The organism is Phaeospirillum tilakii, from assembly GCF_042683125.1.
Classification (GTDB): domain Bacteria; phylum Pseudomonadota; class Alphaproteobacteria; order Rhodospirillales; family Magnetospirillaceae; genus Phaeospirillum; species Phaeospirillum tilakii.
In genome coordinates this window covers 1-54,669 of the sequence record NZ_JBHUIY010000016.1, presented here as the reverse complement: position 1 = coordinate 54,669, position 54,669 = coordinate 1, and the positions used below count along the sequence as shown (strand labels likewise).

The window sequence follows — 54,669 nt, the reverse complement described above, 5'->3', positions numbered from 1 at the left end:
TAAGCCGTTGATTTCATTGGTAGCGGAGGAGGGACTTGAACCCCCGACACGCGGATTATGATTCCGCTGCTCTAACCAGCTGAGCTACTCCGCCCCAGCAGGAGGCCGAGCTTATACCGGCCCGGCCGACGGGCTGTCAAGAGCCTGTGTGCGCCCTGTTTGCCCCTTCCGAGAATACGGGCTTGCACGAAGGCTGTCGATCCCTATAATCCCGCCCTTTCTCCCTTCTCGGCGAGGCAGCCGCATTATGGACGACAGGTCGAGCCCGGTGGTCGGCATCATCATGGGCAGTCAGTCCGACTGGGAAACCATGCGCCATGCCGCCGTCACTCTCAGCGAACTCGGGATCCCCTACGAGACCCGCATCGTTTCCGCCCACCGCACCCCGGCCCGGCTGGTCGAGTACGCCAGCACCGCCCGGAGCCGTGGCCTCAAGGTGATCGTCGCCGGCGCCGGCGGCGCCGCCCATCTGCCCGGGATGACCGCGTCGATGACCCCGCTGCCGGTGTTCGGCGTCCCGGTCGAAAGCCGCGCCCTCAAGGGCCTCGATTCGCTGCTGTCGATCGTGCAGATGCCCGGCGGGATTCCGGTCGGCACCGTGGCGATCGGCAAGGCCGGCGCGATCAACGCCGCCCTGCTCGCCGCCGCCGTGATCGCGCTGGGCGACGACCGGGTGGCCGAGGCGCTCGATGGGTGGCGCGCCCGCCAGACCGACGCGGTCTCCCCCGCTCCGGTCGATCCCGAAAATCCGCAGCTGGTCCGGCCGTGACCTCCGCGCCGTTCCGTCTCGCCCCCGGCGGCACCGTCGGTATCGTCGGCGGCGGGCAGCTCGGGCGGATGGCGGCGCTGGCCGCCGCCCGGCTCGGCTACCGCGTCCACATCTTCAGCCCCGAGCCCGACAGCCCGGCGGCCCAGGTCGCCGCCGCCGCCACCGTCGCCGCCTACACCGACCCCGCCGCGCTGGAATCCTTCGCCCGCGCGGTTGACGTGGTCACCTTCGAATTCGAGAACATCCCGGCCGACAGCGTGCGCCGGCTGGCCGAGATCGTCCCGGTGCGGCCGTCCTGGACCGTGCTGGAAACCGCCCAGGACCGCATCGTCGAAAAGCGCTTCTTCAACGGCATCGGCATCGCCACCGCGCCGTGGCGGGCGGTGGACGGCGTCGCCGCACTCGAGGCCGCGCTGGCCGAGATCGGCCGCCCCGCCGTGCTGAAGACGGCGCGGATGGGCTATGACGGCAAGGGACAGGTACGGATCGACGCCGACACCGACGCGGCGGCGGCCTGGGCCGCGCTGGGCAAGGCGCCCGGCGGCGCGGCGGGCAGCGCGATCCTCGAAGGCTTCATCGATTTCCAGGGCGAGATCTCGGTGGTGATTGCCCGGGGCGGCGACGGCGCCTGGGCGGCGTTCGACCCGGCCTGGAACGTCCACCGCCACCACATCCTGCACACCTCGACCGTGCCGGCGCCGATCCCGGCCGCCACCGCCACCGCCGCGATCGACATCGCCCGCCGCGCCGCCGAGGCGCTCGACGTGATCGGCCTGCTCGCGGTCGAGATGTTCGTCACCCCGGACGGGCTGCTGGTCAACGAGATGGCGCCCCGGCCGCACAATTCCGGCCACTGGACCATCGACGCCTGCCTGACCGACCAGTTCGAGCAGTTCATCCGCGCCGTGTGCGGGCTGCCGCTGGGCAGTCCCCGCCGTCATTCCGATGCGGTGATGACCAATCTGATCGGCGACGAGGCCGCTGACTGGCTCGACCTCTTGCGCGATCCCGAGGCCCACCTACATCTGTATGGCAAGGCCGAAGCCCGGCCCGGTCGCAAGATGGGGCACGTCACCCGGTTGCACCGCCCGGGCGGCGGTTTCGATGAAGCGACGATGATTTAACGATAAGGTTTCGATTTCGACGTTGACGCCCTGGCTCTGTTGCCGGATTTTTGCAGTCAGACGTTCGGTTCGGCCCTATCTCCGGGAGCCCCCTTGGAAGATCTCATCATCCACATCCTCAGGGAATACGGCTTCCTTCTCTATTTGTTCATCGCCGCGTGGACGTTCGTTGAAGGGGAAACCGTCGTCCTGGTGACGGGAATACTCGCCTCCGAAGGCCGGTTTGCCATCAATGTCGAGGTTCTCGCCGCCGCCGCCTGGGCCGGCAGCTTTCTCGGCGACCAGCTCTATTTCTATATCGGCCGCCAGTTCGGCACACCATTGCTGAAGCGATGGCCCCGGCTTACCGGACGGATCGATTGGGCGTTCGAGGCGCTGAAACGATCCCCGGCGGTGTTCATCCTGACCTTCCGCTGGATCTACGGGGTGCGCAACGTCGCCCCCTTCATCGTCGGCATCGCCGGGGTGCCCCGGTTCAAGTATCTGGTGCTCAACCTGATCGCCGCCGGCCTGTGGGCCCACTGTTTCGCCTGGGGCGGCTATTTCATGGGCCGCAAGCTCGAGGAATGGCTGGGCGACAGCAAATGGTACGTGCTGGCCGGCTTCATCCTCTGCCTGTTCAGCTTCGCGATCTACAGCGCCTATGCCGGCCACCGCCGCGCCAGCGCCCGGGCCGCCAGCGCCGAACCGAGCGCCCCCGACGCCTCCGCCGACTGAGCGGCGGACGCCCGCCCGGGCCCGGTCAATTCGGCGGGCTGCCGCCCGCGCCCGCTTGGGGAGCAAGGCTCCCCAAGCCCCTCATGCTTTCATCGATAAATCAAAGCGGCCCCGGCACGCCGGCGGTGGTCGAATGGACGAAATGCAGCGCCTCGCCGGGATGGACCACGGCGAAGGCCGAGGTAGCGGCGCGGGCCGCCTCGGCGAAGCCGGTGAGAATCAGCCGCAGCTTGCCGGGATAGGTGCAGATGTCGCCGCAGGCGAAGATGCCGGGGCGCGAGCAGGCCCCGCTGGCCGGGTCGATCACCACCGCGTTGCCCTCCATCGTCAGCCCCCAGCCGGCGATCGGGCCGATCTCGCCGAGCAGGCCGAAGAAGGCCAGCAGCACGTCGGCCGGCAGGCGGCGGGGGACCCCGTCGAGATCGGCCACCACCACCGCGTCGAGCCGGCCGTCCTGGCCTTCGAGTCCGTGCAACTGGGCGGGAGCCACCAGTTCGACCGCGCCCTCGGCGGCAAGGCGGCGCAGGGTGGCCTCGGCCACCGGAGCGGCGCGGAACCGCTCGCGCCGATGCACCACGCTGACCCGGGCGGCGATCTCGGCCAGGGAAATCGCCCAATCGACCGCAGCATCGCCGCCGCCAGCGATCACCACCCGCTGGCCGCGCAGGGCCTCGCGGCGGGGCACGCTGTAGAACACGCTCGTGCCCTCGAATTGATCGAGATCGGGCAGCGGCGGCCGCTTGGGGGCAAAGGCGCCGCCACCCGAGGCCAGGATCACCGCCCGGCACAGCAGCACGGTGCCGTCGCTAAGCCCGATCCGCCAGCGCCCGTCGGACTCGGGATCGAGCGCGGTGGCGGTGACGCCGAAATGATAGACCGGAGCGAACGGGGCGGCCTGGGCCACCAGCCGCTCGACCAGATCGGCGGCGAGGATGGAGGGATGGCCGGGGCAGTCGTAGATCGGCTTTTCCGGATAAAGCGCGGTGAGCTGGCCGCCGGGGTGAGGCAGGGCGTCGATGACGGCACAGCGGACCTTGACCATGCCGCATTGGAACACGGCAAACAGCCCGACCGGGCCGGCGCCCACCACCACCGCATCGGTTTCGATCACCGTCATCCCCGCCGCCTCTTTCGTGTTGTCATGAGGTCGAGATGGGCCCGCCGCCCGGCACGGGCAAGAGCGGCCGGGGGCGACGATTTTGTGCCTTGCATCCCGGCCCCTCCTGACATATGTTGACGGCCCTCGCTTCGGCATTGCACCCGTAGCTCAGCTGGATAGAGTACCGCCCTCCGAAGGCGGGGGTCACAGGTTCGAATCCTGTCGGGTGCGCCAACCTCTCTTCATCCCCTAGGATTTCCGCCAAAGCCAGCGTTTCTGCGGCTTTCGGCTTTCTCGATTGGGCTACAATCGAGGGCATGGACATGCCTCCCGACCTGAAGCGCGACGGAAATTACCTCTACTTCCAGAAGCGCGTTCCCACCGACATCGTGCGACAGATCCCGCCCGAGATCCGCAAGGAGCGGCTCGGCACGGCTGGGCAGATCGTGAAGGTCTATCTGGGTTCCGATCCCAAGGCCGCGAAGCAACAGGTTCCGTCCGAGCTATCGAAAGTGCCAAGATGCTCCCCCATAACGGCAACCTGACAACCCATTTCGCCGATTCTTTCGCAATCGCGCTGACGAACAGGTCAGCCTTTTCAGCCATATATTTGCCAAGTTTGTCTCTAAGTGCGGTGAGGCGGCCGACAGTTTTCTCAGCGATGATAGAAATGTTTTCTGGCTCTGGCGGCTGTTCCCTCAGTCCGGCAGCGGCAGCGAATCTCCGCCGCCGCGCGTCGCGTTTTGCAGGTGCCGGCGATGGTGCGGGCGCTGCTGCCCGCGCTGCTGCCGGTGCTGTTGGTGGCGTTGTGGCTGTTCCGCTATTAAACCCGTGGCCTTAACGACGCGCCGTCATCGGTATCCCGTCGGTCATGTCGCACGGATCGGGTGCATCATCACCGCACGCGGCGAATGCGGTGATGGTATAGCCGCCTGACCATGCCTCGGGCCTGTCCAGCTTGAACTGTCCATTCCCGTCTATCCCCGTCCTTGACCGTCCATCCCGACCTATCATATTGATAGGGGCATGGTTGGACGGCTGGCATCCCTCATGACCCCGAAACAGGCCGAAGCCGCCATCCGGGCCTTGGCCCTGACATCGGAACGGGTCGTTATCACCGATCATGCGGCCGAGCGCATGGAACAGCGCGGTTTCGACACCACCGACCTGTTCCGGGTTCTGACCAAGGGGAGCGTTTTTCAGGCTCCAGCCTTGACGGAGCATGGGGATTGGAAATGCAAGGTGGTGATGCGCTTGCGGGGAACCCGTGATGCCGGGGTGGTGACCGTGATTGCCCGTGGCAACACCCTCGTCATCGTCACCATGGAATGGGAAGACGTGAGATGAACGCGGAACCGGGGCTCTACCACTACACGCTGTGCGGGCTGGACGATGTCTATCTCGTCAACGGCTTCACCCGTCACGACACCCCCTATGGCTCCGGCGTTTCGATCGAGGATGTCGCCGGCCTGCACCGGGTCATTGCCGAGGACATCATCCGCCGCCGCGCCCGCCTCGACGGCGCGGAGGTTCGGTTCCTCCGCAAGGAACTGGACCTGTCCCAGAGCGGCCTTGCCGCCCTGCTGGGCGTGGATGCGCAGACGGTCGCGCGGTGGGAGAAGGGGCAAACCGACGTACCGGGCCCGGCCGATCGCCTGATCCGCATTCTGTACCGCGAGCAGGCCAGCGGCAATTCCGACGTGCGGGGCCTCATTGACGCCATGGCCGACCTTGATGAAATTGAGCATCGACGCCGCTGCTTCGAGGAAACCGCCGAAGGCTGGCGCACCGCCGCCTGACCATCCCTCCCGCGCGTTGGGGCGTACCGCAGCGGATCAAGGCGGTGACCACGCGAGACGGGTGAGGTTCCTCCCCTCCACGCCCACGGGACAACGCTGATCTTGCACCCTGTTGGCACCAAATGCGATGGTGTTCCCGAGGCCCCGAGCCTTCTGGACCGCAGGGATGTTGACCCTCGCCGCTCTGGAAGCGCCGGCTCGGGTCGAACCGGCGGGCGCAGTTCACCGCCTGGAACAAGGCGACGCCCGCGCGGCTATTCTGGGCTGACAATTGAAGCAGGTCCAGGAGCCGCTGGCTCCTGGCGGGTGTGGGCAGAGCCCACCTTGATCCAGCGGATCATCATCCCCCCGGACAGGATGACGATGGCGCCGCAGGTCGGCAGGGGGGACGGGTCCCCGCCCCCCCTGCCCGGTCAGGCGGCCCGCGCCGTCTTCTTCAGGTAGGCGGCGAAGGCCGCATCTTCGCCCCGAACATGGTCGGTCAGCCAGGAGGCGAGGTAATCAAACAGCTTGCCGGGCGCCTCGGGCCGGTTCGCCTCGATGTCGCCCCGCAGCTCGGCGGCGCGGTGGAGGAAGGTTTCGTGGCTCCGGCGATGGCTCGCCGCATCCGGATAGCCACGCTGGGACATCTCCGTCTCTTCTTCGCTGAAGTGCTGTTGCAGCGCTCCCGACAGCTTTTCCACCATCCGCGCCGAGGCGACCGCGCCCTGACCCGACATCATCAGTTTGTAGGCGTCGTTGATCATGCGGAACATCTCCTTGTGGTGGAGATCGACCGAGGCGACGCCGAAGGTCAGGGTCTCGTCCCACAGCAGCAGATCGCCTTCCGCGCCGTCCGCCCGGACCTGAACCAGGAAGCGGCCGACTTCCTCGCCCAGGATTTCCGCCTGCCGGGACAGGTTTCCCGACGCGGTATTTATCCGCGCGGCGGCGGTTCCGGTCTCCTTGGCCGCTTTCTCGACGCTGACGATGTTGACCGAGACGTCCGAGGTGCCGGCGGAGGCCTGTTCGACATTGCGGGCGATTTCCCCGGTGGCGGCGGTCTGCTGCTGCACCGCCGCCGAAACGGCGGCGCTGATTTCGCTCATCTCCGCGATCACCGCCGCGATGCCGTTGATCGCCATCACCGCCGAGCTGGTGCCCTTCTGCACCGCCTGGATCTGGGCGGCGATCTCGCTGGTCGCCCGCGCGGTCTGGTTGGCCAGATTCTTGACCTCGCCCGCCACCACCGAAAAGCCCTTGCCGGCATCGCCGGCGCGCGCGGCCTCGATCGTCGCGTTGAGCGCCAGCAGATTGGTCTGCGAGGCGATGTCGTTGATCAGGGTGACGATGTCGCCGATTTTCGAGACCTTTTCCGACAGTTCCTGCACATGGGAGGTGGTGTCGGCCGCTTCGGTCTGGGCCCGCACCGACACCGACTGGGAGCGCTCGACCTGATGGGCGATCTCCTTGATCGAGCAGGCCAGCTGCTCGGTCGCGGACGCCACCGTCTGCACATTGACCGAGGCCTGCTGGGCGGCCGAGGAGACGGCGGTGGCCTGGGCACTGGTCCGGGTCGCGGTGCCGGACATCTGTTCGGACGCCGCCTGCAATTCGTCCGCCGCCGCGGTCACGGTGCCGACGATCGTGCCGACGCTGCCTTCGAACAGATCGGCCATCTTGCGCATCGCCGCCAGCCGGTCGGCGTCGGCCCGCCGCTTCTGCTCCTTCTGCTCCGTTTCCATCTTGCGGGTGCGGATCAGGGTCTCCTTGAACACCTGCATCGTGTTGGCGATCAGCCCGATTTCGTCCCGGCGCCCCACGCCGTAGAGATCGACGTCGGTATTGCCGTCCGACAGGGCCTTGAGCCCCTGCACCGCCCGGCCGATCGGTTTCGAGATGCCGAAATTGCCGATCAGATAGCCGATGATCACCCCCGCGATCACCCCCACCAGCGAGGCAAGAATCATGAAAACCATCTTCTCCTTGGATAATTCCATGCCGCGTCTGGCAATATTTGTCCCGGATACATCGAAATAACTTTCGACGACATTTATGGATTCCTGAAGACGATCAACGATGGCGCGGCTGCGAGCAACGGATTTCACGATTTCCTGCTGTGTGGCATCCATTTTGGCGCCGACACTGTTTTTTTGGATCGTCGAGATGTTTTCATTAAGCTGAGACTGATATGCCGCATAGTCAGCCTCAAGTTTATTGAGGGCCTCCAGACCACGATCGTCGGCACTTGATTTCAAATCGCGGATTATCGCCTCGGCGACACTGCTTCTTTCTTGATTCACCTTGATAATTTTAGCGATAAGCTCGGGAGTAGGGTCCATTGCCGCCCGGTATTCGGTTCGGTTGATGGAGAGGATTGCGGCATTGAGCCGGGCCGCCTTCAGCGCCAGGCCATCGGCGGCATCGATTTCCTGCCCGGAAATCGCCAGATGATTGACGTTGGTGACGCCGAGATAGCCGACGATCCCGGTGATGACGGCCATCACCGTGACCAGAACCATGATCTTGAGCAGGATCGAGATGTTCTGCATTGCCTTCTCCACCTGACCCGGGTTGACACGTCCTCCCTCTTTTCCTCCCTCTTTCCCTGTCGCGCGCGATGACAGGGCCGTTCCGTGCAAGATCCCGATCTTGCCCGCGTGATCGAACAGCAGAATCGTTTTTGGCCATGGCGCGGCACGAGGGTATTTGCCGGCATACCATGAACGTCATGGTAGATGGATTCGAGGCAGATCTAAAGAGATATTTCCCCCATGACCATCGCCATGCCCCGGCCACCCTTCCCGCATCTCGGGCGGTGAAATTCCCCCGGCGGCGATTCGGTGGCAGAATCACCCAATTGAGCCGGAACGACAGAGGGAGGACGCGGTGCTGTTTCTCGAAGCGACGACGCGGGCCGAGTTCCACGCCGCGGTCAGCGCGCTGTCCCAGGCGATCGCCACCGCCGGAGGCTGGGTGGTCAGCCACCAGTTCTTCGCGCAGGCCCGCGCGGTGATCGGCTGCGAGTGCCCCGGGACGGCCCTGGCCGGGATGGCCGCCGCCCTTGAGGCCGCCGGGATCACCCTGCATCCGCCGGAAGTCGGCTGGCCGGACGACGCGCGCGACCTGCGGATGCAGATCGCGCTCAGTTTCGTCGCGGCGAGGGCCGATTTTCGCCGCGCGGTCCCCGCTTTCGGCTGATACCACCCGGCCAATGATACCGGCCGCCAGATGGATCAGTGCAAAGGGCGGCCGGGATGAGGGGCGGGGGCGTCCCCTCAACCGATCGGCTTGCCGTCCTGGCGGCGGATCGCCACCACCGCCGGGCGTGGCGGCATGTCGTCGCGGAAATCCGGCCAGCGGGTGGTTGGGGCGTCGAAGGTCGAATCCTCGCCCGGATGCTGCACCGCCGCGAACAGGGTGGTGCCGTCGGGGGTGAAGCAGGGGCCGCACATCTCGGCATCCTGCGGCACGGCGTAGAAGAACTTGACCAGCCCCCGGCCCGGCCCTTCCAGATCGCAGGCATACAGCCCGTCGGGGATGCCGTTGCGTCCCTGCGACGAGCCCTGGTCGGTGGCGATCCACAGCCGGCCCTGGCGGTCGAAGGTGATGTTGTCGGGGCAGGACAGCCACTGGCCGTACTCCCGCGTCTGCGGGTGATAACGCGCACCGTCCTTGTCTTCGCCGGCCAGCAGCAGCACCGACCAGCTGAAGCGTTCGGCGTCGTGGCGGGCGTGTCCGGGCTGGCCGGACCCCGGCGGAACCAGTTCGAGGATGTGGCCGTGGCGGTTGTCGGCGCGCGGGTTGGCGTGGTTGAGCTTGTCGGCCGGGCGCTTGGTGTTGTTGGTCAGCACCATGTAGACCTTGCCGGTGGTCGGGCTGGCCTCGACGTCCTCCGGCCGGTCCATCGGGGTCGCCCCGACCAGATCGGCGGCGCGGCGGGCCTCGATCACCACGTCGGCCTGGGTGTGGAAGCCGTTGGCCGGGGTCAGCGGCCCCTGGCCGAATACCAGCGGCAGCCAGACCAGCCCACCGGCATCGTCGAAACGGGCCACCGACAGGGTGCCCTCGTCGAGCAGATCGAAATTGGCCTGGCGCCGGCTCGGGTCGAACCGGCGCGCGGCGACGAAGCGGTAGAGATATTCGAACGCCTCGTCGTCGCCGGTATAGACCACCACCTTGCGGTCGGGGGTGACCACCACGGTGGCGGCCTCGTGCTTGAAACGGCCGAGCGCGGTGCGCTTGACCGGGACGAAGGTCGGGTCGTAGGGATCGATTTCGACCACCCAGCCGAACCGGTTGGGCTCGTTCGGCTCCTTCTCGACGTCGAAGCGGTCATGGAAGCGCGCCCAGGCGTAGCGGCTTTTGCCCTTGAGCCCCAGCCGGGCGTAATTGGCCGCCTCGGCGGTCTTTTTGGGGTCGCCCGAGAAATAGGTGTCGAAATTCTCCTCGGCGATCAGCACCGTCCCCCACGGGGTGACGCCGCCCGAGCAATTGTTGAGGGTGCCGACCACCGTGCGTCCCTCGGGATCGGCGGCGGTGCGCAGGCGGGGATGGCCGGCGGCGGGGCCGGACAGCCGGATCGCGGTCGACAGCGCCGACAGGCGGCGGTTGAACGGGCTGGCCTCGACCACCCGCCAGGCCTCGCCGTCGCGGCGGATCTCGACGATGCCATGGCCGTGGGCGGCGATCTCGGCATCGACCTGGGCCCGGGTCATCGTCTCCAGCTTGGTCTTGATCGTCAGGCCCGGGAACATCAGTTCGGGGTTGGTGTATTCGAAATTGGCGCAGAGCAGGCCGTGGTCCGAGGTCTGCGACCCCACCGGCAGCGGCAGGAAGGCGAGGAAATCGTTGTTGTAGCCGAACCGCTTCTCCTGCCCGGCGGCATCGGGGATGTGCGGGTCGAACGGGGCCAGACCGGGCTCGATCGGGTCGCCCCAGCGGATCAGCACCTGGGCGACGTGGCCGGGCGACACCCCCTGATCGGGGCCGATGACGTGGGGCGGCTGGGCGAAGCGGAGGGTCGAGGGATCGCCGCCGGCGGCCAGCGCCGCACCGGGGAAGGCGGCCAGCGCGCTGGTGGCGAGCAGGCCGCGTATCATCGCGCGCCGCGACAGGCGGGTGGCGATCAACGCCGACAGGGCAGGAGAGGTCGAACGGGCGGGCATCGGTGGCTCCGTCAGTGGAGGTACAGGTCTTTCGGGGCGCCGCAATGGGGGCACAGCCAGTCGTCGGGCAGGTATTCGAACGGCACGCCCGGCCCGATCGCCTGCAAGGGCTCACCCTGCGCCGGGTCGTAGACATGGCCGCAGCGGTTGCACACCCACAGGGCCAGCCGGCCATCGCTCTCGCGCGCGACGGCCCCGGTGCGGGAGGGGGTGGTTTCGCTCATCGCCCGACTGTAGAGGATCCGGCGGTGACGGCGGGTGGCGTTTTGGTGAAATGTCGCGCGGGCGCTGCCCGCGGGCCCGCCGGGGCGATGCCCCGGCCCCCCTTCTTTCTCGTTAGAACGGCGCGGCGGGCGCGGTCTGTTCCGCCTCGATCCGGCGGGCCATCTCGGCCAACCCGGCCTCGGTGCGGTTCTTCCACGCGCTGTCGACCCCGATCAGTCCGGCGCCGATCCGTTCGAACCGGCTGGAAAAGCAGATCGTCAGCCGTTCGCGCAGCACGCTGCCGCCGTCCGTCCGGGCGGTGATGGTGAACTGGGTGATGGTCGGGTTGACGTGTTCCTCGTCATCGACCAGCGTCACCGAGGGATCGGACACCAGGGTCATCCGGCTGACGCCGTCGGCCTCGACCACCTTGTGGCGCGAGCGCACCAACTGACCGTCGGCAACCTGTTCGGTCACCCATTCCGCCCCGGGCACCAGATCGCCGCCGCCGATCACCTCGGTCTTGCGGTTGTCGGGATTGAGGGCGAGGAAATGGCGGTCGAGCCGGGCGAGGAAGGCGGCCACCGCGCGGGGCGGGGCGGCGACGTTGACCGCGCCGTCGATCACCATCGCCCGGCTGGTGTCGAGCCCGCTCGGATAGCGGCCGACCGGATGGCGGCCATTGTCGGCGCCCGGCACGGCCTCGGCCCAGGCGGCGGGGGCGGTCAGCCCGAGGATCAGGCCGAGCAGGCCGGCCTTGACGGTTCGATGCAAGATGAAAGGCTCCTTACAACGTGACGGCGGATCAGAGATGCGCCAGCAGTAGAGCATCTCGGGCGGGCGAAGCCAGATGACAAATCGGTCATCGCCGCCGCCGGGGCCGGCCGGGCGCGGCGTGGCGCGACCTTGGGGTTGCGCTTTGCGCTGTTATCGAATACCCCTTGTCCCCTTCCCTGGTTTGTGCTGCGGGTGAACCGATCCGATGCGCCTGATCCGGCATTGCGGCGAGTTTGGTGACGTGCATCGCGGTTGCGTGGTCGCGCTCGGCAATTTCGATGGGGTCCATCTCGGCCACCAGGCGGTGATCCTGGCTGCGCGCGAGCTGGCCCGGGCCCGGGGCGCCGCCTCCGGGGTGATGACGTTCGAGCCGCATCCGCGCCGACTGTTCCGGCCCGATCTGCCGCCGTTCCGCCTGACCCCGCTGCGGGTCAAGGCCCGGCTGATCGAGGCGCTGGGGATCGACCTGCTGTTCCAGCAGAGCTTCGATGCCGGTTTCGCCGGGGTGTCGGCCCATGATTTCGTCGTCGGCTTCCTGGTGGGGGCGATGGGGGTCGGCCATGTCGTGGTCGGCTATGATTACGTCTTCGGCCAGGGGCGCGGCGGCGATTGCGAGTTCCTCACCCGGGTCGGCGACGAACTCGGCTTCGGCGTCACCGTGGTGCCGGCTGCCGAAATCGGCGGCGCCCCCTGCTCCTCGACCCGGGTCCGCGCCGCCCTGACCGCCGGCCGTCCCGCCGAAGCGGCCGGGCTGCTCGGCCATTACTGGGAGATCGAGGGCCGGGTCGAGCATGGCAGCGCCCGCGGCCGCGACCTCGGCTTCCCCACCGCCAATCTGCGCCTCGGCGACTATCAGCGCCCGGCCACCGGAGTCTATGCGGTGCGCGCCGGCATCGACCGGGGCGCCACCACCGTCTGGCATGACGGCGTCGCCAATTTCGGCCGCCGCCCGACCTTCGACCAGACCGACGAGGTGCTCGAAGTCCATCTGTTCGGCATCAGCGAGGACCTCTACGGCCGTCACCTGCGGGTGGCGCTGATCGACCATCTCCGCCCCGAACGCAAGTTCTCCGGGGTGGAGGAATTGCGGGCGCAGATCGTCCGCGACGCCGAAACCGCCCGTGACCGCCTGGGCGGCCTTCCTTTCCCCGCCACGCCGGGACCGATGGTCCCGGTCGCGGCCAGTACCTCCGGATTGAATCGATGACCGTCGACCCCAAGACCACCGTCTTCCTGCCCCGGACCGAATTCCCGATGAAGGCCGGCCTGCCGGCGCTGGAGCCCCGCCTGCTGGAGCGCTGGGCGCGGATCGGGCTGTTCGACCGGCTGCGCGCGACGGCGAAAGGGCGGGAGAAGTTCATTCTCCATGACGGCCCGCCCTATGCGAACGGCCATCTCCATATCGGCCACGCCCTCAACAAGATCCTGAAGGACGTCATCGTCCGCACCCGGCAGATGCTGGGCAAGGACGCGGTCTACGTGCCGGGCTGGGACTGCCACGGCCTGCCGATCGAGTGGAAGATCGAGGAAAAGTACCGCGCCGGCGGGGCCAACGGCGCCAAGAGCAAGGACGAGATCGACATCGTCACCTTCCGCGAGGAATGCCGCCAGTTCGCCGCCGGCTGGATCGGGATTCAGCGCGAGGAATTCCAGCGCCTCGGCATCACCGCCGATTGGACTCATCCCTACACCACGATGACCAATCGGGCCGAATCGATCATCGTCGCCGAACTGGGCAAGTTCCTACTCGACGGCTCGCTCTACAAGGGGGCCAAGCCGGTGCTGTGGTCGGTGGTCGAGAAGACCGCTTTGGCCGAGGCCGAAGTCGAGTATCACGACCACACCAGCATCACCATCTGGGTCAAGTTCCCGGTGGTCACGCCCAGCCTGCCGGCGCTGGAAGGGGCCAAGGTGGTGATCTGGACCACCACCCCCTGGACCATGCCGGGCAACCGCGCCATCGCCTATGGCGCCGATTTCGAGTACGCCCTGGTCGAGGTGACCGAGGCCCCGGCCAGCGGGCTGGCCCAGGTCGGCGAGCGGCTGGTGATCCTGGCCGATCTGGTCGAGCAGGTGGCCAAGGACAGCGGCGCCGCCCTGCGGGTGATCGAGCGGATCCCCGGCGCCCGCCTTGCCGGCACGATCTGTCACCACCCGCTGAAGCACCATCCCGAGGCCAAGGGCGGCTACGATTTCGCGGTGCCGCTGCTGGCCGGCGATTTCGTCACCACCGACACCGGCACCGGCTTCGTCCACATCGCCCCCGGCCATGGCGAGGATGACTGGCATCTCGGCAAGGCCCACAATATCGCCATCCCCGACACGGTGCAGCCCGACGGCACCTATTATTCCCATGTCGCGGTCTTCGCCGGCCAGAGCGTGCTGGCCCAAGGCAAGAACGGCAAATATTACAGCCCGGTCGCCAAGGCGGTGATCGCGGCGATGACCGAATGCGGCACCCTGCTGGCCCACGGCAAGATCGAGCATTCCTATCCCCATTCCTGGCGCTCCAAGGCGCCGCTGATCTTCCGCAACACCCCGCAATGGTTCATCTCGATGGAGACGACCGGGCTTCGGGCCAAGGCGCTGTCGGCGCTGGCCGACACCCGCTTCGTCCCGGCCCAGGGCCGCAACCGGATCGGCGCGATGATCGAAAGCCGGCCCGATTGGTGCGTGTCGCGCCAGCGCGCCTGGGGCGTGCCGATCGCGGTGTTCGTCGAGAAGAAGAGCGGCCAGCCGCTGCGCGACCCGGCGGTGATGGCGCGGGTGGTCGAGGCCTTCGCCGCCGAGGGCTCCGACGCCTGGTTCACCAGCCCGCCCGCCCGCTTCCTGGGCGAGGGGCGCGACCCGGCCGATTACGAGCAGGTGTTCGACATCCTCGACGTCTGGTTCGATTCCGGCTGCACCCATGCCTTCGTGCTGGAAAGCGGCGACTGGCCGGCGTTGTCCTGGCCGGCCTCGCTCTATCTCGAAGGCTCGGACCAGCATCGCGGCTGGTTCCATTCCTCGCTGCTGGAATCCTGCGGCACCCGGGGCCGGGCGCCCTATGACGCGGTGCTGACCCATGGCTTCGTCCTCGACGAGGCCGGGCGCAAGATGTCGAAATCGCTCGGCAACGTCGTCTCGCCGCAGGAGGTGGTCGATGCCCAGGGCGCCGACATCCTGCGGCTGTGGGTGGCCGGCTCGGATTATTCCGACGATCTGCGCATCGGGCCGGAGATCCTCAAGACCCAGGTCGACATCTACCGCCGCCTGCGCAACACCCTGCGCTATCTGCTCGGCGCGCTCGACGGCTTCACCCCGGCCGAGCGGGTGCCGTTCGAGCAATTGCCCGAGCTGGAACGCTGGGTGCTGCACCGGCTGAGCGAACTGGATCAGGGGCTGCGCGCCGCCGCCGAGGATTTCACCTTCCACGGCCTGTTCGCCGAGCTGCATAATTTCTGCGCGGTCGATCTGTCGGCGTTCTATTTCGACGTGCGCAAGGACGCGCTGTACTGCGACACGGCGGAGTCACCGCGCCGCCGTGCCGCCCGCACCGTGTTCGACCTCCTGCTCGACACCCTGTGCAAATGGCTGGCCCCGTTCCTGTGCTTCACCGCCGAGGAAGCGTGGCTGGCGCGCCATCCCTCCGCGGACGGCTCGGTCCATCTCGAAGCCTTCCCCGACCTGCCGGCTTCGTGGCGCGACGACGCCCTGGCCGCGCGCTGGGCGAAGATCCGCGAGGTGCGCCGCGTCGTCACCGGGGCGCTGGAGCGCGAACGCGCCGCCAAGCGGATCGGTTCGGCGTTGCAGGCCAGCCCGCTGCTGACGGTCAGCGCCGAGGTCCAGACCCTGCTCGACGGGGTCGATCTGGCCGAGATCTTCCTGACCTCGGGGGCCGAACTGCGGGTCGGCACCGCCGATCCGGCCGCCTTCACCCTGCCCGAGGTGGCCGGGGTGGCGGTCGAGCCGCGTCTGGCCGAGGGCGAGAAATGCCCGCGCTGCTGGAAGGTGCTGCCCGAGGTCGCCGCCGGCGGGGTCTGCGCCCGCTGCGGTTCCGCGATGGCGGCGGTCGCGGCGGAGGCCAACTGATGCGGTGCGGGGTGCGCGCCGCCCTCGGCCTGTCGGCGCTGGTGATCGGGCTCGACCAGCTCAGCAAATGGGCGGTGGTCGAGCAGCTGATGCGGCCCGAGGGGGTGGTCGGCACCCCGTTCTGGAGCCCCTACCGGATCGAACTCGCCCCGGTGCTCAATCTGGTGATGGCGTGGAACCGGGGGGTCAGCTTCGGCATCGGCAACGGCGCCGAGCCGCTCGACCCGCTGGTGCTGTCGGGCCTGTCCGCCCTGATCGTGGTCGGGCTGGTGGCGTGGCTGCGCCGGGCCGGCTCGGATCTGGTGCGGCTGGCGGTCGGGCTGATCATCGGCGGCGCGCTCGGCAACGTGATCGACCGGCTGCGCTTCGGAGCGGTGGCCGACTTCGTCGATGTCCATCTGGCCGGGCATCACTGGCCTGCCTTCAATCTGGCGGATTCGGCGATCACGATCGGTGCCGTGATGCTGGTGGCCGACTCCTTGTTCCGCCGCCCGGATTCGACTAAGACTGAGAGCCATGAGACCAAATGACCGCTCCCCCCGTCCTGCGCTCGGCCTTGCCGTCCTGATTCTCGGGCTGGGGGTCGGGCTGTCCGCCTGCACCGACGTCCGGCGGTCGCTGGGCTATGAAAAGGCCCCGCCCGACGAGTTCCAGGTGGTCGAACGGGCGCCGCTGACCCTGCCGCCCGACTTCAATCTGCGCCCGCCCCAGCCCGGCGCGACCCGGCCGCAGGAAACCTCGCCGCGCGATCAGGCCCGCCGGCTGCTGGCCGGGCGCAGCCTGACCACCCCGGTCGCCACCGCCGGCCGCACCCAGGGCGACGTGATCCTCGCCAAACGCTTCGGCGCCGAGTCGATCCAGCCCGACATCCGCGTGCTGATCGACAAGGAAAGCCTCGCTTTGGCCGAGGCGGAAAAGAGCTTCACCGACCGGATGGTGTTCTGGCGCAAGCCCGAGCCGGCCGGCATCGCGGTCGATCCGGTCAAGGAAACCCAGCGCCTGCGCGAAAATCAGGCGCTCGGCAAGTCGGTGTCCGAGGGCGAGACCCCGCAGATCGAGCGGCGCAAGAAGGCGATCCTCGAAGGCATCTTCTGATCCGGAGGGCGGCCTGACCGGGCTGCCGCCCGGACCCGCTCGGAGGCCGACGCCTCCGAACCTCCCCTTTGTTTGAAAAAACGGGGGTCCGGGCGGCAGCCCTGCCTTCCCCCTCAGGAGGATGGCCCATGCGCGCGGCGCTCAAACCTTCGTTCCTGCTCGCGGCGCTGCTGCTGCTGGCCCGCCCGGCCGAGGCGCGGCTGTTCGATCCCGAGACCTTCACCCTGGCCAACGGGCTGACCGTGGTGGTGGTGCCCAACCACCGCGTGCCGATCGTCTCGCACATGGTGTGGTACAAGGTCGGCGCCGCCGACGAGGAGCCGGGCAAGAGCGGCCTCGCCCATCTGCTCGAACATCTGATGTTCAAGGGCACCCCCGAGGTGCCGCCCGGGGCGTTCTCGAAGATCGTCGCCCGCAATGGCGGCCGCGACAACGCCTTCACCACCTCGGATTACACCGGCTATTACCAGAACGTCGCCGCCGACCGGCTCGAACTGGTGATGAAGATGGAAGCCGACCGGATGGCCAACCTCGCGCTCGACCGCGACAGCGTCGAGACCGAGCGGGCGGTGGTGCTGGAGGAATGGCGGATGCGGGTCGGCAACAGCCCGGAAGCCCGCCTGTCCCAGCAGATGGAGGCGGCGCTGTTCCTCAACAGCCCCTATCACCGCCCGGTGATCGGCTGGCAGTCCGAGATCGCCCGGCTCGGCCGCGACGACGCCTTGGCGTTCTATCGCCGCTGGTACGCCCCCAACAACGCGGTGCTGGTGGTGGCCGGCGACGTCGATGCCGCCACGGTGCGGCCGCTGGCCGAGAAATATTACGGCGCGCTGCCCCGGCGCGAGCTGCCGCCCCGGTTGCACACCGAGGAGCCGCCGCCCGAGGCGGCGCGGCGGGTGACGCTGACCGATCCGCGCGTCGCCCAGCCGGCCTGGCGCCGGCTCTATCTCGCCCCCAGCGCGCGGGCGGGCGAGACCCGGCTGGCCCAGCCGCTGGAAGTGCTGGCCGAGGTGATCGGCGGCGGCGCCACCGCCCAGCTTTACCGCAGTCTGGTGGTCGAGCAGGGGCTGGCCGCCGGGGTCAGCGCCAGCTACGACCCGGTGGCGGTCGGCCAGACCAGCTTCGCCATCGCCGCGACGCCGCGCCCGGGGGTGCCGCTCGCCAAGCTCGAAGCGGCGATCGAGCGCGAGATCGCCCGCATCGCCAAGGGCGAGATCCCGCCCGAGGAGATCGAGCGGGCCAAGACCCGCCTGCGCGCCTCGTCCGCCTATGCCCGGGATTCGCTCCATACCGGCGCCCAGGTGCTGGGCGAGGCCCTCGCCGTCGGCCTCTCGGTCGAGGAGGTCGAATCCTGGCCCGACCGGATCGCGGCGGTGACCCCGGCCGAGGTGGCCGAGGCCGCCGCCCGGGTGCTCGACCCCCGGGGCTCGGTCACCGGCCTGCTGCTGCCCGAGCCCGGCACCGGCGGGAAACCGTCCGTCCCGCCCGCCGCACCCGCCCAGACGTCCGAACGGGGGATCCACTGATGTCGCGTCTGCTCGCCGTCTGCGCCCTGCTTGTCGCCCTGGTCCTGTCGGGTCCGGCCGGCGCGGTCACCATCGAACGGGTGGTCAGCCCGGGCGGAATCGAGGCCTGGCTGGTGCGCGACCATGCCAATCCGATCCTGGCGGTCGAGGTCAGCTTCCGGGGCGGGGCCTCGCTCGATCCCGCCGGCAAGACCGGGCTGGCGACGATGACCGCCGCCCTGCTCGACGAAGGCGCCGGCCCCTATGGGTCGCAGGCGTTCCAGCGCCGGCTGGAGGATCGGGTGATCGGCCTGTCGTTCGACGCCGGCCGCGACGCCCTGCGCGGCCATCTCAAGACCCTGACCGAGCATCGCGACGAGGCGTTCGACCTGCTGCGGCTCGCCCTGACCGCGCCGCGCTTCGACGCCCCGGCGGTCGAGCGGATCCGCGGCCAGTTGCTGACCGGACTGATGCGCGAATCCGAAAGCCCCGAGCATCTCGCCGCCCGGGCGTGGTTCGCCGCCGCCTTCCCCGGCCATCCCTACGGCCGTTCGCCGCGCGGCGACATCGCCACCGTCAAGACCATCACCGTCGCCGACCTCAAAAGCGAGGTCACCCGCCAGCTCGCCCGCGACCGGATGACCATCGGGGTGGTCGGCGACATCGACCCGCCCGAACTGGGCCGCCTGCTCGATGCCACCTTCGCCGGCCTGCCCGCCCGGGGCGCGGCGCTGACGGTGGCCGAGACCCGCGCCGACACCCACGGCCAGAGCGAGCGGATTGCCCGCGCCATCCCCCAGACCGTCGCCAATTTCGGGCTGGCCGGGATCAAGCGCGACGATCCCGACTGGTACGCCGCGACGGTGATGAATCACATCCTCGGCGGCGGCGGCTTCGCCTCGCGCCTGACCGAGACGGTGCGGGAAAAGAACGGGCTGGCCTATGGGGTGTGGACCGCGCTGATCCCGCTCGACCATGCCGGGGTGCTGTTCGGCGGCGTCGCCACCGAGAACAGCCGGTTCGACCAGTCGCTGGCGCTGATCCGCCAGGAACTGCGCCGGATGCGCGACGACGGCCCGACCGAGACCGAACTGGCCGATGCCAAGACCTACCTCAACGGCTCGTTCCCGCTCGGGCTCGATTCGACCTCGGCGATCGCCCAGTTGCTGGTGCAGATGCAGACCGACCGGCTCGGCCTCGATTTCCTCGATCGCCGCCCCGGCCTGATCAATACCGTCACCGCCGCCGACGTCCGCCGCGTCGCCGCCCGCCTGCTCGATCCCGACGCCCTCGCTTTGGTCGCGGTCGGACCGGCGGCGCCGTAGGGCCCTTCGGGGCTGCCGCCCCGCCCCCCGCCTGGAGGCTGGCGCCTCCAGACCTCCCCCCTTTTTTTGAAAACAAAGGGGGTCCGGGGCATCGCCCCGGGCGGGCCCGCGGGCGGCAGCCCGCGTAACCTGTTTGGTATCGCGCGCGAGCGCGCGGGGGGCGGCAGCCCGCGTAACCTGTTCGATCCGGGATCAGCCCAGCGCGGCGAAGCGATCGAGGAACGCCCGCCGCGCCTGCTCCGCCGGCCAGGGCGTCAGGTCCAGTTCCGGCATCGCGCCGCGAAAGCCCAGCACCTTGCGCGCCTCGGCGATGTCGAACCCCGCCAGTTGCACCGCCTCGGCAAAGGCGGCGGCGCGGTCGGCCTGATGGATCGCCCGCTCCCAGGCTTCGGGCAGGGGCGCGGGCAGGCCGAAGGCGCGCTGGATCGCCGCCGCCACCCGCCGTTCGATCTCGTCATAGGGACGGCCGACCGCGCGCTTGAACGGGGTGATCAGGTCCGAGGTGACATATTCGGCCGCGTCGTGCAGCAGGCCGGCGCGCAAGGCCGGCACCGGCAGGCGGGGCTCGGCCCGGCGCAGCAGATCGACCACCGCGAGGCTGTGCTGGGCGACCGAAAAGCCGTGTTCGCCGTGGGTCTGGCCGTTCCAGCGGGCGACCCGGGACAGGCCGAGGGCGATGTCCTGGATTTCGACGTCGAGCGGCGAGGGATCGAGGATATCGAGCCGGCGACCCGACAGCATCCGCTGCCACGCCCGGGCCGGGGGGGCATCGGCCGGCTGGGACCTCACCGCGTCCGCCCCGATCGCGGGGCGGCGCGGCGGGGGCTCATCCCGCCAGCAGGCTGAACCAAGCCAGCGCCAGTGACAGCGCCACGGTGGTGATCACGGCCATGCGGGAGCTGGTGTCTTCGACCGCCGCCGCCTGAGCCCGGGAAGTGCGCTGTCTCATCGGTCAACCTCCTGGAGCAAATCCTCTCCTGTCCCACGATATGGGAAAGAGGGTCGCCTCGGTCAAGCCTACGCCCGGCGATCATGCCGGCCAAGAGACGATGTGGCGTTCGAGCCGGCGGGTCCGGTTTTCCCGCACGGCACGGCCGCGTACCGAGATGCCGGCGCGGTGGACGCTGTCGGGATCGCCCGACACCAGCGGATGCCACGCCGGCAGCGGCCGCCCCTCGCGCAGCAGGCGGTAGGCGCAGGTCGAGGGCAGCCAGGCGAGGTCGCCGATCACCCGGGGCGACAGCTGGATGCAGTCGGGCACGCTGTCCCAGCGCCGTTCGTAATTGCTACAGGCGCAGGAGGTGAGGTCGAGCAGCTTGCAGGCGACGTTGGTGTAGTGGATCTCGCCGGTATCGGCATCCTCGAGCTTGTGCAGACAGCAGCGGCCGCAGCCGTCGCACAGGCTCTCCCACTCCGCCCGGGTCAGCTCGGACAGGCTCTTGGCCTCCCAGAACGGCGGCGGCGCGCTCATCCCAACAGCGGGGCCGGGGCGACCCACCAGCCGGGCTGGCAGGCGGTCAGCGCGGCGGCGGCGGCGCGGGCGGCGGCCTCGGTGGCGAACAGGCCGAAGCAGGTCGCGCCCGAACCCGACATCCGCGCCAGCAGGCAATCGGGCTGGGCGGCGATCAGGGCCAGCATCTCGCCGATCACCGGCAGCAGGGCGATCGCCGGGGGGGTGAGGTCGTTGCGCCGCGCCGCCAGCGCCACGGCCAAGGCGCGGGCGTCGGCCGGGGCCTCGGTCAGCGGCGCCGGTTCGGAAAAGCCGGCGGTGCGGGCCTTGAACACCGCCGGGGTCGACAGCGGCATCAGCGGGTTGACCAGCACCAGCCAGGCCGGCGGCAAGGCCGGGGCCGGGGTCAGCACCTCGCCCACCCCTTCCATCCGGGTCGGCCGGCCGGCGAGGCAGACCGGGACGTCGGCGCCGATCGACAGGGCCAAGGCGTGCAGGCGCTCGGCCGGCAGGTCCAGCCCCCACAGCCGGATCAGCGCGGTCAGGGTGGCGGCGGCGTCGGCCGAGCCGCCGCCGATGCCGGCGGCGACCGGCAGGCGCTTGGTCAGATGCAGGGTCGCGTCGGCCGGGCGGCCGGCGGCCTCGGCCAGCAGGCGGGCCGCCTTCAGCACGATGTTCTCGCCCTCGGGCAGGCTGGCGGCGGTGGGGCCGTCAACCGACAGGGTCAGCCCCAGGCCGGGGCTGGCGGTCAGGGTGTCGCCCACCCCGGCGAACGCCACCAGCGAATCGAGCAGGTGATAGCCGTCGGGGCGGCGCCCGGTCACCAGCAGGCTCAGATTGACCTTGGCCGGGGCTTCGACGGTAACGGAACGATCGGTCATGGAACGGGTCACTTCACGGTCAAAGGAGGCAGCTGGCCGGACAAAGCCTTGGCTTTCAGCGGTTCGAGCTGCTCCGGTTCGGGATTGAGGGTGAGGGCGCGCTGCCACTGGAAGCGGGCCTCCTCGGTGCGGCCGATCCGCCACAGGGCATCGCCGAGATGCTCGTTGATGGTCGGATCCTCGGGCTTCAGTTCGGCGGCGCGTTCGAGATGCCGGACCGCGCCGGCATAATCGCCGAGGCGGAACAGCGCCCAGCCGAGCGAATCGACGATGGCGCCGTCGTTGGGACGCTGGCGCACCGCCCGCTCCAGCAGCGAGCGGCCTTCCTCGAGATTGCTGCCCTGATCGACCCAGGAATAGCCGAGGTAATTGAGCACGTCGGGCTGGTCGGGCTTCAGTTTCAGCGCCTCGAGGAAGTCGGCCTCGGCGCGCGGCCACTGGCCGGAGCGTTCAAGGGCGATGCCCCGGGCATAATAGAGCGGCCACAGCTGCGGGTTGGCGGCCTCGTGGCCGGCGGCGGCGCGGGTGAGGGCGATGTCGTAGGCCTCGGCCGCCTCGGCGAAGCGTTTGTGGCCGCGCAGCACGTCGCCCAGGGTCATCGCCGCGTCATAGCTGTCGGGGCGGGCCTCGACCAGCCGGCGCAGTTCGGCCACCGCCGCGTCGGTCCGCCCCGCCTCGTCGAGATTGACCGCAAGCCGCAGCCGGGCATAGTCCGCCGCCAGTGAGGACGGGTCGATCGCCAGGAACACCGGCTCGGCCTCGTCGAGCCGGCCCTGGCGGCTGAGCACGTCGGCCAGCAGCAACTGGCACAGCGGGAAATTGGGGCGCAGATCCAGCGCCAGCCGGGCGAACACCAGCGCCAGATCCTGGGCGCCGCTCTGGCGGGCCAGCGAGGCGGTGTCGAACAGCGCCTCGGCCAGCCCGGCGCGGGGGCCGTCGACCACCCGGGGGGCCTTGGCCCCGGCGGCGAGGGCGCGGTCGCCGTCGAACAGCGAGCGGTCGGGCTGTTCGGCGTGATATTTGCGGTAGAGGGCGCGGGCGGTCTCGGTCCGGCCGGTGCGCTGATAGAACGCGCCGGCCGCCTCGATCGCCCGCAGGGTGTTCTGGCCCTCGAGCGCGGTGCGGAAATGGGCCTCGGCCTGTTCGGGCCGGTCGGCCAGATCGGCGATCAGCGCGGCATGCAGCTCGAACACCGGGGCGAAGGCCTTGACGGTGCCGCCGACCTTCAGCAGGCGCAGCGCCCCCTCGGTGTCGCCCCGGCCGGCCTCGGCCCAGGCCAGCAGCAGCGGGGCGATGAAGGCGTTGAGCCCCTTGCGCGGCAGGGCGTCGAAGCGGCGTTCGGCCTCGTCATACTGGCCGGCTTCGGCGGCGCGGGCGCCGAGCAGGATCGCCGGCAGCGGCGCCTCCTCGTCGATCCGCAACAGCCGCTCGGCCATCGGCGCCGCCTCGTCGAGACGGCCCTCGGCCAGCAGCAGGGTGAAGGCCAGCCGCTGGAGGTCGGTGTTGTCGCGGTCGGCGGCGGCGGCGATCGCCAGCAGGCGGGCGGCGGCGCGGGTGTCGCCGTGGGCTTCGGCGAACCGGCCGGCGAGATAGGCGGCCAGACCGCCGGGCTGCCCCGGCACGGCGGCGGGGGCCCCGCTGGCGGCGGCGTCGGCCGCCGGATCGGGAGGCGCGGCCGGGCCGGGGACGCAGGTGGTCAGGCCGACCCCCGCCAGGGCCAGAGCCAGGGCCAGGGCCAGCGGGGGGGGAGAGAGTCGCCGTTCTCGCATCACAGGTTTCCTCGGGGGGGAGGCGCCGGAGTGGCGGCTCCGGCCCCTGCTGAGTCGAAGATCGCAGCTTTACATGTTGGGATAATTCGGTCCACCGCCACCTTCCGGCACCACCCAGGTGATGTTCTGGGTCGGGTCCTTGATGTCGCAGGTCTTGCAATGCAGGCAGTTCTGGGCATTGACCTGGAGCCGGGGCGGGGTGCCGTCCTCGGCCCGGACGATCTCGTAGACCCCGGCCGGGCAGTAACGCTGCTCGGGGGCGTCATAGAGGGCGAGATTGACCGCGATCGGCGCCGCCGGATCGGTCAGGCGCAGATGCGAGGGCTGGTTCTCCTCGTGATTGGTGTTGGAGATGAACACGCTCGACAGCTTGTCGAAGCTGACCGTCCCGTCCGGCTTGGGATAGGCGATCGGCTGGCTGTCGGCCGCCTTGGCCAGCGTCTGGTGGTCGGGACGGCGGTGGCGCAGGGTCCACGGCGCCCGGCCGCGCAGCACCTCGTAATCGAACGCCGAATAGAGCAGGCCGCCCCACAGCCCCCAATGGAACGAGGGACGGACGTTGCGGGCGTGATACAGCTCGTCCCACAGCCAGCTCTGGCGCAGCGCCGCCGGATAGGCGGTGGCCTCGCCCCCGGCCCCGCCGCCGCCGGCCAGCAGGGCGGCGACCGCCTCGGCCGCCAGCATCCCCGATTTCATCGCGGTGTGGCTGCCCTTGATCTTCGGCACGTTGAGGAAGCCGGCGGTGTCGCCGATCAGCAGCCCGCCCGGGAAGGTCAGCTGCGGGATCGATTGCAGCCCGCCTTCCGACAAGGCGCGGGCGCCGTAGGAGATCCGCCGCCCGCCCTCGAAGGTGGCGCGGATCGCCGGATGGGTCTTGAAACGCTGCATCTCGTCGAACGGCGACAGATGCGGGTTGGTGTAATCGAGGCCGATGACGAAGCCGACCGCGACCTGATGATCCTCAAGGTGATAGAGGAAGGCGCCGCCATAGGTCTTGCTGTCCATCGGCCAGCCGACCGAATGGACGATCCGGCCGGGATGGTGGCGGGCGGGATCGACCTCCCACAGCTCCTTGATGCCGATGCCGTAGGTCTGCTCGTCGCAGTCCCGGCGCAGGCCGAACCGCTCGAACAGGGTCTTGGTCAGGCTGCCGCGACAGCCCTCGGCGAACAGGGTCTGGCGCGCCAGCAATTCGACCCCGGGGGTGAAATTGGGGCCGGGGGCGCCGTCCTTGCCGATCCCCATGTCGCCGGTGGCGACGCCGCGCACCGCGCCGGATTCGTCATACAGCACCTCGGCGGCGGCGAAGCCGGCGAACACCTCGACCCCGAGTTCCTCGGCCTGGGCCGCCAGCCAGCGGACGAAATTGCCGAGCGAGATGATGTAGTTGCCGTGATTGTTCATCGTCGGCGGGGTCGGCAGCCGATACGATCTGGTCTCGGTCAGGAACAGGAAGGTATCGTCATGGGCCGGGGTGTTGAGCGGCGCCCCCCGCTCGCGCCAGTCGGGAATCAGCTCGGCCAGGGCATGCGGCTCCAGCACCGCCCCCGACAGGATGTGGGCGCCGATTTCCGACCCTTTTTCCAGGACGCAGACGGACAGGTCCGGATCGATCTGCTTGAGGCGGATCGCCGCCGACAGGCCGGACGGCCCGCCGCCGACGATCACCACGTCGAACTCCATGGATTCACGTTCGCTCACGGCATCCCTCTTTGGATAGAACCGCGACGGGACGCCGCGGTTCGCGCTCTGACCAGGACAGCCTCTATAGCACACCGTCCGCAACCGTTTCGATCCCCGCGCGAGGCCTCACGCGGCAAGGGAGACGATGGCGCGGGGATGACAGGGTGCGAATTCGGGAGTAGAACCGAACCGGATATCCATAAGGGGACAACAGATGAAGTATGGCCGCAAGCGGGTGCTGGTGACCGGCGGGGCGGGATTCCTCGGCTCGCACCTGTGCGAGCGCCTGCTCGCCGAAGGCTGCGACGTGCTGTGCGCCGACAACCTGTTCACCGGCTCGAAGGACAACATCGCCCACCTGCTCGGCAATCCGTATTTCGAACTGGTGCGGCACGACGTCACCTTCCCGCTCTATGTCGAGGTGGACGAGATCTACAACCTCGCCTGCCCGGCCTCGCCGGTGCATTACCAGCGCGACCCGGTGCAGACCACCAAGACCAGCGTCCACGGCGCGATCAACATGCTGGGGCTGGCCAAGCGGGTCGGCGCCAAGATCTTCCAGGCCTCGACCTCCGAGGTCTATGGCGACCCCCAGGTCCATCCCCAGACCGAGGATTATCGCGGCTGCGTCAATCCGATCGGCCCGCGCGCCTGCTACGACGAGGGCAAGCGTTGCGCCGAAACCCTGTTCTTCGATTACTGGCGCCAGCACGGCCTGCGGATCAAGGTGGTGCGGATCTTCAACACCTACGGCCCGCGCATGCATCCCGACGACGGCCGGGTGGTATCGAACTTCATCGTCCAGGCGCTGGAGGGACGGCCGATCACCCTGTACGGCGATGGCAGCCAGACCCGCAGCTTCTGTTACGTCGATGACCTGATCGAGGGCTTCCTGCGGCTGATGGCCACCCCCGACGACGTCACCGGCCCGATCAACATCGGCAATCCGCGCGAGATGACGGTGCGCGAACTGGCCGAGATGGTGGTGGCGATGGTCGGCTCGGGCTCGGAGATCGTCTATCAGCCGCTGCCGGCCGACGACCCGATGCAGCGCCGCCCCGACATCACCCAGGCCAAGGCGGTGCTCGACTGGGCGCCCAAGGTGGCGCTGGAAGAGGGATTGCAGCGCACCATCGCCTATTTCCGCTCGCGCATGCAGGGGTGAGGCGGCACCGAAAACAGGGAACAGGCGGCGACAGGATGGATCACCCGAAGCGATCGCTGGCGGCCGGCGCCGCCTTGGCCCTGGCTCTGACCGTGGCGGCGGGACCGGCGGCGGCCGAGGGGCAGACCCCGCCCCCCGCCCCCCCGCCGGCGGCGGCCAAGCCGGCCCCGATCCGGTTCGAGGATTGGGGGCTGGTGTGCCGGGTGCCGCCGACCGGCGGCGAGGAACGCTGCTTCATCGAGCAGAGCCAGATGCTGAAGGACGGCGACAAGCGCGTCCTTGACGTGGTGATCGGCACTTTCGGCCCCGAGGGCGAGTTGACGATGGTGGCGACCTTCCCGCTCGGCATCAATCTGACGGTGGGCGCCGCCTTCCGCATCGACGACCAGCCGCCGCAGCCGATCCGGATCCAGCAATGCGTGCCGGTCGGCTGCCTCGGCACGATCCGGCTCGACGACGCCACCCTCGACCGCCTGCGCCACGCCCACCATCTCGCCTTCGCGGTGATGCCGTTCGGCGCCGACAAGACGGTGGCGATCACCGCCTCGCTGAAGGGATTCGGCCCGGCGCTCGACGCGCTGAAACGATAGCACGGGACAGACCGGATTAAAGGGAGCAGGGCGATGGCGGACCTCGGCGATCGGACGGCGGACGACGTCGACGCCCCCGACCCCGAGATCGAACAGGCCCGCGCCCTGGTCCATCAGGGCCGCAACGCCGAGGCGATCGAGAGCCTGCTGGCGACGGTGAAGGCCCGGCCCGGATTCGCCGGCGCCTATTCGATGCTGGGCTCGATCCTGCGGTTCGAAGGCGAGATCGACGCCGCGATCGCCGCCCACCGTCAGGCGATCGCCTGCGACCCGGCCCGGGCCGAGGCCTATAGCTGCCTGGGCGCCGCCCTGTGCGACCGGGGCGAGCTTGATGCCGCGATCGAGGCCCACCGGCAGGCGATCGCGCTGGGGGCCAACGGTGCCGGCGCCTATGCCCCGCTCGCCGCCGCGCTGCTGGCCAAGGGCGAGATCGAGCCGGCGCGGGAAATGACCGCCGCCGCGCTGGCGCGCAACCCGACCGACGCCCCGGCCCATTTCACCCTGGCCCGGCTGCGGCTGCTCGACGGCGACCTGCGCCGGGGTTGGGAAGAATATGAGTGGCGCACCCGCCCCGGGGTGATGTGGCGGACGGTCCGCGCCTTCCCCTGCCCGCCTTGGCAGGGCGAGGATCCGCTCGGCCGCACCCTCCTGCTCCATGCCGAACAGGGGCTGGGCGACACGATCCAGTTCGTCCGCTTCGCCGCCCGGCTGGAGGCGGCGGGAGCACGGCTGGTGCTGGAGGTGCAGCCGCCGCTGGCCGGACTGATCGCCCGCTCGTTCCCCTGCGCCCAGGTGCTGCGCAAGGGCGAGCCGCTGCCGCCGGTCGATTTCCACTGTCCGCTCGGCAGCCTGCCCCACCGCTTCGACATCGGCCTCGACCAGTTGCCCGGCCCGGTGCCCTATCTGGTGCCCGATCCGGCGGCGGTGGCGGAATGGCGCCGGCGGCTGGGCGGGCTCGGCGGGCTCAAGATCGGGATCGCCTGGGCCGGCAATCCGGCCTATCAGGCCGACCATGCCCGCTCCTTCGCCCCCGGCCGGGTCGCCGCCCTGATCGCGGCGCTGTCGCGCCCCGGCATCACCCTGTTCGCGCTGCAAAAGGATCCCCGCCCGGAGGATCGCGCCGCGCTGGCGGCGGCGGCCGGACAGGTGCTCGACCTGTCGGCGGTGGTGGGCGATTTCGACCATACCGGGGCGATCGCCACCGCGCTCGACCTGATCGTCTCGACCGATACCTCGCTGCCCCACCTCACCGGCGCGCTCGGCCTGCCGACCTGGCTGCTGCTGCCCCGGGTGCCGGACTGGCGCTGGCTGCTCGACCGCCCCGACACGCCGTGGTACCCCAGCCTGCGCCTGTTCCGTCAGCAACAGGCCGGCGATTGGGACGGCGTGCTGGCCGCCCTCGCCGCCGCGCTGTAACGCGGGCTGCCGCCCCGCGCGCTTCGAGAATCAGGCGGGCTGCCGCCCGCCGGCCCGCTCGGGAAGCAAAGCTCCCCGACTCCCTCATTTCTTTGATTGATGACTCAATAAACAGGAAGGGGGTCCGGGGCATCGCCCCGGCCGGGTGCGGGCGGGAGCCCGCGTGAGCGTCAGGCCCGTTCCAACGCGGCCGAGGCGCGCAAGGCGGGGCCGCGCACCGCCAGCGGGCAGATCAGATCGACGGTTTCGTCGGCGATGGTGATTTCGACCGGCAGGCGGGCGACGATGTCGCCATCGCCCTGGACCGGGGCACCGCGCGGGCCGGTGATGACGATCGAGCGGGCCGACACCACCTGGACCTCGGGCAGTTCGGGCAGCTTGCCCAGCGGCAGGGCGAGGCCGTAGCGCAGCATGCCGGTGACCCCGGCGGCGGGGAGGATGCAGACCTCCAGCCGGGGGGCTTCGAGATCGGCGTCGGGGGCGGCGACGAACGGCCCTCCATAGAACCGTCCCTTGCAGGCCACCGCCATCCGCCCCTCATAGGCGACCCCGTCGGCGCGGATGGTCAGCACCGGGAAATCGTAGCCGACCGCCTGTTTCAGCCCCTCGACCACATAGGCCAGTTTGCCGGCATGGCGCTTCAGCGCGATGTTGACCCCGGCGACGACGTGGGCGTCGAGCCCGGCCCCGGCCATCAGCAGGAAACGGCGGCGGTTGGCGAGGCCGAGATGAACCCGCCGCGCCGGGCCGAAGGCGATGGCGCGGGCGATCTGGTCGGCGTCGCGCGGGGCGAGGCCGATCTCGCAGGCCAGCACATTGGCGGTACCGAGCGGGATCACCCCCAGCGCCGGACCGCCCTCGACCAGGGCCAGTCCGTTCAGCACCTCGTTGACGGTGCCGTCGCCGCCGGCCGCCACCACCGCATCGTAATCGGCGCGGGTGGCGCGGGCGGCGATCATTTCGGCATCGCCCCGGCAGGTGGTCTCGGCGACGGTGACGGCGCAGCCCAGCCGTTCCAGCCGCTCGACCACGCGGAGCAGGCGCCGCCGCTTGTGCCGGCCGGCGGTGGGATTGTGGACGATCAGCACCCGGCGCGGCGGGGGCGACATCGCGGGAGCTTCGGGGGGCTCGGTCATGCGTAATGCCAACATGGGGATTCGGTATACCAAACAACGCCAGCGAATCCTCAGTGAAATAATTGTGACCCTCCGCCTTCACTTTGATGAATTTTGCCCCGGGACACAGGGTTCGATATGTACAACCGACCCCACGACACACTAGAACCCCCCTGCCCCTTCTTCTCCCAGACCAACCCAGGACAGGTGGATTCATGAACGCCAACACCGAAATCAAGCGGCGTTACCGGACCATCTGGATCTCGGACATCCATCTCGGCACGCGCGGCAGCAAGGCCGAGGATCTGCTCGACTTCCTGAAAAGCTGCGAATCCGACACCCTCTATCTGGTCGGCGACATCATCGACGGCTGGCGGCTGCGCAAATCCTGGTACTGGCCGCAGAGCCACAACGACGTGGTGCAGAAACTGCTGCGCAAGGCGCGCAAGGGCACCCGCGTGGTGTTCGTCCCCGGCAACCACGACGAATTCGCCCGCGACTATCACGGCATGCTGTTCGGCGACATCCGCGTCGCCACCAGCGCGATCCACCAGACCGCCGCCGGCAAGCGGCTGCTGATCATCCACGGCGACGCCTTCGACGGGGTGGTCAAGCACGCCAAATGGCTGGCCCATCTCGGCGACGGCGCCTACACCCTGGCCCTGTCGCTCAATCACTGGCTGAACGTGGTGCGGCGCGCCCTCGGCTTCCCCTACTGGTCGCTGTCGGCCTACCTCAAGCACAAGGTCAAGAACGCGGTCCAGTACATCGCCAATTTCGAGGAGACGATGGCCGAGGAGGCCCGGCGCAGCCAGGCCGACGGGGTGGTGTGCGGCCACATCCACCACGCCCAGATCCGCCAGTTCGACGGCGTGCTGTACTGCAATGACGGCGACTGGGTCGAAAGCTGCACCGCGCTGGTCGAGAATTTCGACGGCAGCCTGGAAATCCTCCACTGGCTGCGCGAGCCGGGCCTCTATCTCCACAACGCCGCCCTGTCCGACGGTGCCGCCCGGCCGCTCGACGCCGCGCCGCCGGTGGCCGCGCCCTGACGCGATGGCCGCCCCGGCGGGGGCGCCGCCCCCTTCCCCCACCGTCCCTTTCCCCCCTCCCCCGGCCGCCGCGCCGGCCGGCCTGCCGCAAGGAGTAGGAATGCGCATTCTCGTCGTCTCGGACGCCTGGCTGCCCCAGGTCAACGGGGTGGTCCGTACCCTCGACATCCTGCGGCGCGAACTGCAACGGGACGGCCACGAGGTGGTGATGGTCACCCCCGACCGCTTCCGCACCCTGCCCTGTCCGACCTATCCCGAGATCCGTCTCGCGGTGCGGCCCGGCCGGCTGGTCGCCCGGCTGATCGAGGCGGCCCAGCCCTGCGCGATCCACATCGCCACCGAGGGGCCGCTCGGCTGGGCGGCGCGGCGCTACTGCCTGCGGCGGCGGCTGCCCTTCACCACCGCCTACCACACCAAGTTTCCCGAATACATCAAGGCCCGCTTCCGGGTGCCGCTCAAGCTCAGCTACGCGGTGATGCGGCGGTTCCACGCCGCCTCGTCGCGGGTGATGGTCGCCACCCAGGGGATCGAATCGGAACTGCTGCAACGCGGCTTCCACCGCATCGGCCGCTGGTCGCGCGGGGTCGATACCGACCTGTTCCACCCCCGCCCCGAGGCGCGGGGCGAGGCCGGGCCGTTCGCCGGACTGGCCCGGCCGATCTTCCTGTATGTCGGCCGGGTGGCGGTGGAGAAGAACGTCCAGGCCTTCCTCGACCTCGACCTGCCCGGGACCAAGGCGGTGGTCGGGGCCGGACCACAGCTCGAGGACCTGCGCCGGCGCCATCCCGGGGTGCATTTCGCCGGCGCCCGCTTCGGCGAGGATCTCGCCCGCCATTACGCCGCCGCCGATGTGTTCGTGTTCCCGAGCCGGACCGACACCTTCGGTCTGGTGCTGCTCGAGGCGCTGGCCTCGGGCCTGCCGGTGGCGGCCTATCCGGTGCCGGGGCCGCTCGACGTGATCGGATCGAGCCCGGTCGGCCGGCTCGATCAGGACCTGCGCGCCGCCGCCCTGGCCGCGCTGGAGGCCGATCCGGCGCTGTGCCGCGCCTATGCGCTGGAATTTTCGTGGGCCGCCTCGACCCGCCAGTTCATCGAGAATCTGGCGCCGTTCGAGACCACCCGCTGGCAGGAGCCGATGCCGGCCTGACCCCGCCGCCGCCCGTTCCGTCCCCTCCCCCGGAGACGGTCGGGCGCGCCGGGGCCGGGCTCAGTGCCCCGGTTTGGGTGACAGCAGATCCTTCTTGCCCGCCTTGCCCTTCCAGCTTTCGGCGTCGGCCGGCACCTCGCCCTTGCGGGTGATGTTGGGCCATTGCGGCGCGAACTGGCGGGCGATCTCGACCCACGGCGCGGCGGCGGGGTCGGAATCCGGCACGATCGCCTCGGCCGGGCATTCCGGCTCGCACACCCCGCATTCGATGCATTCATCGGGGTTGATCACCAGGAAGTTCTCCCCCTCGTAGAAGCAATCGACCGGGCAGACTTCGACGCAATCCTGATACTTGCACTTGATGCAGTTCTCGGTGACGACGTAGGCCATCGTTCCCTCCAGTTTCCCGTTCGTCCCACCGGAAACCCGCCCGGCGGGACCTCCTCGTGCCGTCGGGGAGCGATAGCACACCCCCCGGGGCCGCTCAACCCTGGCGCCCCGCCGCCGCGCGGCGACGGGGCCCGCCTCAGCGCAGCGGCGTGCGCAGCCGCACCGGCTGGCGCCGGCCGCGCCGGGCCAGCAGGTTCAGCACCTCGATCGCCAGGGCGAACGCCATCGCGAAATACAGGTAGCCCTTGGGGATCTCGTGGCCGGTGCCGTCGGCGATCAGCGCCACCCCGATCAGCAGCAGGAAGGCCAGTGCCAGCATCTTGACGGTGGGATGGCGCTCGACCAGCCGCGACAGCGGCCCGGCCAGCACCACCATCGCCAGCGTCGCCAGCAGCACCGCCGCCACCATCACCTCGAGATGGCTGGCCATCCCCACCGCGGTGATCACCGAATCGAGCGAGAAGACGATGTCGAGCAGGGCGATCTGGGTGATCACCGCCGCCAGCCCGGCGGTGGCCGCCGCCGCCGGGGCCTGGGGCGCGGCGCGGTCGATCTCGTCGTCCTCGCCCTCCAGGCTGCCGTGGATCTCGTGGGTGGCCTTGGCCACCAGGAACACGCCCCCGCCGATCATGATGATGTCGCGCCAGCTGACCGGATGGTCCCACACCGTCATCACCGGGGCGACCAGCCCGGCCACCCAGCTGAGGGTGGCGAGCAGGGCGAGCCGGGTCACCACCGCGAAGGCCAGCCCGAGCCGGCGGCCGAGCGGCCGCAAATGCTCCGGCAGCCGGTTGGAGACGATCGCCAGATAGACCAGATTGTCGATCCCGAGCACCAGCTCGAGCAGGGTCAGGGTGGCAAGGCTCATCCAGGTTTCCGGGTTGGTCAGCCACATCATCGCACGGGATCCTCTCGGCGGGACTCGGGTCGGCTGCGAGTGTAGGCGAAAAAGGCCGCGGATCCACCCGCGGATGAGTCCGGATAAACCCGGAGGCGGCCTTATCCGTTTGCTCCGGCGGGTATCGGTTGCTTGCCAGGCCGCCCCTGGCTACCATCAGCCGGTCGCACGGACGGAGCCATCGCGGGGCGAAAACGGGAGACCAACAGGGTGACGGGCAGCTTCACGGCGGGAGGACAAAGCGAGGAGCGCGGGCCGGCGCCCGCCGCCCCGCCGTCCGATGGCTTCTTCGCCTGTCTGCCCGGCTTCGCCTTCCTCCGCCGCCAGTCGCCCGAGGGGGCGATCGACTATCCCTGGTTCAGCGACGGGGTCGAGACGGTGCTCGGCTTCGCCCCCCGGGCGATGGGGGTCAATGCCCGCGGCTGCCTGCATGTGATCCACTGGGCCGACCGCGAGGCCCATCTCGACGAGGTGCGGCGCTCGGCGGCGACGCTGACCCGCTGCCAGGACGAGTTCCGCGCCATCACCGCCGGGGGCGAGGTGCGCTGGCTGCGCGGCACCTCGCTGCCGCGCCGCGAGCCCGACGGCAGCGTGGTGTGGAGCGGGGTGGTGATCGACGCCACCCACGAGCGCCGGGCCGAGCTGCGGCTCGACATGCTGATGGACCATGCCGAGGATTCGATCCTGATCCTCGACGCCCAGGGCCGGATCGATTCCGCCAACGCCGCCGCCCGCCGCCTGTTCGGCTATCCGGCCGAGGCACTGCTGGGCCGGCCGCTGACGATGCTGCTGGCCCCGGCCCACCGCCATCCCGAACTGCTCGATTCCGCCGGCCTGTCCAATGTCAGCATCGTCGGCGGCGGCCCGCGCGACCTGACCGGGCTGCGCCGCGACGGCACCACCTTCGCCCTCGAACTGTCGACCAGCGAGGTGCGGCTCGACGGCCAGCGCCTGTTCGTCGGCATCGGCCGCGACGTCACCCGCCGCCGCCAGACCGAGGCCGCCCTGCGCGAGACCGAGCAGCGGCTGCGCGCCATCGCCGCCAACATGCCGGGGATGGTGTTCCAGCGGGTGCTGTGGCCGGACGGGCGGGTCGAGTTCTCCTATGTCAGCGAGGGCTGCCGCAGCGTGCTCGGGCTCGAACCGGCCGAACTGGTGGGGGAATCCGGCCGCTTCTTCGCCCTGATGCAGGACGAGGAGCGGCTCGCCTTCCTCGCCGGGCTGGCCCGCGCCTCGCGGCTGATGGAGCCGTTCGACGAGGAAGTGTCGGTGCCGGGGCCCGACCGCCGCCGCCGCTGGCTGCGCGGCAGTTCGCGCCCGACCCGGCGCGAGGACGGCGCGGTGGTGTGGGACGGGGTGATGCTCGACGTCACCGACCGCAAGCTGGCCGAACAGCGTCTGTCGTTCCTCGCCTATCACGACCCGATGACCCGGCTGCCCAACCGCGCCGCCTTCCTCAAGCGGTTCGAGACCGCGCGCGACGAGGCCCGCCGCCAATCCTCGCTGCTGGCGGTGGTCAGCCTCGGCCTCGACCGGCTCGGCGTGATCAACGCCACCATGGGCCACGTCATCGGCGATCAGGTGCTGATGGGGGTGGCCGATCTGGTCCGCGCCGCGATCAATGCCAACGACATGATGGCCCGGGTGTCGGGCGACCATTTCCTGCTGCTGCTGACCGGCTACGACAACCGCCGCACCCTGGAGGAGGCGCTCGACCGCCTCCATGCCCGCGCCCAGACCACGGTGTCGGTCGGCGACCAGGATTTCGACGTCTCGGCGGCGGTGGGGGTGGCGCTGTTCCCGCGCGACGGCGAGGACGCCGAGACCCTGATCCGCAACGCCGACGCCGCGTTGCAGCGCGCCAAGGCCCAGGGCACCGCCAGCTTCCAGATGTTCACCAAGGAGCTGAGCACCCGCGCCCGCAAGACCCTGTCGATGCAGAACCGGCTGCGCCGCGCCGTCGATCACGGCGAATTGTCGGCCCATTACCAGCCGCAGGTCGATCTGATCGACGGCACGGTGGTGGGGATGGAGGCGCTGGTGCGCTGGTCGAGCCCCGAACTCGGCCCGGTCTCCCCCGCCGACTTCATCCCGGTGGCCGAGGAATCCGGCCTGATCGACGCGATCTGCGAATTCATGCTGACCACCAGCACCCGCCAGGCCCGGGCGTGGCAGCAGGAGGGGCTGGCGGCGGTGCCGGTGGCGGTCAACGTCTCCGGCCGCCAGTTCCAGTATGCCCGCCGCCTGATCGCCGCCTGCGAGAAGGCGCTGGCCGAATCCGGGCTCGACAGCCGCTGGCTGGAGCTGGAACTGACCGAAAGCTCGGCGATGCGCGACGCCGACAACGCCATCGCCGTGGTCCAGCGCCTCAAGGATATGGGAATCGGCTGCGCCATCGACGATTTCGGCACCGGCTATTCCTCGCTGTCGGTGCTGAAGCGGTTCCCGATCCAGAAGCTGAAGATCGACCGCTCGTTCGTGATGGACGTCACCACCGATCCCAACGACGCCGCCATCGTCGATGCGATCATCGCGATGGCCAAGGCGCTGAAGCTGAAGGTGGTGGCGGAAGGGGTCGAGCGGCAGGAACATCTCGATTTCCTGCGCGGGCTCGGCTGCGACCAGATCCAGGGCTACATCTTCAGCCGCCCGCTGCCGGCCGCGTCGATGCGCGATCTGCTGGCGCGCGGCTGCCGGCTGTCCACCACCGATCCGATCATCGGGTAAATCCCCCTTGACCATAGGAGGTAGGTTCTCCGCCGGATTTTGACCGGAAGAGCAATCACCGCCCCGGCCCCGACCTGCTAGACTTGCGCCGCCCGGTCAGCCCCCCCATCGTCCCCTCGCCGCGGACCGGGCAGGGAGGTCCGACGATGATCTCGCCGCAATGGGTCGAAGGCCTCAGCGTCGGCGTGCCGCGCATGGACCGGCAGCACCGCCGGATGGTCGAGCTGGTCAATCAGGTGATCGCCGCCCTCGAACAGGGCGACGACGGGGCCGCCGACCATGCCCTCGCCGCCCTCACCGCCCATGCCCGCCACCATTTCGCCGCCGAGGAGGCGCTGATCGCCGCCTGTGGCGTCCCCGCCGCCGAATGCGACGCCCACCGCGCCGAACACCGCCTGCTGCTCGGCGAGGTCGAGGCGCTGCGGCGGCTCGACGGCGACTGGCCCGATCGCGAGAACGCCATCGCCCTGCTGTCGAAATGGGCGATGCGCCACATCATCGAACACGACCTCGCCTACCGGCCCTACGCCATCGGCCATCCCGCCGCCGAGGAAACGTGACGTGGGCGCTGCCCACACCCGCCAAGGGCCGTAATACCAAGCTGCGGTGAGTGAAACTCATCGCAGTTTGGTTAGGCCCAAAGGGCCGCGCGCCTCGTGGCGCGAAAGCCAAGGGGCGCCGGGGCGCCCCGCCCGGCGCTTGAGGGAGCGGGGATCGGTTCCGATCACCGCGGCTTGGGATAAAGCCCTTGGATCCCTTTCCTGGTCCGGCGCGCTCAACCGCCGGCGGCGAGGATCCGCGGCACCGAATTGTGGCGCAGGCGGAAGGCGTCGGGCATCCCCGAGCCGAGCAGCGGGCGCAGATACATCCGGAAGGCGTCGGTGACGTCGGTGCCGGACGGCGCGATGAAATGATCCTCCATCACCCGGGTCTTGCCCGCCACCGCCGTCAGCGGCATCAGGGCGTAATCGACCGAATAGAAGCCGGTGCGCTGGATCGTCACCGAGCCGTCGCTGTCGCCCCACATGCCGTATTGCACCGCCTTTTCGCCGACCTCGCGCGCCTCGCGCTGATCGACGTCGGAGACGCAGCCGATGAACGAGCGCTGGAGATAGCCGAAGGTGTCGCCGCGCACCCGTTTGATGCCGAGCTTCTCCTTGATCTCGTGACAGAGCAGGTCGGCCAGCGCGCCGGTGCCGGACAGCTGGACGTTGCCGTGCTGGTCGTGTTCGACCGTCTTGGCCAGCTTGGTGATGATCGGGGCGCCGTTCTCGTCATGGATCCCCTCCGACACCGCCACCACGCAGCGGCCATGGCGGTCATAGGTGGCGCGGACGTCGGCGAGGAAGCTGTCGACCGAGAAGGTCCGCTCCGGGATGTAGATCAGGTGGGGGCCGTCGTCGGGAAACTTCTTGCCCAGCGCCGAGGCGGCGGTGAGGAAGCCGGCATGGCGGCCCATCACCACCGCGACATAGACCCCCTTGAGCGCGGTGTTGTCGAGATTGACCCCCATGAAGGCCTGGGCGACGAAGCGCGCCGCCGAGGGAAAGCCCGGGGTGTGGTCGTTGTGGACCAGATCGTTGTCGATCGTCTTCGGGATGTGGATACAGCGCAGCGGATAGCCGGCGGCCTGGGCCTGCTCGCTGACGATCCGCACCGTGTCGGAGGAATCGTTGCCGCCGATATAGAAGAAGTAGGCGATGCCGTGCGCCCGCAGCACCTTGAAGATTTCCTGGCAATATTTAAGGTCGGGTTTGTCGCGGGTCGAACCCAGCGCCGAGGACGGGGTCTGCGCCACCATTTCGAGGTTGTGGCTGGTCTCCTGGGTCAGGTCGAGGAAATCCTCGTCGACGATCCCGCGCACGCCGTGATGGGCGCCGTAGACCAGTTCGACATTGCGGAACTTGCGCGATTCCAGCACCGCGCCGACCATCGACTGGTTGATCACCGCGGTCGGGCCGCCGCCCTGCGCCACCAGCACCTTGCCTTGCAGCATTCCGTTCCCCTCCCCTGACAGAGCCGCCGCCTCCCCCCGGGGGGCCCGGCCCAAACCAAGGTCCAGCCTACCCCCGCCCGCCGCCGCCCGCCACACCCCTCTGGACCGGCGCCCCGCCCTTCCCCACATCCCGGACAGAGCCCCCCGGCCGCCCAGGAGCCCCCGCGATGTCCGTCCCCGCCGCCACGCCGGTCCCGTCCCCCTGCGTTTCCCGTTGCCGGATCGACCCGCGCCTGGGCTATTGTATCGGCTGCGGCCGGAACCGCGACGAGATCGCCGCCTGGCTGGGCGCCGACGCGGCAACGCGGCAGGCGATCGCCCAGCGGGCGGCGGGGCGGCTGGCGGCGGGGCCGGGGACGGACTCGTGATGCGCGATAAAGGCGTTGACTCCGTCGTCGGCCTCGCTATAGTGCGGCCCTCTCGCGCGGGGTGGTTCGTCCGGCGCGGCGTCATTCCTTATGCTCAGGTAGAATCGACATGTTCGCAGTCATCCAGACCGGCGGGAAGCAGTACAAGGTGGCCAAGGACGACGTGATCCGCGTCGAGAAGCTGGCTGGGGAGGCCGGTGGCCAGGTCGTGCTCGACCAGGTGCTGATGGTCGGCGAAAAGATCGGCGCGCCCCTGGTGGCCGGCGCCTCGGTGACCGCCACCGTGGTGGCGCAGGCCCGCGGCGAGAAGGTCATCATCTTCAAGAAGCGCCGTCGCCAGAACTCGCGCCGCAAGAACGGACACCGCCAGGATCTCACCATCCTGCGCATCACCGACATCACGGCCGGCTGAGCGTTCCGGTCAGCCACAGGAGTTTGAACCATGGCTCATAAAAAAGCGGGCGGTTCCTCGCGTAACGGCCGCGATTCCCATTCCCAGCGCCTCGGCGTCAAGAAGTTCGGCGGCGAGCTGGTGATTCCGGGCAACATCATCGTCCGGCAGCGCGGCACCGTGTACTATCCCGGCACCAACGTCGGGATGGGCAAGGACCACACCCTGTTCGCCACCGCGCCGGGCAAGGTCGCCTTCGTCCACAAGGCGCAGGGCCGCACCTTCGTCGTGGTCGAGCCGCTGCCGGAGGCCGCCGAATAGGCGCCGTTCCCGCAAACGCTTAGGTCAGTCTTGCCAGGGGGGGAACGGGACACCGTTCCCCCCTTTTGGTTTCCGCCCCGCCCCTTCGTGCCCCGCCCTCCCTTGCCCAGGACACCCCGCGATGAAGTTCCTCGATCAGGCCAAGATCTTCGTCAAGAGCGGCGACGGCGGCGCCGGCTGCTGTAGTTTCCGCCGTGAGAAATACATCGAGTTCGGCGGACCCGACGGCGGCGACGGCGGCCGGGGCGGCGACGTCATCCTCGAATGCGTCGCCAACCTCAACACCCTGATCGATTACCGCTACCAGCAGCATTTCAAGGCCCAGCGCGGCCATCACGGCCAGGGCCGCAACAAGACCGGGGCCAAGGGCGACGACGTGGTGCTGAAGGTGCCGGTCGGCACCCAGGTGCTCGACGCCGAGCGCGACACCGTGCTGGCCGACCTGACCCAGGCCGGGCAGACGATCGTGCTGCTGCGCGGCGGCGACGGCGGCTTCGGCAACCTGCATTACAAGACCTCGACCAACCAGGCCCCCCGCCGCGCCGATGACGGCTGGCCGGGCGAGGAACGCTGGATCTGGCTCAAGCTGAAGCTGATCGCCGATGCCGGGCTGGTCGGGCTGCCCAACGCCGGCAAATCGACCTTCCTCGCCGCCGTCACCCGGGCCCGGCCGAAGATCGCCGATTATCCCTTCACCACGCTGCATCCCAACCTCGGGGTGGTGACGCTGGGCGACGAGGAATTCATCATCGCCGACATCCCCGGCCTGATCGAGGGCGCCCATCAGGGCGCCGGGATCGGCGACCGCTTCCTCGGCCATATCGAACGCTGCCGGGTGCTGCTGCATCTGATCGACGGCACCGCCGAGGACGTCGCCGAATCCTACCGGGTGGTGCGGGGCGAGCTGGCCGCCTATGGCGGCGGGCTGGCCGACAAACCCGAGGTGGTGGCGCTCAACAAGTGCGATTCGCTGCTGCCCGAGGAAATCGAGGCCAAGCTGGCCGCCCTGGCCGAGGCCAGCGGCGGCCCGGTGCTGCCGCTGTCGGGGGTGTCGGGCATCGGCCTGCGCCCGGTGCTGGGCGCCCTGTTCGGCCACATCCACGCAGCCCGCGCCGAGGATCCCGGCATTCTCGCCGCCACCGGCACCGTCGGCACCGCCAAGCGGCTGCCGGCCGATTACCGCCAGGGCGGCGCCGACGAGGACGAAGGCGGCCATTACGGCCCCAACGGCGAATGGGTCTGGGACGACGAGGACGAGGACGGGGACGAGGAGGACGACTCGGCCGAGGTGACGAGCTTCGCCGAGACGGACGCCCCCGACGGCGAAGAGGACCTCGACGAGGAGGATGACCTCGACGCGGAAGAAGATGGGGACGAAGGCGAGGACGGGGACGATGACGCTGAGCGGTCCGATCGTTGAGGCGAAACGGCTGATCCTCAAGATCGGCTCCAGCCTGCTGGTCGATGAAGCCACCGGGCTGGTGCGGCGCAAATGGCTGGATTCGGTCTGCGCCGACATCGCCGCCTGCCGCCAGCGCGGCCAGGAGGTGATCGTGGTGTCGTCCGGCGCGGTGGCGGTCGGCCGGCGCAAGCTCGGCCTGACCCCGCCGCTGCGGCTGGAGGAGAAGCAGGCCGCCGCCGCCACCGGCCAGATCCATCTCGCCCACGATTACCAGGATTCGCTCGCGCGCTTCGGCCTGACCGTGGCCCAGGTGCTGCTGACCCTCTATGATTCCGACCACCGTCGGCGTTACCTCAACGCCCGGGCGACGCTCGAAACCCTGCTGCGGCTGGGCACGGTGCCGGTGATCAACGAGAACGACACGGTGGCCACCGCCGAGATCCGCTTCGGCGACAATGACCGCCTCGCGGCGCGGGTGGCGCAGATGGTTTCGGCCGACGCGCTGGTGCTGTTCTCCGACATCGACGGGCTCTACACCGCCGACCCGCGCAAGGATCCCGACGCCCGCTTCATCCCCGAGGTGCGCGAGCTGACCCCGGAGATCGAGGCGATGGCCGGCGATCCCGGCTCGGCCTACGGCTCGGGCGGGATGGTGACCAAGCTGGCGGCGGCCAAGATCTGCCTGTCGGCCGGCTGCCGGATGGCGATCGCGCGCGGTCAGGCGATGAACCCGTTGGCGGCGGTGGCCGGCGGCGGGCGCTGCACCTGGTTCCTGCCCGAGGGCAGCCCGCGCACCGCCCGCAAGCAATGGATCTACGGGGCGATGAGCCCGGCCGGGGCGGTGGTGCTCGATGCCGGCGCGGTGCGGGCGCTCCGGCGCGGCGGCTCGCTGCTGCCGGCCGGGGTCACCGGGGTCGAGGGCGAGTTCGACCGGGGCGATTGCGTGCTGGTCAAGGACGCGGCGGGACGGGTGCTGGGGCGCGGCCTGTCGGCCTATGCCGCCGACGACGCCCGCCGCATCGCCGGCCGGCAATCGGCCGACATCGAGGCGATCCTCGGCTTTCACGGCCGGGACGAACTGATTCATCGCGACGATCTGGTGGTGGAGGGATAAGGCATGTCGGAAAACATCGAGGAGATGATGCGCGATCTCGGCCGGCGCGCCCGCGCCGCCGCCGCCCGGCTGGCCCAGAGCCCGGCCGCCGCGCGCAACCGCGCCCTGACCGAGGCCGCCGCCGCGATCCGCGCCGACGCCGCGACCCTGGCCGAGGCCAACCGCCAGGACGTCGCCGCCGCCACCGCCAAGGGCCTCACCCCGGCGCTGATCGACCGGCTGACCCTGACCCCGGCCCGGATCGAGGCGATGGCCGCCGGGCTGGAAACCATCGCCGCCTTGCCCGACCCGCTCGGCCGGGTGCTGGCCGACTGGACCCGCCCCAACGGCCTGCGCATCAGCCGGGTGGCGGTGCCGCTCGGGGTGATCGGGATCATCTATGAGAGCCGGCCCAACGTCACCGCCGACGCCGCCGCCCTCTGTCTCAAATCGGGCAACGCCTGCATCCTGCGCGGCGGCTCGGAGGCCTATCACTCGGCCCGCGCCATCATGGCGGCGCTGGCCCGGGGGATCGCCGCCGCCGGCCTGCCGGCCGACGCGGTGGCGATGGTCCCCACCGCCGACCGTGCCGCGGTCGGGGCGATGCTGCGCCTGTCCGAATTCATCGACGTGATCGTGCCGCGCGGCGGCAAGTCGCTGGTGGCCCGGGTGGTCGAGGAAAGCCGGATCCCGCTGTTCCAGCATCTGGAGGGGATCTGCCACACCTATGTCGATGGCGGCGCCGACCTCGCCATGGCCCGCGACATCGTGCTCAACGCCAAGATGCGGCGGACCGGGGTCTGCGGCGCCACCGAGACCCTGCTGGTCGATCGCGCCTGCGCCGCCACCCACCTCGCCCCGCTGGTGACGGCGCTGCTCGAGGCCGGCTGCGCGGTGCGCGGCGATGCCGCCACCCAGGCGGTCGATCCCCGCGTCGCCCCGGCCAGCGAGGAGGACTGGCGCACCGAATATCTCGACGCGGTGATCGCGGTCAAACTGGTGGACGGGGTGACGGCGGCGGTCGAGCACATCAACCGCTACGGCTCGCACCACACCGAGGCGATCATCACCCACGACGCCGCCGCCGCCGAAACCTTCCTCGCCGGCTGCGATTCGGCGATCGTGCTGTGGAACGCCTCGACCCAGTTCGCCGATGGCGGCGAGTTCGGGATGGGGGCGGAAATCGGCATCTCGACCGGCAAGATGCATGCCCGCGGCCCGGTCGGGGTCGAGCAGCTCTGCACCTTCAAATACGTGGTGCGCGGCGCCGGCCAGACCCGCCCGGGCTGAGGCGGAGGCCGGCCGGGAAGGGGCCGGATTGTTTTTGTCGCCGGGACTGCCTGACATCGGCGTCCCGGCCGTACAAAGCAAAACGATGGATCGCCGGGGCTGGTGGGATCAGCCTGGGCGGTCGGTTCGCTCCGCCCCTACGGGAGACCCCTTCGATGTCCACGATCTCCTCGGCGTTGGTCAACTCGGTGTCCGGGCTGAAGGCCGAAAGCCAGTCGCTCGCGACCGTCGCCAACAATCTGGCCAACAGTTCGACCTCCGGCTACAAGTCCAACCGCACCCGGTTCGCCGATCTGGTCACCGCCGCGGCCGGCGGGGGCACCAACGGGGCGGGGGTCACCGCCAACACCCGGCAGAACGTCACCCTGCAGGGGAACGTCGCGGATTCGTCCAACGACACCGACCTCGCCATCAGCGGAAGGGGCTTCTTCTGCCTGGTCAAGACCGATGCCGGCACCGGCGCGGTCGCCTCGACCGAGTACTTCTACAGCCGCGACGGCGAGTTCTCGCTCAACGACAGGGGCTTCCTGACCCTCGGCAACGATTATTACCTCGAGGGCTACGCCGCCACCTACGATCCCGTCACCGGGACCACCACCCTCAGCACCACCCCCAGCGCGCTCGGGGTCGATCCCACCGGCTATGCGTGGAAAGCCACCTCCTCGCTCAAGCTCAACGCCAACCTGCCGGAATCGCTGTCGGTGGCGGCGCTGGGCGGCAATGTCAGCTCGGTCAGCGCCACCGTCGAGATCTACAACGCCTCCGGGGCGAGTGAGATGGTCACGCTGACCTTCACCCCCGACAGCGTGATGTCGGACGAATGGACGATGGCGCTGTCCTCGTCCGATCCGTCGCTGACCTTCAGCCCGGGCAGCCACACGGTGACCTTCGGCTCGGGCGGCGGGATCAGCGCGATCGACGGCGTCAGCGGCAGTTCCCTGTCCACCGCCATCGGCGGCGGTGCGGGATCGCAGACGGTGTCGTTCGACTTCTCCGACCTGACCCAGTACGACCGGGGCAGCAACGACATCAAGGTGTCCAGCACCGACCAGAACGGCTACATCAAGAGCAAGTATTCCAAGATGTCGGTCGCTTCGGACGGCACCGTCTCCGCCACCTATGGCAGCGGCCTGTCGGTCACCGTCGGCCAGATCGCCCTGGCCAATTTCGCCAATGCCAACGGGCTGACGGTGCGGAGCGGCAACGTCTACCAGACCGGTCTGAGTTCGGGCGAGGCGATGATCGGCAAACCGGGCCAGAACGGCACCGGCACGCTCGCTTCCCAGGCGCTGGAGGGCTCGACCACCGACACCGGCACCGAATTCTCGCGGATGATCGTGTCGCAGCAGGCCTATTCGGCCGCCTCGCAGGTGGTCGCCACCTGCAAGGAAATGTACGGCACCCTGGCCAACATCAAGAGCTGACCGGGCCACGCCCGGACGGGGAGCGGCCCGCGCCCCTCCCCGCCGGCGCGGGACCTCAGCGGTTGCGGAAGGTCGGGCTGCGCTTCTCGATGAAGGCGGCCATGCCTTCCTTCTGGTCCTCGGTGGCGAAGGTGGCATGGAACAGCCGGCGTTCGAACCGGATTCCCTGCGACAGCGAGGTCTCGAACGCGGCGTTGACCGCCTCCTTGGCCATCAGCACCACCGGCCGGCTGAGGCCGGCGATCTTCTCGGCCACCTTGACCGCCTCTTCGACCAGCTCGGCCAGCGGCACCACCCGGCTGACCAGCCCGGCGCGCTCGGCCTCGGCGGCGTCGATCATCCGCCCGGTCAACACCATCTCCATCGCCTTGGCCTTGCCGACGGCGCGGGTCAGGCGCTGGGTGCCGCCGGCGCCGGGAATGATGCCGAGGGTGATTTCCGGCTGGCCGAACTTGGCATTGTCGGCGGCGAGGATGAAATCGCACATCATCGCCACCTCGCAGCCGCCGCCGAGGGCGAAGCCGGCCACCGCCGCGATCACCGGCTTGCGGCAGGTGGTGATCCGTTCCCAGCCATCGGTGATGAAGTCGGCCAGATAGGCGTCCATGAAGCTCTTGCCGGCCATCTCCTTGATGTCGGCCCCGGCGGCGAAGGCCTTTTCCGAGCCGGTCAGGACGATCGCGCCGATCTCGTCATCGGCCTCGAAGGCGTCGAGCGCCTGACCGAGTTCGGCCACCAGCTGGGCACAGAGCGCGTTGAGCGCCTTCGGGCGGTTGAGGGTGATCAGGCCGACGTGGCGGCGGGTCTCGACGATGATGGTTTCATAGGCCATGACGGGGTCGCTCCTCCCTGCGGACGGGTCATTCCGGCGAGATCGAGAACCGCACCATCACCCCGTCGCGCTCGGCGGCGGGGGCCAGACGCAGCACCTCGGCCTCGCGGCGGTAAAGGGTGTCGCTCTCTCGGCTCCATCCCAATTGCGGCAAGGTGTCGGCATAGAAACGCAGCAGCGCGGCGGGGCTGAGCCGGCCGTGGGCATAGGCCTCGACGATCCGGCCATTGGGCGAATCGAAGGCGACGCCGGCCCCGGCGATTTCGGCCAGCCCCGGCGCCAGCGGCAGATCCTCGTAGGCGCTGAGGAATCCCTCGGCTCGAGCCGGCGCGGCGAAAGCGGCGGCGCAGACGGCGAGAGCCAGAACGAACGGGCGAACAACGGCCATGTGCATCCTCATACCATCACCTTTGCCGCCATGCACAATGGAAAGTGGACCGGCCGCCCTGAACCTCGCGTTCGATGCCCGGGCAGGCGGGCGGGCCGGGGCAGTCGGGACAGCGTTCCCCCGCGCGACCATAGACCCGGAAGGCATGCTGGAAATAGCCCAGCGTGCCATCGGGCTGGAGATGGTCGCGCAGGGTGGAGCCGCCGGCGGCGATCGCCTCGCCCAGCACCGCCTTGATCGCCGCCGCCAGCTTGGCGCATTCGGCGGCGTCGAGGCTGCCGGCGGCGCGGAACGGCGAGATCCCGGCGCGGAACAGGCTTTCGCAGACATAGATGTTGCCGAGCCCGGCCACCAGTTTCTGGTCGAGCAGGGCCAGCTTGATCGCGGTGGCCTTCCCGGCCAGCGCCTCGGCCAGCGCGGCGGCGTCGAACCCCTCCTCCAGCGGCTCGGGACCGAGATCGGCCAGCAGGGGATGGCGCGCCAGATCCGCCGCCTCGGCGAGGTCGAGCAGCCCGAAGCGGCGGGGATCGACCATCGTCACCAGGGTGCCGTCATCGGTGGTGAAGGCGACGTGATCATGCGGGCCGGGCGGGGTGTTGCGGCGGGGCGAGATCACCATCCGCCCCGACATGCCGAGATGGCCGAGCAGCACCAGCCCGGACTCGAAATACGCCAGCAGATATTTGGCGCGGCGGCCGACACGGAGGAAACGCTGCCCGGTCAGGCGGGCGGCGAAATCGGCGGGGAACGGGCGGCGCAATCCGGCGCGGCGGGTCACCACCTCGGTCAGGGTGCGGCCGGGCCACACCCGCGACAGACCACGGGCAACGGTTTCGACTTCCGGCAGTTCCGGCATCGGCGGGCTCCATCAGGCACGGGCGTCCGGTTTACCCGATCCCCGGCGAAAATCCAGCCATGCCGTGCCGCGCGTCGCCCCGGCCCGGGTCCCCAGGGGGGCCGGGCCGGGGGTCCGGGATCAGTCTTCCTTGAATTCCTCGTGACAGCCCTTGCACAGCTTGCCGGTGGCGGCGGCCTGGGTCTTCAGCGCATCGGGACCGGCCTTGGCGGCGACGACCAGCTTGTCGGCCTCGGCGGCGAAGGTCTTCCAGTCATCGTGGAAGGCGGCGGCCTTGGCCCCGAACGCCTCGGCCTTGGTTTCGGCCTTGGGCAGGTTCTCGGTGCCCTTGGCCCAGCCGATCGGGGCCAGCTTGGCGATCGCGGCAACGTTCTCGGCGCGGGCGACCGCGTCGGCCGGGGCATCGGCCTTGCCGGCGGCGAAGGCACCGATCGGCATCCACTGCGTCTTGAGGGCCAGCATCAGGCCCTGGCGCAGGGTCAGCGCCTCCTCGGGCTTCAATTGCTGGGCAACCGCCGGCATGGCGAGGGCCAGGCCGAGGCCGGCAATGGCGGCCAGGGCGGCCGGCTTGACGATGAAACGCATGAGAGTCTTCTCCCGATGAGAGTGGGACGGTGCCGCGACACTATGGCCGAGACAAGGGCCGGGATCCCAGGAACAAAGTGTTTCCATGGCGCCGATCCCGCCCGAATCCCCCCCGAGAGGGGGGGATCCGGCTTGCGTTCGCCGCGGCGGATGCTTATCGTCGGCCCCGGTCGGGGCGGCGCCGCGCGCGGGACCGCGCGCGTCCCGGCAAATGCGAGAATTGCCCAAAGACCGGGAGGACGTCGATGAAAAAAATCAAGGTCGCCAATCCGATCGTCGAATTGGACGGCGACGAGATGACGCGGATCATCTGGCAGTTCATCAAGGAAAAGTTGATCCTGCCCTATCTTGAGATCGACCTCAAGTATTACGACCTGGGGGTCGAGCATCGCGACGCCACCGACGACAAGGTGACGGTCGAAGCGGCCGAGGCGATCAAGAAATACGGCGTCGGCGTCAAGTGCGCGACCATCACCCCCGACGAGGCCCGGGTCAAGGAATTCAACCTCAAGAAGATGTGGAAGTCGCCCAACGGCACCATCCGCAACATTCTTGACGGCACGGTGTTCCGCGAGCCGATCATCTGCAAGAACGTGCCGCGTCTGGTGCCGGGCTGGACCAAGCCGATCGTGATCGGCCGTCACGCCTTCGGCGACCAGTACCGCGCCACCGATTTCAAGGTGCCCGGCCCCGGCAAGCTGACGATCAAGTTCGAGGGCGCCGACGGCCAGACCATCGAGCACGAGGTGTTCAGCTTCCCCGGCGCCGGCATCGCGATGGGGATGTACAACCTCGACGAATCGATTCGCGGTTTCGCCCGGGCCTGCTTCAATTACGGCCTCGCCAAGAAGTGGCCGGTCTACCTCTCGACCAAGAACACGATCCTCAAGGCCTATGACGGCCGCTTCAAGGACCTGTTCCAGGAGGTGTTCGATGCCGAGTTCAAGGCCGAATTCGACCGGCTCGGCATCACCTACGAGCACCGCCTGATCGACGACATGGTCGCCTGCGCCCTCAAATGGTCGGGCGAGTTCGTCTGGGCCTGCAAGAACTATGACGGCGACGTCCAGTCCGACACCGTGGCCCAGGGCTTCGGCTCGCTCGGCCTGATGACCTCGGTGCTGCTGTCGCCCGACGGCAAGACGGTCGAGGCCGAGGCGGCGCACGGCACCGTCACCCGCCATTACCGCGAGCACCAGAAGGGCAAGGCGACCTCGACCAACCCGATCGCCTCGATCTTCGCCTGGACCCGGGGCCTGACCTACCGCGCCCGCTTCGACAACACCCCCGAGGTGGCCCGCTTCGCCGAGGCGCTGGAACAGGTCTGCATCGAGACGGTCGAGGCCGGCTTCATGACCAAGGACCTCGCCATCCTGATCGGCCCGGACCAGCCCTGGCTGACCACCACCCAGTTCCTCGACAAGCTCGACGAGGGATTGCAGGCCAAGATGGCGTCGCTCTGACCGGATCCGGTTGCCGACGACACGGCCCGCCCTTCGGGGCGGGCCTTTTTTTATCGATGAAAACAAAGGGGGTCCGGGGCATCGCCCCGGCGGGTCGCGGGCAGAGCCCGCGCAACGGACACGGACGAAAAAAGGCGCGGCCCCCGCGAAGGAGCCGCGCCCTTTCATTCAGTCCCCGAAGGAAGCGGATCAGCCCTCGACGGGCTTGTCACGCTCCTTGCGGCGCTCGGCCTTTTCGGCCTCGATCTGGGCCGAGAGGTCCTCGCCGGTGGCCTGATCGACCTGCTTCATCGACAGCTTGACCTTGCCGCGATCGTCGAAGCCCAGCACCTTGACCTTGACGCTGTCGCCCTGCTTGACCACGTCGGCGACCTTGGCGACGCGCTCGCGGGCCAGTTCGGAGATGTGGACCAGACCGTCACGCGAGCCGAGGAAGTTCACGAAGGCGCCGAAATCGACCACCTTGACCACCTTGCCGGTGTAGATCACGCCGAGTTCCGGCTCGGCGACGATGCCACGGATCCAGTCGATCGCGCGCTGGGCGGCGTCGGCATCGACCGAGGCGACCTTGATGGTGCCGTCGTCCTCGATGTCGATCTTGGCCCCGGTCTGCTCGCAGATCTCGCGGATCACCTTGCCGCCGGTGCCGATCACGTCGCGGATCTTTTCCTTCGGGATGTTGAAGGTGGTGATGCGCGGGGCGTTGCCGGAGACGGACTCGCGGGCGGCGTCGATCCCCTTGGCCATCTCGCCCAGGATGTGGATGCGGCCGGCCTTGGCCTGCTCCAGCGCGATCTTCATGATCTCGCTGGTGATCGAGGTGATCTTGATGTCCATCTGGAGGGCGGTGACGCCGTCCTCGGTGCCGGCCACCTTGAAGTCCATGTCGCCGAGATGGTCCTCATCGCCCAGGATGTCGGACAGCACCGCGAAACGCTCGCCTTCCTTGATCAGGCCCATGGCGATGCCGGCCACCGGCTTGGGCAGCGGCACGCCGGCATCCATCAGCGCCAGCGACGAGCCACAGACGGTGGCCATCGAGGAGGAACCGTTGGATTCGGTGATCTCCGACACCACGCGGATGGTGTAGGGGAACGCTTCCTTGGTCGGCAGGGTCGGGCGCACCGCGCGCCACGCCAGCTTGCCGTGACCGATCTCGCGCCGGCCGGGGGAGCCGATCCGGCCCGCCTCGCCGACCGAGAAGGGCGGGAAGTTGTAGTGCAGCATGAAGTGCTCGCGGTACTCGCCCGCCAGCGCGTCGATGATCTGCTCGTCCTGGCCGGTGCCGAGGGTGGCGACCACCATCGCCTGGGTCTCGCCGCGGGTGAACAGCGCCGAACCGTGGGCGCGCGGCAGCACGCCGACCTCGACCTCGATCGGACGGACGGTCTTGGTGTCGCGGCCGTCGATGCGGATGCCGGTGTTGAGGATGTTGCCGCGCACCACCTCGGATTCGAGATCCTTGAGGATGCCGGGGGCGACTTCCAGCTCGGCCGCGTCGGTCAGGGCTTCGAGCGCCTTGGCCTTGACCGCGCCGACGGCGGCGTAGCGGTCCTGCTTCTTGACGATCTTGTAGGCCTCGGCCAGGGCGGCGGGGATGCCGGCGGCCTCGAACTTGCCACGCACCACCGCGACCTGCGGCGCCGGCGGGGCCAGCTCCCACGGCTCGGCGGCGGCCTGCTCGGCCAGCTCGATGATCGCCTGAATCACCGGCTGGAAGGCGGTGTGGCCGAAATTGACCGCGCCCAGCATCACCTCTTCCGACAGCTGCTTGGCCTCGGATTCGACCATCAGCACGCCTTCGGAGGTGCCGGCGACGACGAGGTCGAGCGCGCTCTGAGCATTCTCGGCCGGGGTCGGGTTCAGCACGTACTGGCCATCGACATAGCCGACGCGAGCGGCGCCGATCGGGCCCATGAACGGCAGGCCGGACAGGGTCAGCGCGGCCGAGGTGCCGACCATCGCCACGATGTCGGGGTCGTTCTCGAGGTCATGCGACAGCACGGTGCAGATCACCTGCACCTCGTTGCGGAAGCCTTCGGCGAACAGCGGGCGGATCGGACGGTCGATCAGACGGCAGATCAGGGTCTCGCGCTCGCTGGGACGCCCTTCGCGCTTGAAGAACCCGCCCGGGATCTTGCCGGCGGCGAAGGCCTTTTCCTGGTAATTGACGGTCAGCGGAAAGAAATCGACGCCCGGCTTCAGGGACTTCACCCCGACCACGGTGCACAGCACGGTGGTATCGCCATAGGTGGCCATCACGGCCCCGGTGGCCTGACGGGCGACCTTGCCCGTCTCGAGGACGAGCTTGCGGCCGCCCCAGGTGATCTCCTTGCGGTGTACGTTGAACAGCGACATTCTCGTCAGTTCCCTTTTCCTAGGATCGCCGCCGGATTGCGGCGGTCCCGACGTCGTGTAATAGAAACACGGCGACCCGCGTGAAGCCATCTCCACGCGGGTCCCGTCATGGCCGACGTCCGGCCGTCTTTTCGCGATATCCGCTTACTTGCGGAGGCCAAGGCGCGCAATAAGCCCCTCGTACCGCTTCTGGTCTTTCTTCTTCAGGTAATCCAGCATCCGGCGGCGCTGACCGACCATGATCAGCAGGCCACGGCGCGAATGGAAATCCTTCTTGTGCTCCTTGAGGTGCTCGGTGAGATTGCGGATTCTCTCCGACAGGATCGCGACCTGCACCTCGGTCGAGCCGGTATCGCCTTCCTTCGCGGCGAATTCCTTGACCAGTTCCTGGGTGCGTTCAGGGGTGATCGACATCGTCAACTCCTTCATGTCGAGACTGTACCATCACGCGCACCGGGCGGATCAGCCCGTCCTCGATGCGCACCAACGCCACCAGCCGTCCACCGGCCATCGCCCGGCACGGCGTGTCCGGGGCAATTTCGGCCTGCGAAAGGAAGGAAGCCGCGCGTGCCAGGGGCACGGGGCCGCCACTCTGGAGGCGGCGGGCGTCCGCGTCGGTCAGGGCCAGGGCCGGGATGTCGTCCAGCGCGGTCTCGATCGGCAGCAGACAGCTCCGAAGGTCGGCACCTTGCCCCAACTCCCGCAGGGCTTCAAGGGAAATCGACCGGGCCTCGTCGAACGGCCCGCACAGGATCCGCCGCAGCGCGGTGACGTGGCCGACGGTGCCGAGCGCGCGGGCGAGGTCGCGCGCCAGCGAACGGATATAGGTGCCCTTGCCGCAGGCGACCTCGAACACCGCGTGGTCGTCGTCGGGCTGCTCGACCAGCTCGAACCGGTCGATCCGCACCTGCCGCGCCGCCAGTTCCACCGTCTCGCCGGCACGGGCGAGGTCGTAGGCCCGCTCGCCCGCCACCTTGATCGCCGAATAGATCGGCGGCACCTGGGTGATGATGCCGGTAAAGGCCGGCAGCGCGGCGAGGATCGCGGCGCGGTCGGGGCGCCCGGGGGCGGTCGCGACCACCTCCCCTTCCCCATCGTCGCTGCTGGTGGCGATGCCCCAGCGCACGGTCCAGCGATAGGCCTTGGCCCCGTCCATCACGTACTGGACGGTCTTGGTCGCCTCGCCCAGCGCGATCGGCAGCACCCCGGTCGCCAACGGGTCGAGGGTGCCGCCATGGCCGACCTTGGCGGCATCGAACAGGCGGCGCACCTGCGCCACCGCCTGGGCCGAGGACAGGCCGAGCGGCTTGTCGAGCGACAGCCAGCCGTCGATCGGCTGACCCTTGCGTTTCCGCGCCATCCCGCGCCTTTCCTGTGGGCTCTGCCCACACCCGCCAGGAGCCAGCGGCTCCTGGACCTGCCTCGATTATCGAAGCGGGTCCAGGGGCCGCTGGCCCCTGGCGGGTGCGGGCGGAGCCCGCGTTGAATTTGTTTTACTGAGCGTCGTCGAGGTCGCGGGCGACCTCGGGGCTGCGCAGCAGGTCGTCGATGCGCGACGCCTCGTCGAACGAGGTGTCGGCCTGGAACGACAGATCGGGCACGCAACGCAGCTGCACCGCCTGACCGATCTCGTGACGCAGATAGGATCGGGCCCGCTTGAGCCCGGCCAGCACCGGGGCGGGGTCGCCGCCGCCCAGCGGCACCACGAACACGGTGGCGTTGCGCAGGTCGGGGCTGATCCGCACCTCGGTAACGGTGATGGCGCGGCCCTGGAGATCGGGATCGCGGAATTCCCCGCGTTCGATCAGGGCGGCGATGATGTGACGAAGCTCCTCGCCGACCCGCAGCTGACGCTGCGAGGGCGGCTTGCTGGCACGGGTCATGATGTCCTCCGGCCGGGCGGGAAGCGGCGCGACGCCCCCTTACAGGGTCGCCGCGATCTCCTCGATCTCGAAGCACTCGATCACATCGCCGGCGCGGATGTCCTCGTAATTGGCGAAGGACATGCCGCATTCGTAGCCGTCGCGCACTTCCTTGACGTCGTCCTTGAAGCGCTTGAGCTGGGCCAGATCGCCGGTGTGGATCACCACGTCGTCGCGCAGCAGGCGAACCTTGCTGCCCCGCTTGACGACGCCCTCGGTGACCATGCAGCCGGCGACCTTGCCGACCTTGGTGATCGAGAACACTTCGCGGATGGCGGCGTAGCCGAGGAAGCGTTCCTTCAGCTCCGGCGCCAGCATGCCCGACAGCATCTTCTTCAGATCGTCGGTGACGTCGTAGATGATCGAGTAGTAGCGGATCTCGACCCCGTCACGGCGGGCCATGTCGCGGGCCTGCGGATTGGCGCGGACATTGAAGCCGATGATCAGGCCGCCCGAGGCCTTGGCCAGGGTGACGTCCGACTCGTTGATGCCGCCGACCGCCGAATGCAGCAGCCGCACCTTGACCGAATCGTTGCCGATCTTCTCGAGGGTGGCGCTGATCGCCTCGACCGAGCCCTGCACGTCGCCCTTGACCACCACCGGCAGTTCCTTGACGTCGCCGGCCTTGATGGCGACGAACATCTGCTCGAGCGTGCTGCGCTGGGCGAGACGGGCGCGGGCGTCGCGATCGACCCGCTGACGGTAGGACGCGATCTCGCGGGCGCGGGCCTCGTCCTCGACGATGACGAAATCGTCGCCGGCCGACGGCGTGCCCTGAAGGCCGAGCACCTCGACCGGGCTGGACGGACCGGCCTCGCGCAGCGAATTGCCACGGTCATCGACCAGGGCGCGGACGCGGCCCCATTCGGCGCCGGCGACGAACACTTCGCCGACCCGCAGCGTGCCCTTCTGCACCAGCACGGTGGCAACCGAGCCCCGGCCCTTTTCCATCTTGGCCTCGATCACCACGCCCTGGGCGATGCGATCGGGGTTGGCGCGCAGGTCGAGGATTTCAGCCTGGAGCAGGATCGCTTCCTCGAGCTTGTCGAGATTGATCCGCTTCTTGGCCGACACCTCGATCGCCAGCACGTCGCCGCCGAGATCCTCGGTGACCAGTTCGTGCTGGAGCAATTCCTGGCGCACCCGGTCGGGATTGGCGTCGGGCTTGTCGATCTTGTTGATGGCGACGATGATCGGCACGCCGGCCGCCTTGGCGTGGCGGATCGCCTCGACCGTCTGCGGCATGATGCCGTCATCGGCGGCAACCACCAGCACGACGATGTCGGTCACCTTGGCGCCACGGGCGCGCATCGCGGTGAAGGCTTCGTGGCCGGGGGTGTCGATGAAGGTGATGCGGCCGCCGCTGTGCATCTGCACCTGATAGGCGCCGATATGCTGGGTGATGCCGCCGGCTTCGCCCGACACCACGTCGGTCTCGCGCAGGGCGTCGAGCAGCGAGGTCTTGCCGTGATCGACGTGACCCATGATGGTGACCACCGGCGGACGCGGCACCCGGGCCTCGTCCTCGTCGGCCTCGCCGCCCAGGCCGAGCAGCACGTCGGCTTCGGAGACGCGGCGGGCCTTGTGGCCGAACTCGGCCACCACCAGCTCGGCGGTGTCGGCGTCGATGGTCTGGTTGATGCTGGCCATCACGCCCATCCGCATCAGCACCTTGATCACGTCGGCGCCACGGGTGGCCATGCGGTTGGCCAGTTCCTGGACGGTGATGGTCTCGGGAATGATCACGTCGCGAATCACCTTTTCAGCGCCGGCCTGCTGATGCTTGAGGCGCTCGCGTTCGCGGGCGCGCTTGACCGCCGCCAGAGAACGGCCGCGCTCGGAGCGGTCGTCGTCGGTCAAGGCGTCGGTGATGGTCAGCTTGCCGGTACGGCGGCGCGGCTCGCTGCGCTTGACCGGGGCGGGCTTGTGGACGGCGGCACGCTTCTTGGCGCGTTCCTCCTCCTCTTCCTCCTCCTCGGTGCGGGGCGGGGGCGGGGCGTCGCCGGCGGCCGGCGCGGCCGCGCCGGCGGGCGCGGCGGGCTTGGTCGCGGCAGCCGCCGGGGCG

The 54,669-nt window shown here is 69.3% G+C and carries 52 protein-coding genes and 2 tRNA genes; 29 read left to right on the top strand and 25 right to left on the bottom strand.

From position 1 onward, the window contains the following. Nucleotides 1-17 precede the first annotated feature (17 nt). A tRNA-Met gene (locus ACFSNB_RS09700) sits at nt 18-94 on the bottom strand. A 153-nt stretch (nt 95-247) separates the two neighbouring features. On the opposite strand from ACFSNB_RS09700, the gene purE reads away from it, so the two are divergent. The 3 genes from purE to ACFSNB_RS09685 all read left to right on the top strand — a co-directional run bounded on the left by purE (nt 248) and on the right by ACFSNB_RS09685 (nt 2,610). Next, nucleotides 248-769, top strand: a complete 522-nt coding sequence (purE, locus tag ACFSNB_RS09695; protein ID WP_377315976.1) for a 5-(carboxyamino)imidazole ribonucleotide mutase — start codon at nt 248-250, stop codon at nt 767-769. Beyond that, the gene (locus ACFSNB_RS09690; protein WP_377315975.1) at nt 766-1,893 is read left to right on the top strand and encodes a 5-(carboxyamino)imidazole ribonucleotide synthase; all 1,128 of its coding nucleotides are present in this window, start codon (nt 766-768) and stop codon (nt 1,891-1,893) included. The genes purE and ACFSNB_RS09690 overlap by 4 nt, the downstream gene beginning before the upstream one ends. Before the next feature lie 93 nt (nt 1,894-1,986). Then, nucleotides 1,987-2,610, top strand: a complete 624-nt coding sequence (locus tag ACFSNB_RS09685; protein WP_377315974.1) for a DedA family protein — start codon at nt 1,987-1,989, stop codon at nt 2,608-2,610. A gap of 100 nt (nt 2,611-2,710) precedes the next feature. Here the strand turns inward: ACFSNB_RS09685 and ACFSNB_RS09680 are convergent, their stop codons facing one another. Then, nucleotides 2,711-3,727, bottom strand: coding sequence for an NAD(P)/FAD-dependent oxidoreductase (locus ACFSNB_RS09680; protein WP_377315973.1), 1,017 nt, complete (start codon nt 3,725-3,727; stop codon nt 2,711-2,713). A gap of 139 nt (nt 3,728-3,866) precedes the next feature. Between ACFSNB_RS09680 and ACFSNB_RS09675 the strand changes: the two genes are divergently transcribed. From ACFSNB_RS09675 to ACFSNB_RS09660, 4 genes are all read left to right on the top strand, one after another. Continuing rightward, a tRNA-Arg gene (locus ACFSNB_RS09675) sits at nt 3,867-3,943 on the top strand. Between the two features lie 89 nt (nt 3,944-4,032). Then, nucleotides 4,033-4,254, top strand: coding sequence for a hypothetical protein (locus ACFSNB_RS09670; RefSeq protein ID WP_377315972.1), 222 nt, complete (start codon nt 4,033-4,035; stop codon nt 4,252-4,254). 505 nt (nt 4,255-4,759) lie between these two features. Then, nucleotides 4,760-5,056: a DUF4258 domain-containing protein gene (locus tag ACFSNB_RS09665; protein WP_377315971.1), complete on the top strand. Its 297-nt coding sequence runs from the start codon at nt 4,760-4,762 to the stop codon at nt 5,054-5,056. Beyond that, nucleotides 5,053-5,508, top strand: coding sequence for a helix-turn-helix domain-containing protein (locus tag ACFSNB_RS09660; RefSeq protein WP_377315970.1), 456 nt, complete (start codon nt 5,053-5,055; stop codon nt 5,506-5,508). The genes ACFSNB_RS09665 and ACFSNB_RS09660 overlap by 4 nt, the downstream gene beginning before the upstream one ends. 413 nt (nt 5,509-5,921) lie before the next feature. On the opposite strand, the gene ACFSNB_RS09655 is transcribed toward ACFSNB_RS09660, so the two are convergent. Beyond that, the gene (locus ACFSNB_RS09655) at nt 5,922-8,039 is read right to left on the bottom strand and encodes a bacteriohemerythrin (RefSeq protein WP_377315969.1); all 2,118 of its coding nucleotides are present in this window, start codon (nt 8,037-8,039) and stop codon (nt 5,922-5,924) included. 337 nt (nt 8,040-8,376) lie between these two features. Between ACFSNB_RS09655 and ACFSNB_RS09650 the strand changes: the two genes are divergently transcribed. Further along, nucleotides 8,377-8,688 (top strand): hypothetical protein, encoded by a 312-nt coding sequence (locus ACFSNB_RS09650; protein ID WP_377315968.1) that lies wholly within the window; start codon nt 8,377-8,379, stop codon nt 8,686-8,688. Between the two features lie 77 nt (nt 8,689-8,765). Here ACFSNB_RS09650 and ACFSNB_RS09645 read toward each other — a convergent pair whose 3' ends face one another. From ACFSNB_RS09645 to ACFSNB_RS09635, 3 genes are all read right to left on the bottom strand, one after another. Further along, on the bottom strand, nt 8,766-10,655 hold the full coding sequence (locus ACFSNB_RS09645; protein WP_377315967.1) for a PhoX family protein: 1,890 nt from the start codon (nt 10,653-10,655) through the stop codon (nt 8,766-8,768). An 11-nt stretch (nt 10,656-10,666) separates the two neighbouring features. Then, complete coding sequence (locus ACFSNB_RS09640; protein WP_377315966.1) at nt 10,667-10,879, bottom strand: rubredoxin; 213 nt, start codon at nt 10,877-10,879, stop codon at nt 10,667-10,669. Nucleotides 10,880-10,991: 112 nt separating this feature from the next. After that, complete coding sequence (locus tag ACFSNB_RS09635; RefSeq protein ID WP_377315965.1) at nt 10,992-11,633, bottom strand: hypothetical protein; 642 nt, start codon at nt 11,631-11,633, stop codon at nt 10,992-10,994. A gap of 208 nt (nt 11,634-11,841) precedes the next feature. Here ACFSNB_RS09635 and ACFSNB_RS09630 point away from each other — a divergent pair, with 208 nt between their 5' ends. The 6 genes from ACFSNB_RS09630 (at nt 11,842) to ACFSNB_RS09605 (ending at nt 19,632) form a co-directional block, all read left to right on the top strand. After that, on the top strand, nt 11,842-12,843 hold the full coding sequence (locus tag ACFSNB_RS09630; protein ID WP_377315964.1) for a bifunctional riboflavin kinase/FAD synthetase: 1,002 nt from the start codon (nt 11,842-11,844) through the stop codon (nt 12,841-12,843). Beyond that, nucleotides 12,840-15,707: an isoleucine--tRNA ligase gene (ileS, locus tag ACFSNB_RS09625; RefSeq protein ID WP_377315963.1), complete on the top strand. Its 2,868-nt coding sequence runs from the start codon at nt 12,840-12,842 to the stop codon at nt 15,705-15,707. The genes ACFSNB_RS09630 and ileS overlap by 4 nt, the downstream gene beginning before the upstream one ends. Next, complete coding sequence (gene lspA / locus ACFSNB_RS09620; protein WP_377315962.1) at nt 15,707-16,237, top strand: signal peptidase II; 531 nt, start codon at nt 15,707-15,709, stop codon at nt 16,235-16,237. The genes ileS and lspA overlap by 1 nt, the downstream gene beginning before the upstream one ends. Next, nucleotides 16,224-16,802, top strand: coding sequence for a DUF3035 domain-containing protein (locus ACFSNB_RS09615; RefSeq protein WP_377315961.1), 579 nt, complete (start codon nt 16,224-16,226; stop codon nt 16,800-16,802). Before lspA ends, ACFSNB_RS09615 begins: the two co-directional genes overlap by 14 nt. 128 nt (nt 16,803-16,930) lie before the next feature. Further along, nucleotides 16,931-18,328 carry a M16 family metallopeptidase gene (locus tag ACFSNB_RS09610; RefSeq protein ID WP_377315960.1) on the top strand — a complete coding sequence of 466 codons (1,398 nt, stop codon included), beginning with the start codon at nt 16,931-16,933 and terminating at the stop codon, nt 18,326-18,328. Then, nucleotides 18,328-19,632 carry a M16 family metallopeptidase gene (locus tag ACFSNB_RS09605; RefSeq protein ID WP_377315959.1) on the top strand — a complete coding sequence of 435 codons (1,305 nt, stop codon included), beginning with the start codon at nt 18,328-18,330 and terminating at the stop codon, nt 19,630-19,632. The genes ACFSNB_RS09610 and ACFSNB_RS09605 overlap by 1 nt, the downstream gene beginning before the upstream one ends. Nucleotides 19,633-19,824: 192 nt before the next feature. Here ACFSNB_RS09605 and ACFSNB_RS09600 read toward each other — a convergent pair whose 3' ends face one another. The 6 genes from ACFSNB_RS09600 to ACFSNB_RS09575 form a co-directional block, all read right to left on the bottom strand. After that, the gene (locus tag ACFSNB_RS09600; RefSeq protein ID WP_377315958.1) at nt 19,825-20,421 is read right to left on the bottom strand and encodes a YfbR-like 5'-deoxynucleotidase; all 597 of its coding nucleotides are present in this window, start codon (nt 20,419-20,421) and stop codon (nt 19,825-19,827) included. 37 nt (nt 20,422-20,458) lie between these two features. Further along, complete coding sequence (locus tag ACFSNB_RS09595) at nt 20,459-20,581, bottom strand: hypothetical protein (RefSeq protein WP_377315957.1); 123 nt, start codon at nt 20,579-20,581, stop codon at nt 20,459-20,461. An 81-nt stretch (nt 20,582-20,662) separates the two neighbouring features. Continuing rightward, nucleotides 20,663-21,103 carry a YcgN family cysteine cluster protein gene (locus tag ACFSNB_RS09590; protein ID WP_377315956.1) on the bottom strand — a complete coding sequence of 147 codons (441 nt, stop codon included), beginning with the start codon at nt 21,101-21,103 and terminating at the stop codon, nt 20,663-20,665. Then, a complete protein-coding gene (locus tag ACFSNB_RS09585) occupies nt 21,100-21,963 on the bottom strand; it encodes a 4-(cytidine 5'-diphospho)-2-C-methyl-D-erythritol kinase (protein ID WP_377315955.1) in 864 nt (287 codons plus the stop codon). Before ACFSNB_RS09585 ends, ACFSNB_RS09590 begins: the two co-directional genes overlap by 4 nt. Nucleotides 21,964-21,971: 8 nt before the next feature. Further along, nucleotides 21,972-23,732, bottom strand: coding sequence for a tetratricopeptide repeat protein (locus ACFSNB_RS09580; RefSeq protein ID WP_377315954.1), 1,761 nt, complete (start codon nt 23,730-23,732; stop codon nt 21,972-21,974). A 69-nt stretch (nt 23,733-23,801) separates the two neighbouring features. After that, nucleotides 23,802-25,415, bottom strand: coding sequence for an electron transfer flavoprotein-ubiquinone oxidoreductase (locus ACFSNB_RS09575; protein WP_377316004.1), 1,614 nt, complete (start codon nt 25,413-25,415; stop codon nt 23,802-23,804). A 214-nt stretch (nt 25,416-25,629) separates the two neighbouring features. On the opposite strand from ACFSNB_RS09575, the gene ACFSNB_RS09570 reads away from it, so the two are divergent. From ACFSNB_RS09570 to ACFSNB_RS09560, 3 genes are read left to right on the top strand one after another with little or no spacing between them, the layout of a single operon-like run. Next, nucleotides 25,630-26,580: a UDP-glucuronic acid decarboxylase family protein gene (locus ACFSNB_RS09570; protein ID WP_377315953.1), complete on the top strand. Its 951-nt coding sequence runs from the start codon at nt 25,630-25,632 to the stop codon at nt 26,578-26,580. Between the two features lie 35 nt (nt 26,581-26,615). Further along, nucleotides 26,616-27,170: an invasion associated locus B family protein gene (locus tag ACFSNB_RS09565; protein WP_377315952.1), complete on the top strand. Its 555-nt coding sequence runs from the start codon at nt 26,616-26,618 to the stop codon at nt 27,168-27,170. A gap of 33 nt (nt 27,171-27,203) precedes the next feature. After that, a complete protein-coding gene (locus tag ACFSNB_RS09560; protein ID WP_377315951.1) occupies nt 27,204-28,586 on the top strand; it encodes a tetratricopeptide repeat protein in 1,383 nt (460 codons plus the stop codon). Nucleotides 28,587-28,756: 170 nt separating this feature from the next. Here the strand turns inward: ACFSNB_RS09560 and ACFSNB_RS09555 are convergent, their stop codons facing one another. Then, on the bottom strand, nt 28,757-29,695 hold the full coding sequence (locus ACFSNB_RS09555; protein WP_377315950.1) for a diacylglycerol/lipid kinase family protein: 939 nt from the start codon (nt 29,693-29,695) through the stop codon (nt 28,757-28,759). A gap of 221 nt (nt 29,696-29,916) precedes the next feature. On the opposite strand from ACFSNB_RS09555, the gene ACFSNB_RS09550 reads away from it, so the two are divergent. Then, nucleotides 29,917-30,753 carry a UDP-2,3-diacylglucosamine diphosphatase gene (locus ACFSNB_RS09550; RefSeq protein ID WP_377315949.1) on the top strand — a complete coding sequence of 279 codons (837 nt, stop codon included), beginning with the start codon at nt 29,917-29,919 and terminating at the stop codon, nt 30,751-30,753. A gap of 100 nt (nt 30,754-30,853) precedes the next feature. After that, entirely contained in the window at nt 30,854-31,900 is a 1,047-nt protein-coding gene (locus tag ACFSNB_RS09545) for a glycosyltransferase family 4 protein (protein ID WP_377315948.1), read from the top strand. 60 nt (nt 31,901-31,960) lie between these two features. On the opposite strand, the gene fdxA is transcribed toward ACFSNB_RS09545, so the two are convergent. Both fdxA and ACFSNB_RS09535 read right to left on the bottom strand, forming a co-directional pair. Continuing rightward, nucleotides 31,961-32,290 (bottom strand): ferredoxin FdxA, encoded by a 330-nt coding sequence (fdxA, locus tag ACFSNB_RS09540; RefSeq protein WP_377315947.1) that lies wholly within the window; start codon nt 32,288-32,290, stop codon nt 31,961-31,963. 136 nt (nt 32,291-32,426) lie between these two features. Next, on the bottom strand, nt 32,427-33,188 hold the full coding sequence (locus ACFSNB_RS09535; RefSeq protein WP_377315946.1) for a TerC family protein: 762 nt from the start codon (nt 33,186-33,188) through the stop codon (nt 32,427-32,429). Between the two features lie 210 nt (nt 33,189-33,398). Here ACFSNB_RS09535 and ACFSNB_RS09530 point away from each other — a divergent pair, with 210 nt between their 5' ends. After that, entirely contained in the window at nt 33,399-35,915 is a 2,517-nt protein-coding gene (locus ACFSNB_RS09530) for a bifunctional diguanylate cyclase/phosphodiesterase (protein WP_377315945.1), read from the top strand. Nucleotides 35,916-36,061: 146 nt separating this feature from the next. After that, a complete protein-coding gene (locus tag ACFSNB_RS09525) occupies nt 36,062-36,475 on the top strand; it encodes a bacteriohemerythrin (protein WP_377315944.1) in 414 nt (137 codons plus the stop codon). Between the two features lie 215 nt (nt 36,476-36,690). On the opposite strand, the gene ACFSNB_RS09520 is transcribed toward ACFSNB_RS09525, so the two are convergent. Further along, nucleotides 36,691-37,911, bottom strand: a complete 1,221-nt coding sequence (locus tag ACFSNB_RS09520) for a 6-phosphofructokinase (protein ID WP_377315943.1) — start codon at nt 37,909-37,911, stop codon at nt 36,691-36,693. Between the two features lie 167 nt (nt 37,912-38,078). On the opposite strand from ACFSNB_RS09520, the gene ACFSNB_RS09515 reads away from it, so the two are divergent. The 7 genes from ACFSNB_RS09515 (at nt 38,079) to ACFSNB_RS09485 (ending at nt 44,200) form a co-directional block, all read left to right on the top strand. Further along, nucleotides 38,079-38,279 carry a DUF1289 domain-containing protein gene (locus ACFSNB_RS09515; protein ID WP_377315942.1) on the top strand — a complete coding sequence of 67 codons (201 nt, stop codon included), beginning with the start codon at nt 38,079-38,081 and terminating at the stop codon, nt 38,277-38,279. Nucleotides 38,280-38,388: 109 nt separating this feature from the next. Next, on the top strand, nt 38,389-38,691 hold the full coding sequence (gene rplU / locus ACFSNB_RS09510; RefSeq protein ID WP_377315941.1) for a 50S ribosomal protein L21: 303 nt from the start codon (nt 38,389-38,391) through the stop codon (nt 38,689-38,691). 30 nt (nt 38,692-38,721) lie between these two features. Next, the gene (gene rpmA / locus ACFSNB_RS09505; RefSeq protein ID WP_377315940.1) at nt 38,722-38,991 is read left to right on the top strand and encodes a 50S ribosomal protein L27; all 270 of its coding nucleotides are present in this window, start codon (nt 38,722-38,724) and stop codon (nt 38,989-38,991) included. A 121-nt stretch (nt 38,992-39,112) separates the two neighbouring features. Continuing rightward, nucleotides 39,113-40,411 carry a GTPase ObgE gene (gene obgE / locus ACFSNB_RS09500; protein ID WP_377315939.1) on the top strand — a complete coding sequence of 433 codons (1,299 nt, stop codon included), beginning with the start codon at nt 39,113-39,115 and terminating at the stop codon, nt 40,409-40,411. After that, a complete protein-coding gene (proB, locus tag ACFSNB_RS09495) occupies nt 40,386-41,507 on the top strand; it encodes a glutamate 5-kinase (RefSeq protein WP_377315938.1) in 1,122 nt (373 codons plus the stop codon). The genes obgE and proB overlap by 26 nt, the downstream gene beginning before the upstream one ends. Nucleotides 41,508-41,510: 3 nt before the next feature. Further along, entirely contained in the window at nt 41,511-42,776 is a 1,266-nt protein-coding gene (locus tag ACFSNB_RS09490) for a glutamate-5-semialdehyde dehydrogenase (RefSeq protein WP_377315937.1), read from the top strand. 155 nt (nt 42,777-42,931) lie between these two features. Further along, nucleotides 42,932-44,200, top strand: coding sequence for a flagellar hook protein FlgE (locus ACFSNB_RS09485; RefSeq protein WP_377315936.1), 1,269 nt, complete (start codon nt 42,932-42,934; stop codon nt 44,198-44,200). Nucleotides 44,201-44,255: 55 nt separating this feature from the next. Here the strand turns inward: ACFSNB_RS09485 and ACFSNB_RS09480 are convergent, their stop codons facing one another. The 4 genes from ACFSNB_RS09480 to ACFSNB_RS09465 form a co-directional block, all read right to left on the bottom strand. Further along, nucleotides 44,256-45,032, bottom strand: coding sequence for an enoyl-CoA hydratase (locus tag ACFSNB_RS09480; protein WP_377315935.1), 777 nt, complete (start codon nt 45,030-45,032; stop codon nt 44,256-44,258). A 28-nt stretch (nt 45,033-45,060) separates the two neighbouring features. Then, nucleotides 45,061-45,420 (bottom strand): hypothetical protein, encoded by a 360-nt coding sequence (locus ACFSNB_RS09475; protein ID WP_377315934.1) that lies wholly within the window; start codon nt 45,418-45,420, stop codon nt 45,061-45,063. A 16-nt stretch (nt 45,421-45,436) separates the two neighbouring features. After that, nucleotides 45,437-46,276, bottom strand: a complete 840-nt coding sequence (mutM, locus tag ACFSNB_RS09470) for a bifunctional DNA-formamidopyrimidine glycosylase/DNA-(apurinic or apyrimidinic site) lyase (RefSeq protein WP_377315933.1) — start codon at nt 46,274-46,276, stop codon at nt 45,437-45,439. Between the two features lie 120 nt (nt 46,277-46,396). Beyond that, nucleotides 46,397-46,861, bottom strand: a complete 465-nt coding sequence (locus ACFSNB_RS09465; RefSeq protein WP_377315932.1) for a cytochrome c — start codon at nt 46,859-46,861, stop codon at nt 46,397-46,399. Between the two features lie 245 nt (nt 46,862-47,106). Between ACFSNB_RS09465 and ACFSNB_RS09460 the strand changes: the two genes are divergently transcribed. Beyond that, on the top strand, nt 47,107-48,324 hold the full coding sequence (locus ACFSNB_RS09460) for an NADP-dependent isocitrate dehydrogenase (protein WP_377315931.1): 1,218 nt from the start codon (nt 47,107-47,109) through the stop codon (nt 48,322-48,324). Between the two features lie 189 nt (nt 48,325-48,513). Here ACFSNB_RS09460 and pnp read toward each other — a convergent pair whose 3' ends face one another. From pnp to infB, 5 genes are all read right to left on the bottom strand, one after another. Next, nucleotides 48,514-50,682, bottom strand: coding sequence for a polyribonucleotide nucleotidyltransferase (gene pnp / locus ACFSNB_RS09455; RefSeq protein ID WP_377315930.1), 2,169 nt, complete (start codon nt 50,680-50,682; stop codon nt 48,514-48,516). Between the two features lie 144 nt (nt 50,683-50,826). Further along, complete coding sequence (rpsO, locus tag ACFSNB_RS09450; protein ID WP_377315929.1) at nt 50,827-51,096, bottom strand: 30S ribosomal protein S15; 270 nt, start codon at nt 51,094-51,096, stop codon at nt 50,827-50,829. Beyond that, on the bottom strand, nt 51,080-52,042 hold the full coding sequence (truB, locus tag ACFSNB_RS09445; protein WP_377315928.1) for a tRNA pseudouridine(55) synthase TruB: 963 nt from the start codon (nt 52,040-52,042) through the stop codon (nt 51,080-51,082). The genes rpsO and truB overlap by 17 nt, the downstream gene beginning before the upstream one ends. A 133-nt stretch (nt 52,043-52,175) precedes the next feature. After that, a complete protein-coding gene (gene rbfA, locus ACFSNB_RS09440) occupies nt 52,176-52,565 on the bottom strand; it encodes a 30S ribosome-binding factor RbfA (protein WP_377315927.1) in 390 nt (129 codons plus the stop codon). A gap of 39 nt (nt 52,566-52,604) precedes the next feature. Continuing rightward, nucleotides 52,605-54,669 (bottom strand): translation initiation factor IF-2 (gene infB / locus ACFSNB_RS09435; RefSeq protein ID WP_377315926.1); only part of this gene is annotated, 2,065 nt, incomplete at its 5' end.

Excerpts from the sequence above, each read along its gene's own strand:
- purE (WP_377315976.1), top strand. The coding sequence starts at position 248 with ATGGACGACAGGTCGAGCCCGGTGGTCGGCATCATCATGGGCAGTCAG.
- ACFSNB_RS09680 (WP_377315973.1), bottom strand. The coding sequence starts at position 3,727 with ATGACGGTGATCGAAACCGATGCGGTGGTGGTGGGCGCCGGCCCGGTC.
- ACFSNB_RS09670 (WP_377315972.1), top strand. The coding sequence starts at position 4,033 with ATGCCTCCCGACCTGAAGCGCGACGGAAATTACCTCTACTTCCAGAAG.
- ACFSNB_RS09665 (WP_377315971.1), top strand. The coding sequence starts at position 4,760 with ATGACCCCGAAACAGGCCGAAGCCGCCATCCGGGCCTTGGCCCTGACA.
- ACFSNB_RS09660 (WP_377315970.1), top strand. The coding sequence starts at position 5,053 with ATGAACGCGGAACCGGGGCTCTACCACTACACGCTGTGCGGGCTGGAC.
- ACFSNB_RS09655 (WP_377315969.1), bottom strand. The coding sequence starts at position 8,039 with ATGCAGAACATCTCGATCCTGCTCAAGATCATGGTTCTGGTCACGGTG.
- ACFSNB_RS09645 (WP_377315967.1), bottom strand. The coding sequence starts at position 10,655 with ATGCCCGCCCGTTCGACCTCTCCTGCCCTGTCGGCGTTGATCGCCACC.
- ACFSNB_RS09640 (WP_377315966.1), bottom strand. The coding sequence starts at position 10,879 with ATGAGCGAAACCACCCCCTCCCGCACCGGGGCCGTCGCGCGCGAGAGC.
- ACFSNB_RS09630 (WP_377315964.1), top strand. The coding sequence starts at position 11,842 with ATGCGCCTGATCCGGCATTGCGGCGAGTTTGGTGACGTGCATCGCGGT.
- ileS (WP_377315963.1), top strand. The coding sequence starts at position 12,840 with ATGACCGTCGACCCCAAGACCACCGTCTTCCTGCCCCGGACCGAATTC.
- lspA (WP_377315962.1), top strand. The coding sequence starts at position 15,707 with ATGCGGTGCGGGGTGCGCGCCGCCCTCGGCCTGTCGGCGCTGGTGATC.
- ACFSNB_RS09615 (WP_377315961.1), top strand. The coding sequence starts at position 16,224 with ATGAGACCAAATGACCGCTCCCCCCGTCCTGCGCTCGGCCTTGCCGTC.
- ACFSNB_RS09610 (WP_377315960.1), top strand. The coding sequence starts at position 16,931 with ATGCGCGCGGCGCTCAAACCTTCGTTCCTGCTCGCGGCGCTGCTGCTG.
- ACFSNB_RS09605 (WP_377315959.1), top strand. The coding sequence starts at position 18,328 with ATGTCGCGTCTGCTCGCCGTCTGCGCCCTGCTTGTCGCCCTGGTCCTG.
- ACFSNB_RS09595 (WP_377315957.1), bottom strand. The coding sequence starts at position 20,581 with ATGAGACAGCGCACTTCCCGGGCTCAGGCGGCGGCGGTCGAAGACACC.
- ACFSNB_RS09590 (WP_377315956.1), bottom strand. The coding sequence starts at position 21,103 with ATGAGCGCGCCGCCGCCGTTCTGGGAGGCCAAGAGCCTGTCCGAGCTG.
- ACFSNB_RS09585 (WP_377315955.1), bottom strand. The coding sequence starts at position 21,963 with ATGACCGATCGTTCCGTTACCGTCGAAGCCCCGGCCAAGGTCAATCTG.
- ACFSNB_RS09580 (WP_377315954.1), bottom strand. The coding sequence starts at position 23,732 with ATGCGAGAACGGCGACTCTCTCCCCCCCCGCTGGCCCTGGCCCTGGCT.
- ACFSNB_RS09575 (WP_377316004.1), bottom strand. The coding sequence starts at position 25,415 with ATGGAGTTCGACGTGGTGATCGTCGGCGGCGGGCCGTCCGGCCTGTCG.
- ACFSNB_RS09570 (WP_377315953.1), top strand. The coding sequence starts at position 25,630 with ATGAAGTATGGCCGCAAGCGGGTGCTGGTGACCGGCGGGGCGGGATTC.
- ACFSNB_RS09565 (WP_377315952.1), top strand. The coding sequence starts at position 26,616 with ATGGATCACCCGAAGCGATCGCTGGCGGCCGGCGCCGCCTTGGCCCTG.
- ACFSNB_RS09560 (WP_377315951.1), top strand. The coding sequence starts at position 27,204 with ATGGCGGACCTCGGCGATCGGACGGCGGACGACGTCGACGCCCCCGAC.
- ACFSNB_RS09555 (WP_377315950.1), bottom strand. The coding sequence starts at position 29,695 with ATGTCGCCCCCGCCGCGCCGGGTGCTGATCGTCCACAATCCCACCGCC.
- ACFSNB_RS09550 (WP_377315949.1), top strand. The coding sequence starts at position 29,917 with ATGAACGCCAACACCGAAATCAAGCGGCGTTACCGGACCATCTGGATC.
- ACFSNB_RS09545 (WP_377315948.1), top strand. The coding sequence starts at position 30,854 with ATGCGCATTCTCGTCGTCTCGGACGCCTGGCTGCCCCAGGTCAACGGG.
- fdxA (WP_377315947.1), bottom strand. The coding sequence starts at position 32,290 with ATGGCCTACGTCGTCACCGAGAACTGCATCAAGTGCAAGTATCAGGAT.
- ACFSNB_RS09535 (WP_377315946.1), bottom strand. The coding sequence starts at position 33,188 with ATGATGTGGCTGACCAACCCGGAAACCTGGATGAGCCTTGCCACCCTG.
- ACFSNB_RS09525 (WP_377315944.1), top strand. The coding sequence starts at position 36,062 with ATGATCTCGCCGCAATGGGTCGAAGGCCTCAGCGTCGGCGTGCCGCGC.
- ACFSNB_RS09520 (WP_377315943.1), bottom strand. The coding sequence starts at position 37,911 with ATGCTGCAAGGCAAGGTGCTGGTGGCGCAGGGCGGCGGCCCGACCGCG.
- ACFSNB_RS09515 (WP_377315942.1), top strand. The coding sequence starts at position 38,079 with ATGTCCGTCCCCGCCGCCACGCCGGTCCCGTCCCCCTGCGTTTCCCGT.
- rplU (WP_377315941.1), top strand. The coding sequence starts at position 38,389 with ATGTTCGCAGTCATCCAGACCGGCGGGAAGCAGTACAAGGTGGCCAAG.
- rpmA (WP_377315940.1), top strand. The coding sequence starts at position 38,722 with ATGGCTCATAAAAAAGCGGGCGGTTCCTCGCGTAACGGCCGCGATTCC.
- obgE (WP_377315939.1), top strand. The coding sequence starts at position 39,113 with ATGAAGTTCCTCGATCAGGCCAAGATCTTCGTCAAGAGCGGCGACGGC.
- proB (WP_377315938.1), top strand. The coding sequence starts at position 40,386 with ATGACGCTGAGCGGTCCGATCGTTGAGGCGAAACGGCTGATCCTCAAG.
- ACFSNB_RS09490 (WP_377315937.1), top strand. The coding sequence starts at position 41,511 with ATGTCGGAAAACATCGAGGAGATGATGCGCGATCTCGGCCGGCGCGCC.
- ACFSNB_RS09485 (WP_377315936.1), top strand. The coding sequence starts at position 42,932 with ATGTCCACGATCTCCTCGGCGTTGGTCAACTCGGTGTCCGGGCTGAAG.
- ACFSNB_RS09480 (WP_377315935.1), bottom strand. The coding sequence starts at position 45,032 with ATGGCCTATGAAACCATCATCGTCGAGACCCGCCGCCACGTCGGCCTG.
- ACFSNB_RS09475 (WP_377315934.1), bottom strand. The coding sequence starts at position 45,420 with ATGGCCGTTGTTCGCCCGTTCGTTCTGGCTCTCGCCGTCTGCGCCGCC.
- mutM (WP_377315933.1), bottom strand. The coding sequence starts at position 46,276 with ATGCCGGAACTGCCGGAAGTCGAAACCGTTGCCCGTGGTCTGTCGCGG.
- ACFSNB_RS09465 (WP_377315932.1), bottom strand. The coding sequence starts at position 46,861 with ATGCGTTTCATCGTCAAGCCGGCCGCCCTGGCCGCCATTGCCGGCCTC.
- ACFSNB_RS09460 (WP_377315931.1), top strand. The coding sequence starts at position 47,107 with ATGAAAAAAATCAAGGTCGCCAATCCGATCGTCGAATTGGACGGCGAC.
- pnp (WP_377315930.1), bottom strand. The coding sequence starts at position 50,682 with ATGTCGCTGTTCAACGTACACCGCAAGGAGATCACCTGGGGCGGCCGC.
- rpsO (WP_377315929.1), bottom strand. The coding sequence starts at position 51,096 with ATGTCGATCACCCCTGAACGCACCCAGGAACTGGTCAAGGAATTCGCC.
- truB (WP_377315928.1), bottom strand. The coding sequence starts at position 52,042 with ATGGCGCGGAAACGCAAGGGTCAGCCGATCGACGGCTGGCTGTCGCTC.
- rbfA (WP_377315927.1), bottom strand. The coding sequence starts at position 52,565 with ATGACCCGTGCCAGCAAGCCGCCCTCGCAGCGTCAGCTGCGGGTCGGC.